40 protein-coding genes are annotated in these 54,690 nt (G+C 40.3%); 20 read left to right on the plus strand and 20 right to left on the minus strand.

The window, feature by feature from the left end:
• From AM629_RS11170 to AM629_RS11195, 6 genes are all read right to left on the minus strand, one after another.
• Positions 1 to 1,798: T6SS phospholipase effector Tle1-like catalytic domain-containing protein (locus tag AM629_RS11170; RefSeq protein WP_054478948.1), on the minus strand; the 1,798-nt coding region annotated here is incomplete at its 3' end.
• Positions 1,786 to 2,301 carry a Tli1a family immunity protein gene (locus AM629_RS11175; RefSeq protein ID WP_054478950.1) on the minus strand — a complete coding sequence of 172 codons (516 nt, stop codon included), beginning with the start codon at positions 2,299 to 2,301 and terminating at the stop codon, positions 1,786 to 1,788. The genes AM629_RS11175 and AM629_RS11170, both read right to left, overlap by 13 nt.
• A gap of 108 nt (positions 2,302 to 2,409) precedes the next feature.
• Complete coding sequence (tssC, locus tag AM629_RS11180; protein ID WP_200905765.1) at positions 2,410 to 3,948, minus strand: type VI secretion system contractile sheath large subunit; 1,539 nt, start codon at positions 3,946 to 3,948, stop codon at positions 2,410 to 2,412.
• A gap of 40 nt (positions 3,949 to 3,988) precedes the next feature.
• Complete coding sequence (gene tssB / locus AM629_RS11185; RefSeq protein ID WP_054478956.1) at positions 3,989 to 4,486, minus strand: type VI secretion system contractile sheath small subunit; 498 nt, start codon at positions 4,484 to 4,486, stop codon at positions 3,989 to 3,991.
• Positions 4,487 to 5,465: 979 nt separating this feature from the next.
• A complete protein-coding gene (locus AM629_RS11190; protein ID WP_054478958.1) occupies positions 5,466 to 5,906 on the minus strand; it encodes a hypothetical protein in 441 nt (146 codons plus the stop codon).
• A gap of 197 nt (positions 5,907 to 6,103) precedes the next feature.
• Entirely contained in the window at positions 6,104 to 7,309 is a 1,206-nt protein-coding gene (locus AM629_RS11195; RefSeq protein WP_054478961.1) for an MFS transporter, read from the minus strand.
• A gap of 336 nt (positions 7,310 to 7,645) precedes the next feature.
• Here AM629_RS11195 and AM629_RS11200 point away from each other — a divergent pair, with 336 nt between their 5' ends.
• Together AM629_RS11200 and AM629_RS11205 are read left to right on the plus strand one after the other, a co-directional pair.
• Positions 7,646 to 8,158 carry a helix-turn-helix domain-containing protein gene (locus AM629_RS11200; RefSeq protein WP_054478964.1) on the plus strand — a complete coding sequence of 171 codons (513 nt, stop codon included), beginning with the start codon at positions 7,646 to 7,648 and terminating at the stop codon, positions 8,156 to 8,158.
• 134 nt (positions 8,159 to 8,292) lie between these two features.
• Complete coding sequence (locus AM629_RS11205; RefSeq protein ID WP_054478967.1) at positions 8,293 to 9,741, plus strand: flavin-containing monooxygenase; 1,449 nt, start codon at positions 8,293 to 8,295, stop codon at positions 9,739 to 9,741.
• A gap of 146 nt (positions 9,742 to 9,887) precedes the next feature.
• On the opposite strand, the gene AM629_RS11210 is transcribed toward AM629_RS11205, so the two are convergent.
• Positions 9,888 to 10,454, minus strand: coding sequence for a rhomboid family intramembrane serine protease (locus AM629_RS11210; RefSeq protein WP_054478970.1), 567 nt, complete (start codon positions 10,452 to 10,454; stop codon positions 9,888 to 9,890).
• Between the two features lie 724 nt (positions 10,455 to 11,178).
• On the opposite strand from AM629_RS11210, the gene AM629_RS11215 reads away from it, so the two are divergent.
• The 4 genes from AM629_RS11215 to AM629_RS11230 all read left to right on the plus strand — a co-directional run bounded on the left by AM629_RS11215 (position 11,179) and on the right by AM629_RS11230 (position 14,834).
• Positions 11,179 to 12,216, plus strand: a complete 1,038-nt coding sequence (locus AM629_RS11215) for a fucose-binding lectin II (protein WP_054478973.1) — start codon at positions 11,179 to 11,181, stop codon at positions 12,214 to 12,216.
• A 424-nt stretch (positions 12,217 to 12,640) separates the two neighbouring features.
• Entirely contained in the window at positions 12,641 to 13,675 is a 1,035-nt protein-coding gene (locus tag AM629_RS11220) for a fucose-binding lectin II (protein WP_054478976.1), read from the plus strand.
• Between the two features lie 366 nt (positions 13,676 to 14,041).
• Complete coding sequence (locus AM629_RS11225; protein WP_235525457.1) at positions 14,042 to 14,347, plus strand: hypothetical protein; 306 nt, start codon at positions 14,042 to 14,044, stop codon at positions 14,345 to 14,347.
• 151 nt (positions 14,348 to 14,498) lie between these two features.
• Entirely contained in the window at positions 14,499 to 14,834 is a 336-nt protein-coding gene (locus AM629_RS11230) for a hypothetical protein (protein ID WP_235525458.1), read from the plus strand.
• Between the two features lie 423 nt (positions 14,835 to 15,257).
• On the opposite strand, the gene AM629_RS24605 is transcribed toward AM629_RS11230, so the two are convergent.
• The 4 genes from AM629_RS24605 to AM629_RS11255 all read right to left on the minus strand — a co-directional run bounded on the left by AM629_RS24605 (position 15,258) and on the right by AM629_RS11255 (position 19,309).
• Positions 15,258 to 15,656: a DUF6201 family protein gene (locus AM629_RS24605; protein WP_268794968.1), complete on the minus strand. Its 399-nt coding sequence runs from the start codon at positions 15,654 to 15,656 to the stop codon at positions 15,258 to 15,260.
• On the minus strand, positions 15,653 to 16,495 hold the full coding sequence (locus AM629_RS11245; RefSeq protein ID WP_054478981.1) for a DUF6402 family protein: 843 nt from the start codon (positions 16,493 to 16,495) through the stop codon (positions 15,653 to 15,655). Before AM629_RS11245 ends, AM629_RS24605 begins: the two co-directional genes overlap by 4 nt.
• A gap of 2 nt (positions 16,496 to 16,497) precedes the next feature.
• Positions 16,498 to 17,232 carry an Hcp family type VI secretion system effector gene (locus AM629_RS11250; RefSeq protein WP_054478983.1) on the minus strand — a complete coding sequence of 245 codons (735 nt, stop codon included), beginning with the start codon at positions 17,230 to 17,232 and terminating at the stop codon, positions 16,498 to 16,500.
• A gap of 490 nt (positions 17,233 to 17,722) precedes the next feature.
• On the minus strand, positions 17,723 to 19,309 hold the full coding sequence (locus AM629_RS11255) for a hypothetical protein (RefSeq protein ID WP_054478985.1): 1,587 nt from the start codon (positions 19,307 to 19,309) through the stop codon (positions 17,723 to 17,725).
• A 570-nt stretch (positions 19,310 to 19,879) separates the two neighbouring features.
• On the opposite strand from AM629_RS11255, the gene AM629_RS11260 reads away from it, so the two are divergent.
• Positions 19,880 to 20,095 carry a hypothetical protein gene (locus AM629_RS11260; protein WP_054478987.1) on the plus strand — a complete coding sequence of 72 codons (216 nt, stop codon included), beginning with the start codon at positions 19,880 to 19,882 and terminating at the stop codon, positions 20,093 to 20,095.
• A gap of 70 nt (positions 20,096 to 20,165) precedes the next feature.
• Here AM629_RS11260 and AM629_RS11265 read toward each other — a convergent pair whose 3' ends face one another.
• The 6 genes from AM629_RS11265 to AM629_RS11290 form a co-directional block, all read right to left on the minus strand.
• Complete coding sequence (locus AM629_RS11265) at positions 20,166 to 20,834, minus strand: epoxyqueuosine reductase QueH (protein ID WP_054478988.1); 669 nt, start codon at positions 20,832 to 20,834, stop codon at positions 20,166 to 20,168.
• A gap of 178 nt (positions 20,835 to 21,012) precedes the next feature.
• Positions 21,013 to 23,613 carry a BREX-1 system phosphatase PglZ type A gene (pglZ, locus tag AM629_RS11270; RefSeq protein ID WP_054478990.1) on the minus strand — a complete coding sequence of 867 codons (2,601 nt, stop codon included), beginning with the start codon at positions 23,611 to 23,613 and terminating at the stop codon, positions 21,013 to 21,015.
• On the minus strand, positions 23,613 to 27,239 hold the full coding sequence (pglX, locus tag AM629_RS11275) for a BREX-1 system adenine-specific DNA-methyltransferase PglX (protein ID WP_054478992.1): 3,627 nt from the start codon (positions 27,237 to 27,239) through the stop codon (positions 23,613 to 23,615). The genes pglZ and pglX overlap by 1 nt, the downstream gene beginning before the upstream one ends.
• A gap of 41 nt (positions 27,240 to 27,280) precedes the next feature.
• Complete coding sequence (brxC, locus tag AM629_RS11280) at positions 27,281 to 30,922, minus strand: BREX system P-loop protein BrxC (protein WP_054478994.1); 3,642 nt, start codon at positions 30,920 to 30,922, stop codon at positions 27,281 to 27,283.
• A gap of 11 nt (positions 30,923 to 30,933) precedes the next feature.
• Positions 30,934 to 31,536: a DUF1788 domain-containing protein gene (locus AM629_RS11285; RefSeq protein WP_054478996.1), complete on the minus strand. Its 603-nt coding sequence runs from the start codon at positions 31,534 to 31,536 to the stop codon at positions 30,934 to 30,936.
• Complete coding sequence (locus AM629_RS11290) at positions 31,533 to 32,135, minus strand: DUF1819 family protein (RefSeq protein WP_054479028.1); 603 nt, start codon at positions 32,133 to 32,135, stop codon at positions 31,533 to 31,535. Before AM629_RS11290 ends, AM629_RS11285 begins: the two co-directional genes overlap by 4 nt.
• 606 nt (positions 32,136 to 32,741) lie before the next feature.
• Between AM629_RS11290 and AM629_RS11295 the strand changes: the two genes are divergently transcribed.
• From AM629_RS11295 to AM629_RS11355, 13 genes are all read left to right on the plus strand, one after another.
• Entirely contained in the window at positions 32,742 to 33,935 is a 1,194-nt protein-coding gene (locus AM629_RS11295) for a benzoate/H(+) symporter BenE family transporter (protein WP_054478998.1), read from the plus strand.
• 151 nt (positions 33,936 to 34,086) lie between these two features.
• Positions 34,087 to 35,073, plus strand: coding sequence for a hypothetical protein (locus AM629_RS11300; protein WP_054479000.1), 987 nt, complete (start codon positions 34,087 to 34,089; stop codon positions 35,071 to 35,073).
• Entirely contained in the window at positions 35,073 to 36,218 is a 1,146-nt protein-coding gene (locus AM629_RS11305) for a BamA/TamA family outer membrane protein (protein ID WP_054479002.1), read from the plus strand. Before AM629_RS11300 ends, AM629_RS11305 begins: the two co-directional genes overlap by 1 nt.
• Positions 36,215 to 37,336, plus strand: coding sequence for a DUF4056 domain-containing protein (locus AM629_RS11310; protein ID WP_083451917.1), 1,122 nt, complete (start codon positions 36,215 to 36,217; stop codon positions 37,334 to 37,336). Before AM629_RS11305 ends, AM629_RS11310 begins: the two co-directional genes overlap by 4 nt.
• Positions 37,337 to 38,426: 1,090 nt before the next feature.
• Positions 38,427 to 39,008 carry a fimbrial protein gene (locus tag AM629_RS11315; protein ID WP_054479005.1) on the plus strand — a complete coding sequence of 194 codons (582 nt, stop codon included), beginning with the start codon at positions 38,427 to 38,429 and terminating at the stop codon, positions 39,006 to 39,008.
• Between the two features lie 67 nt (positions 39,009 to 39,075).
• Complete coding sequence (locus tag AM629_RS11320) at positions 39,076 to 39,774, plus strand: fimbrial biogenesis chaperone (protein ID WP_054479007.1); 699 nt, start codon at positions 39,076 to 39,078, stop codon at positions 39,772 to 39,774.
• Positions 39,775 to 39,799: 25 nt separating this feature from the next.
• On the plus strand, positions 39,800 to 42,277 hold the full coding sequence (locus tag AM629_RS11325) for a fimbria/pilus outer membrane usher protein (RefSeq protein WP_054479009.1): 2,478 nt from the start codon (positions 39,800 to 39,802) through the stop codon (positions 42,275 to 42,277).
• A gap of 12 nt (positions 42,278 to 42,289) precedes the next feature.
• Complete coding sequence (locus AM629_RS11330; protein ID WP_054479010.1) at positions 42,290 to 43,366, plus strand: fimbrial protein; 1,077 nt, start codon at positions 42,290 to 42,292, stop codon at positions 43,364 to 43,366.
• Between the two features lie 1,445 nt (positions 43,367 to 44,811).
• Positions 44,812 to 45,600, plus strand: a complete 789-nt coding sequence (locus AM629_RS11335; RefSeq protein WP_054479011.1) for a protein bax — start codon at positions 44,812 to 44,814, stop codon at positions 45,598 to 45,600.
• A gap of 325 nt (positions 45,601 to 45,925) precedes the next feature.
• Positions 45,926 to 47,347, plus strand: coding sequence for an MBOAT family O-acyltransferase (locus tag AM629_RS11340; RefSeq protein WP_054479030.1), 1,422 nt, complete (start codon positions 45,926 to 45,928; stop codon positions 47,345 to 47,347).
• Positions 47,334 to 48,464: an SGNH/GDSL hydrolase family protein gene (locus tag AM629_RS11345; protein ID WP_054479013.1), complete on the plus strand. Its 1,131-nt coding sequence runs from the start codon at positions 47,334 to 47,336 to the stop codon at positions 48,462 to 48,464. Before AM629_RS11340 ends, AM629_RS11345 begins: the two co-directional genes overlap by 14 nt.
• Positions 48,451 to 49,671, plus strand: coding sequence for an SGNH/GDSL hydrolase family protein (locus tag AM629_RS11350; protein WP_054479015.1), 1,221 nt, complete (start codon positions 48,451 to 48,453; stop codon positions 49,669 to 49,671). The genes AM629_RS11345 and AM629_RS11350 overlap by 14 nt, the downstream gene beginning before the upstream one ends.
• Positions 49,672 to 49,884: 213 nt before the next feature.
• Positions 49,885 to 50,805, plus strand: coding sequence for a GNAT family N-acetyltransferase (locus AM629_RS11355; RefSeq protein WP_054479016.1), 921 nt, complete (start codon positions 49,885 to 49,887; stop codon positions 50,803 to 50,805).
• Positions 50,806 to 50,916: 111 nt separating this feature from the next.
• On the opposite strand, the gene gntU is transcribed toward AM629_RS11355, so the two are convergent.
• The 3 genes from gntU to gntR form a co-directional block, all read right to left on the minus strand.
• Positions 50,917 to 52,254 carry a gluconate transporter gene (gntU, locus tag AM629_RS11360; protein WP_054479019.1) on the minus strand — a complete coding sequence of 446 codons (1,338 nt, stop codon included), beginning with the start codon at positions 52,252 to 52,254 and terminating at the stop codon, positions 50,917 to 50,919.
• Complete coding sequence (gntK, locus tag AM629_RS11365) at positions 52,254 to 52,793, minus strand: gluconokinase (RefSeq protein WP_054479021.1); 540 nt, start codon at positions 52,791 to 52,793, stop codon at positions 52,254 to 52,256. Before gntK ends, gntU begins: the two co-directional genes overlap by 1 nt.
• Positions 52,794 to 52,959: 166 nt before the next feature.
• On the minus strand, positions 52,960 to 53,955 hold the full coding sequence (gntR, locus tag AM629_RS11370) for a gluconate operon transcriptional repressor GntR (protein ID WP_054479023.1): 996 nt from the start codon (positions 53,953 to 53,955) through the stop codon (positions 52,960 to 52,962).
• Positions 53,956 to 54,690: the final 735 nt, after the last annotated feature.

The raw sequence follows: 54,690 nt of genomic DNA on the forward strand, positions 1-54,690 counted from the left end.
CTTTCCGGTAGTCACTGCGAAATTCCGCTGCCGCTTCCCGCAACTGCTTCTGGGCGATTTCCGGGTCAAAATCCGGCACACCGGGTACTAACACCGGCGGTTCCTTACCGCCGCTAATAATGTATTCCAGTCGCTGGGCTTTCCGTTTCTTTGACACAGCATCCTGCCTGTCTTTCCTCGCCTGTTCACTCTGCGCATAATGCGCCTTATCCGCGTCACGGTTAGGGGCGGCAAGAAAAAACGGTGTACTGAGTAGCCTCCCATTGGCGTAGCGTTCGATACGCCAGGCGGTCAGCCAGTCCATCTGGTTTTTCATGGCCTGCTCCAGCGCCACAGCTGACCGTACCGGTTCAAAGCGGGCAGCCTCTTCGGCAGACAGCGGTTGTTCCGGCATATCAAGTCCCAAAGTGACTTTGCGCCAGGCGTTGAAGCGCTCAGATAATGTTGCTGAAACAAAAAATTCGGAGCCAAGGTCAAGCGGCATTGAACGCCAAATATCTTGGGACAATTCTCGTGGCAGAGCATTTTTGGGGACTTTCAGCGGAGCACCAATTTCAAACGCCGCTGCATACATCTCATGCAAAGCAATCTGGGATAAAAGGAGACCATCGTTTTCCCCCCTCGCCTTACCCTGGTCTCCCGGTGGATACCCGCCCCCCAAATCAGAATGCACCCCGGGATAAATCACCTCCGTGCTGCTAGTCGGGTAGGTCCCGTCGGAACGGCGAATCGAATCCATCGGGAAACTCAGCCGCTGTTCATGGGTCGAAACCAGATGCACACAGCGTTTCACCAACCCGCCGTAAATCTCCTCCGATGGCAGCTCCTGCGTGCCGTCTGCCCAGGCCATATGACCTTCAACAACAGGAACCATATGGCTCACTCCAACCGACGCCACCGTGTCAAACAGCCCGAGAAACTCCACACTGATGGGCAGGTTACAATCCGGGTCGGTTTCGTTTTTCGCTTGCAGACACTGTGATGGCTTCAGGTCATCCCCTTTCGGAGGCGGCAACAATTCAGCCAGCCAGTTGACAAAGGCCCGGGCCTCTGCTGCCCCACGGGAAAAACCATACACATACAACTTCATCCCCAGCAATTTGGACTTGCCCCGACCGGGCTGGCTGCGGGCTACTTTTAGCTCACGTTTTAAACGGGCAAACTGCTTATAAAATTCGCTATAACGGTTATGCGCCCCTCCCAGGCCCAATGTGTGCCAGGTGGTGGACATCGACTCAAGGGATTTTTGACTTTCACTGTTGGTCATCTGTTTTTGTGTCAGGCTAAAACCGAGGACATCAATCAGCCGCAGTAGCGCCCAGTTGATCCGGTCCTCACCCCGGTCAGCAAAAGCCAGCCCCCATGTGCTGTAATCCAGATCATTAATTTCCGGGAAGGGGGTACCCACACCGGGAATATAATACTTGAAGTACTTTCCCCCGGTGCTTTCGACATCATCCAGCAACGGCTTACCTGCCGCCCCACCCGCATAACCGGCCCCAATCGTCGCCTGGAACAGCCGAACGATATTAGTCGGATGGTGAGGAACAGCCTGATAAAGGTCGTTATACAAATTATTACCAGTACCATCAAAAAACAGGCTGACATGCAACGTTTTACAGCAAGGCGGTATCACCCGGCGCTCTGCCGCCAGACACAATTCCTGATGGTAAGCCCTTTCATCACTGGTCTGACGGTGACAATTTTGCCCGACCAGATAGCTCTGAGTAGGCAACCGCCCCTTCGTGGGAAAGGGAGCGGGCAACCAGACCGCATCGTTATGATTTATTTCGGACATGCTTTCGGCTCCTTCATTTTCAACGGTTCTTTAATCGGGTAGTTTGGGCTACCGTAGGCGTCACAAGAGGTCGTGACTTTAATCTGATCACAGGGCAAGAAATGCACTGTAATCCCGCAGGTATCTCCCCCATTCTGATAATAAGGCACCGGCACTACCTGACTATGTTGGCGTTTATAAGTGTCCATTTTCTTTTGCCAAGCTAAATATTTCTCATCATCTCCAAAACCAGGAAAACCATCCATTTCCCCCACTCCAGTCTCCCAATCCACCCGGACCGTCATCCCCGGTTTCCATTTCGCTGGCACGCTATAACAGCAACCACCGCCACCGCCCTGATACGGCCCGATAATATCGATACCCGGCGTATCATCCACACTGAACCGGTTAATCGCCCACTTGGTATGGTTAATCGCGATAATCACGCCGGCCTGCGCCGGAAACTGGCTACACGCCGCCAGTAACAGGCATAAAACCGACCATTTAACTCGGTGTTTTTTCATCTTTCTCTCCTTTAATAAGGCATAATCTGGCTTTGAGATGCCTGTAAGCATTATAGAAATGCACCGTAATCCCGCAGGTATCTCCCCCATTCTGATGTTTCCCGATTTTTACTCTTTCGCCTTCGGCATCTGAGAAACCAGCGACAGATTGACGTCAAGCCCTTCGACCTGAAAGTGTGGCACCGCATACAGCCTGACCCGGAAGAATCCCGGGTTGTCGTCAATATCCTCAACGATCACTCGCGCTTCACGCAGTGGATGCGAGGCTTGCAGATCGTCAGACGGATCAGTCATCTCCGTCACCAGCGTGTTGATCCAGTTGTTCAGCTCAATTTCAAGTAGACGCCGATCCTTAGTGGTGCCGATGTTTTCCCGTTGGATCAATTTCAGGTAATGGGCAATGCGGGACAGCAGGAAGATATACGGCAGACGCGCATTGATGCGGCTGTTAGCTGTCGCTTCGCCGGTGTCATATACCGCTGGTTTCTGCGTCGAGTTAGCGGAGAAGAAGCAAGCGTAATCGCGGTTTTTGTAGTAAGAGAGCGGGATAAATCCCAAATTGGCAAATTCAAACTCGCGGGTTTCCGGGATCATGACTTCTGAGGGAATTTTTGCCTGATTACCCATTCCCAAATCGTAGAAATGGATCGGCAAATCAGTCACCGCCCCACCCGCTTGTGGCCCGCGGATCTGCACACACCAACCATTTTTCACAAAGCTTTTCACCATGTTGGCCGCAAACGCAAAAGCCGCATTAGTCCACAAGTATTTACTGTGATCCGGACCTTTAACCTGCTCAATATAATTAAACGTTCGCACCGGCACGGTATCCGGGCCATACGGCAAACGTCCTAACACCCTCGGCAATGTCAGGCCGATATAGCGGGCATCGTCGCTGTCACGGAAGGATTTCCACTTGATATATTCAGCGCGGTCAAAGTAGTTACCAATGTCTTTAATTGACGCGACTTCTTCCATGGTTTCCTTACCGAAAAAAGCCGGGCTAGCAGCAGCGATAAAGGGCATATGCGCCGCTGCCGCCACTTTAGCGATATTGCGCAACAGGGCAATATCCTGCGATCCGGCACCAAATTCATAGTTGGCAATCACCGATCCAATGGGTTCACCGCCCGGCGTATCATATTCCTGAATGTAGGTATGGCGATAAAAACCGCTTTGCACAATTTCTGGTGCATCGTCAAAATCCTGCTGCAAATCATCCTTCGACACATCCAGCACTTCAATTCTGACGTTCTGACGGAAATCCGTCCGGTCAACCAGAAATTCCAGGCTCCGCCAAACCGATTCCACCTGCTGGAATGCCGGGTGGTGCATGACCACATCCAGTTGGCGACTGATTTGGCGGTCCAGCTCACCGATATGATGATCCAGCAAAGCTTTATCCAGCCGCTTAACTGTTTGCGCCGATTCTTTCAGCAACGTAAGAAAAACACTAACCGCCGCCGTCACTCTCTCATCAACCGTCACATCAGCCAACGCATCGTTGTTCTGAAAAAGATCGAAATCATTCAACCGTTCGATCGGCTGTAAATTAATTTTCTTAAATAAAGATGGGTAGACGCCGCCTTCGCTGTAGGTCGTAGTTTCCGTAGCAGAAGCGGCTTGTTCTTGTGAAGTCATTAACATCTCCTGAATCAAATTTCATGAAAAGAAAATAGTGTGATAATCAATCTTCTTGCGCGGCCAGTGCAGCCAGTTCCACGCGCAGTTCATCACTCAGTTGGTCATCCCGGAGAATATGTTCCAGCTCGCGGCGAAACGTGACATTGTCAAGTAGGTTGGATTTCAGGTCGCGCAATAGATTGCGCATGGAAAGTAGCGCTCGTAGTTGCGGAATTTGCCGGGCGACTTGCTCAGGCTCAAAGTCTTTTATTTGCCGGAAAGTGAGATTAATATTCATTTCATTTCCGTCTTCAGCAAGGGTATTTTCAACTGTCAAATTAACGGCAGGGCTAAATTCAGTGAGTACACTGTCAAAATTATTTTTATTGATATTAACTTTTTCTCTTTCCAAGAGCGGTCGCTGTTCCTGTCCGTTGCTGTAATCGCCCATTACCAATAATTTCAGCGGCAGCTCAACTTTTTTCTGCGCCCCACCAGTATGTAGATCCAATTTAATATTAATACGCGCTTTAGGAACTTCATTTTGAAAACTCGCAGCCATTGATGGCTCCTCCATAAAAAGTAAATAAAGGGATAATTTTCATGTCATGACTAATTTCAGCAAGAGCTCGCTGAATCAAATATTTCCGAATAGGCAGTTAACAGACGCTGCAAATTAGAGGTGACGAATAATGACATCTTAATTAACGAATCCACTAAAAAAATCGACCAACATGAAATAACCATAGATCCACCGCCACCTTAAAGCAAAGCAGCAGTAGAAAACATCTGCCAAAGATTAAAATTTAGCTTACAGGAGATGATAAATGGACAAACTTCAACAAAAGACAAACAAAACACAATTAAATAAAAATAAATGAAAATAAAATACAGATAGTTTTTAATGACATTTTGCAACTAATTATAAAATATAAGTTTTCACCCTGTTTTGTAAAAATAAGTAAAAATAAACAATAGTACGTAATAAATATATGACAATCATCATTGTCATTCTGCCGTCTTATTTTATGACATGCTTTAAATGATATTGATTATTAATTACATTATTGTTTGCATATAAAAATCCACACCAACAAACATTACTGATACAAAAATCTGATTTTACCAATAAATAATTAAATATATACCCAATAGATTTCAATTTGCAGCACGGCGGCAAGAGAACACAGCCAACAAAGCAGCAACTTGAAAGATAACAGGTATATGCAATTAACGCGCAGAAACCAGACCGTATATATGGCACCCAAGGGATAATTCTTTCGGTCCAAACTAAAATTCGCTTAAAAGCTCCTTATTATAGGTAACTATAACTTAGTGAATAGATAATAAACCGGATAAATTATTTCTGCGCGTATCAGAATTTTAACAACTTAACCGTCCACTCAAATAAGAGCCTACCTGACCGTCAGTAATCTAAGCCATAAGCAAGGAAATTAAAATATTGAACAACACGCGGAGAAATATTTTCATCTCAGCAAATGTATCTAGTAGAAATATATTTAATACCTAATCATTTCATACTATATCATTTTCAGATCAATATTATTACCATTAAGTTCTAAAATCAGTGTCTTATTACCGCCCCCCCGATTATTACCAGGAATTTCTAATGCGTTGTCATAATTGAACTTTTTATTTATGGAATACTTAATCGCATTTACATTTGGTGGATTCCAATAATCCTGAAATATCCAAATGTCAATTTCTAATTCAGATTTTAATTCTCTTCCGGTGTAAATATGAATAGCTTTATTAAGTTCATATTTATCACTTATCCATGGGGCCCACAAATCGCCACTCCATTCAGACATCCTATCTACAGTAAATCGTTTTCTGGAAATATATCCATGCTCAATTATAGCCTTACAAGGTGTTTTATTATGAATGAATTTAATATTTGTCACCCCTGCGATAATATTAACAGCGGGTTTATTCTTAATGCTAATTAATTTTTCTGCCATCTTATCCACCCATATAATTTAATGAAACCAATAGTAATCATGATTAAACTTTATAATAATTTCATCCAGTAACATTATACTCTCAATAACATTTACCCTTTATTAATCACGTTTATTATGCTGTGTCAATGATTAGCCTTAATTTTAAATATAGCTCAAAATCTACATTTTACCATTAAGGCTAGATCACACATATATTAACTGTTGCCGTGAGAATTATTTATTAAATTCTTAGTATCTCGGTTTAACACCTGAGCTAATTTTCTTACATATACAGGCAATATTAGGGCGCTAACCATAGACAATATGAAAATAGGTTGTACGCTTTCAGCCGTAATCTCTTTACCGTTTAAAAAGATGGAAGAAAAGAAAAACACGACACCGGCACCTAAGTTGGATAATGCCATCTGAAGGGCGCCGAAACCTGCCCGGTTTTCAGGCGTTGAAGCATAAGAGGCAATCACATTTGCCGCCATAACCTGTACATAAGTAGCGAACATAAAAAGTGAGAAGAAAACATATCCATCTATTTTTCCCGTCAATCCCAGAAAAATATTAACAATAAATAAAGTCGCCGCTGCGAGGATAATTTTCTGAGGAGGATATCTATCGCAAAGTTTTCCTGTTAAATAAGTTCCAAACCATGACGCGATACCCCCGAAAAAGAATACTAGTGAAACATGTTTTTCCGGGATATAAAACACATTTGTTAATAACGGAGCAAGTATCGGAATAAGCATAAAGGGGCTAAAGTTACTAACACCACTTGCCATCCCAGCCAATGTTATTTTTTTGGTCAGCACTATTTTATTCTTATTATATTGTACTTTCTCTGCACCTGGGATTAAGAAGAGAATCAGAGGCAAACTCACTATGCATAAAATAACGATAAATAAAAAAGATACTTTCCAGTTAAAGCTCTCGGCCAAATATAAGCACAACGGTATACCTAAAATGCTAACAAATGAAAAAGATGAAAACGCAATTCCCAGCACTTTTCCCCGCATACTTTCCGGTGAATTATTAAGTAAGATCCCAATTCCTACCCCCAATGTCACTCCACCAAACAGACCCGCAATTGTACGTAGCAGAATAAGTTGATATGGCTCTGAAGAGAAAATCGTCAGGAATGTAATCAGGCCGAGAAACAGAGTATTTAAAATGAGTACCTTTCTTTTATTAAAGCGATCGATAAAAAAATAAGAGGCCAGACCAGAAAATACGGAGGAGAAAACATAAGTACCGGCAATAACCCCCGCCATAGTCACGGGCATGTGAAAATCACTAGACATATAAACAAAAAGCGGAGTTACCATCATGTATTCTAGTGCATTAATAAATTGTACTAATGCAATAACCATTGCAATAACAACTATCTGATTATTTCCAATTAACTTTGACATTATGAGTTCAAATTCCTGTTGGTATAAATTTCATTGATAAGATAAACCAATTTACATCACACACCAATTAAAAAAGCGCCATGTATCATCGTAGTGAGCGCCCGACATAACTAAACGACTGCGGTTGCCAAACCGAAATTAATTTCAGATACCTATTATTCATTGTTAGAAGCAATCTGGAGGTAATGGCAACAAGGAGTCAGCCTCGCTGAAAAACGAGATGAATAAGCAGTAAAAAAGCAGTGTGACGAGAACGATTTATCTGGAACTTTTGCATTGTCACGGTCACTTAATACGGTATATTTATCATAAAATAGACTACATGCTGAATAAATAATGCTCATTCTGAAAGCTTACAAATTCCGGCTGGAACCAACTGAACAGCAAGCGCAGCGTTTACGCCCGTGCTGTGGCTGGGCTTGCTTCATCTGGAATGTTAGGCTGGCAGAAACAAAGCGCCTGCTTGATTTAGGTCAAAAGTTGCCGTCAGCCTTCGAGTTAAACCGGAAGCTGATCCACGGGAAGAAAGCGCCTGAAACGGCCTTTTTGTCCAAAGCCTACACAAACAACCTTCAGCAAAAATTTAAAGATCTTCATGACGCATGGATGCGTTATTTTGATAAGACACTCTCCACCAGGGTCCCGGTATTTAAGAAGAAAAGTGATAACCGCAATTCAATCGGGTTCGTCAACTTTGAGAAATATTGCCAGCTTGAGCACCGTCACGTGAAAATCCCCGCCAGCCTTTCGTGGGTTAAATGCCCACAATCACAATCCATCGACGGGAAAATAAAAAACGCCATGCTCAGCCAGTCGTCCAGCCACGGGTTATATATCTTTTCAAGTTGAAATTAATATAGCCGCGCCAATTCACCCTTTAGCGTTAATAATGAGGTGGGATGTAGGTGTGGCAAAACTCGCTCTGAATAAACAAATAACATGACTTGATTTCATCAAAAAATGACCTTGCAGGAGAGATAACAATGAATAACCATTATGATGTTTTGATTATTGGCGCCGGTGTTGCCGGCATTGGTGTAGCATGTCATTTAACCAAGAAATGTCCTGATAAGCAGTTTATTATCCTAGAGCGTCGCCATACGATGGGCGGTACTTGGGACTTATTTCGCTATCCAGGCATTCGCTCAGATACAGATATGATGAGCTATGGCTATAAATTCCGTCCCTGGACAGATACCAGTGTTTTTGCCGATGGACCTTCAATTAAAAGTTATATCAATGCAACGGCAAAAGAATATGAAGTTGATAAGAAAATACAGTTTGGGCTAAAAATCACTCATACTGACTGGTCAAATGCGACTCGCCAGTGGACCATTATCGCGATTGACGAAATCAGTGGGGAAACCCGGCAATTTACCTGTCATTTTCTCGTCGCTGCAACAGGTTATTACAACTATGATGAACCTTATTTACCTAAATTTCCCGGCATCGAAGATTTTAAAGGCCCGGTAATTCATCCTCAACACTGGCCTGAAGGATTAAATTACAAAGGAAAGCGGGTTGTTGTGATTGGTAGCGGCGCAACAGCAGTGACTTTACTTCCTGCAATGGCAAATGAGACTGAACATATTACGATGTTACAACGCTCCCCTAGTTATTTTCTTTCAATACCTGGAAGGGATAAGATAGCAGAGTTCTGCAAAGGTATTATTCCGCAGCGCTGGATTTACACATTGAGTAGAAATCGCAATCTCTTTCTACAGCGCTTACTTTATAAGATGAGTCGATATTTCCCTAACTTATTAAAATCGTTTTTACTGGCATCCGCTCGTAAGCGTGTCGGCCCAAATTTTGACATGAAGCACCTTACTCCAAAGTACATGCCATGGGATGAACGGCTGTGTTTTATTCCCAGCAGTAACCTATTTAAAGTACTGAAAGAAGGTAAAGCGTCTATCGTTACTGACCATATTGAACGCCTAACTGAAAACGGTATCCAATTACAATCCGGCAAGGAATTACCCGCAGATATTATAGTTACAGCAACTGGACTGAAATTACATTTTATTGGTGGAATTGAACTCTCAATTGATGGGCAAAAACAGCAAGGTCATAGTCGAATGCTCTATAAGGGGACGTTGATACAAGATATCCCTAATTTTGCCTGTGTGTTTGGTTATATCAATAACGCCTGGACGTTGAAAGTTGATCTATCTGCGGAATACATCTGCCGTTTATTAAACGAGATGGACCGCCGCAGTGCTACGGTTGTGACACCCTATGCGCAACCGGGTGAAATGCTGGAGGACGAAAATATTTTTAGTGCCTTGCAATCTGGTTATGTAAAACGAGCAAAGGATGCTCTTCCTCGTCAAGGACGCAGTGCAACCTGGCAAGTTCCGCATGATTTCAATAAAGATAAACAGGTTTTGGGGCAGCCTGTCGATGATGCTGCGTTGAAATGGACATAACCACAAGAAATCAAAAAATCAGGGGTTATATCCCGTCATTATTGCCAGCCCGTTATTATAAACGGGCTGCTTTCACTTACCCCAGTCACATCGTTATTTATGCTCCTGAGGATGCGTTCTCTTGCCGCCGCGCTGCAACTTGAAATCTATTGGGTATAGCTCGTTATTGCCCATTTCTTTGACAACCAAGAAAAAATCAGCCCAGATATCACACCAAAGATATGCCCTTCCGTTGAAATATCTTCTTGCCACGGTAATAAGCCAAACACGATCCCACCGTAGTACACAAACACCAGAATCGCAAAGAAGAAATCTTTCGCTCTTCTCAGGAAAAAGGCATTAGCCAGCAGTAATCCCCATAGACCAAAAACCCAACCACTGGCACCAATATGAATAGCCGTGCGCCCAAATAACCAAACTAATGTTCCTTCCATAAAGATAATAAACAAACTGGCTAGCACATAATAACGAATGGAGTGCGCCATAAGTAAGGCACTCAATACTAATAATACGGGGAGATTGCTGAATAAGTGCCCCCAGTTACCATGCAGGAATGGAGAGAGTGGAATACCAATTAACCCTTGGGCGTATCGGGGAAGGATACCGAAATTACTTAGAGTGCCACCGGTTAAAGTATCAAACAATTGGATTATGATCAGTGTTGCTGCTAATCCTATTAGGATACGAAAGCGTTTTTTTAGCCCTGTTTTCACTGTGTTGTTGCCTTATCATTTATTGGAAATCAAAACGAATCCCAGTCTCAAAAAGGTATTATAATCAGAGTTGGCATTATCACCACCGTTTGTAATTTAACAATTTTGATATGAGAGCGAAACTTTATTTTAAAGCAATCAATTCAACTTAATAAATCAAGTAAATAAAGCGGAAATTAATCACTTTTTCACTCCACCCTAGGATTACAAAAAAGAGATATTATCCTTCATCAAAATAATAACAGAAAAAAACCACCAATCAAATATACTTTTAAATATCATTTAATTACCAATCAGAAAAATAAAAACATAAAATAACATTTTCAACCTTATTTAATTAATATACACTTCCACCTTACCATATATTAACTTACCCACAAAAAGATTACGTCATTAAATCCATCAAAGATTTACCAATATATAACGTTGATCCTGACCCACAAGTGGCATTAATTTAAATAATGAAAATCACCCTTTAGCATCAATTAGGCAAGCAATATGAAAGAATTAAAATAAAACATTCTTAATATCATACTTACCTTATTTTAGCTAAAACATAAAACTTGAATAATATATACCCAATGGATTTCAAGATGCATCAAGACGGCAAGGGAGCGAATCCCTAGGAGCATAGATAACTACTCTATGACTAGTCCAGCCAACAAAGAGGCAACTTGAAAGATAACGGGTATATTAAGACCTTATTAACATAAAGGATATGGCAATGAATACCAATACCTACTTATTTCTTAATTCAGAAAACATTAAATATCATGATCAATTGCATAAAGCACACACTGGCTACCCCCAACCTACCAGTAACGACTGGCCTAGCCTCCCTATCGAGTTTCAACGAAATATTGATGATGTGATTAATTTAAATGGTTATCTATATTTTTTTAAAGGCTCACAATATCTCAAATTCGATATAGCAAAAGCACAAGTGAGTGAAGGGCCAAAACACATTATAGAGGGATGGCCGGGATTAAAAGGCACTGAATTTGAAAATGGAATAGATGCCGCTACAGAATGGGTCGATACAACACAAGATATTGTTTGTTTCTTCAAAGGACGCGATTGTATCGATTACACTGTCAGTTCACACAAAATTAGTAAAAAAACTATCTCTGCCAGATGGGGAACTACCGGCAAGTACGCTGCATTCAATGCGCATTTGGATGCCGTGGTTTTATGGAGGAGTATTGCTGGCTTTATCTACCTTTTCAAAGACGGTCATTATATTCGATACAATACGAAATCGAATGTTATTGATAGTGGACCTACACTCACCAAATCCGGTTGGTCTGGAGTTATTTTTCCAAAAATTCAAGCTGCGGTATCGGTTGATGCCGATTTATTAGGTAGTAAACGTGGTAATAACAATAATAGTGGAGGCTGTGGCGGAACATGTGGAACCAATGACACCGGTAAACACTGTTTCCAATTACCTCAAAGTATTCGGTTTGGCCTAATAGCCTATAATAATACGAACATTCAGCAAACGGTAAAGGTATATATTGACAGCCTCCTAGTAGACACATTAACCGGTAAAGGAGAAAATAATCTGATGGCGACTAAAGCCTATACATCAGGTACAGGAAAAGTTTGCATTGAAATTGAAGGAAATGGCAAACCTAGCAAGCTGCGTTATTTCGATAACACCCTTGATGGAAAACCGGGAACAGCAATTATCGGGGCTGAAAATGGCACCAATAATAATTACAATAACTGCGTTGTGGTATTAAATTTTCCTCTGGCGTGAGTTAAAAACACCTTATTTATTTCACCATAAACGAAAATAAAAACCATCAATAAATTAAAGCGGTATTATGCCGATTTTTTACACGACAGCATCGTCAATTTAATATATTTCTAATATGTTATTATATAAACATCAAAAATACATTAAACAAAAATATAAAATCGTGTTTTCAATCTCATTTTCTTCATATAAATCTTATCACTTAGTATATATTTATATTTTTGCAAAAAAACAACACCATTAAATCAATAAACAACTTATCAATATATAACATTGCCACAATCTACTTTCTCCACTAAATTCCATTACGCAAATTTTTCTGTTTCGAAAAATAATATTCTTACCGTGCTTTATCTGTAATCAGCAATTTTAACAATTACGAAAAATCAGTAGTAAACTTAAAAACAATAAAGGATATATATTAATGAATTCGCAAGTCTATTTATTCCTTAATGCCGATAACACTAGATATAGTGAGATATTAAAAAAGCCAGACATAAACTATCCCCAGCCTATTAGTAACGATTGGCCTAATCTCCCTGTCGAGTTCCAAAGACATATTGACGATGTCATTAATTTAGAGGGTTATTTATATTTTTTTAAAGGCTCGAAATATCTTAAATTCGATATCGAAAAAGCCAAGGTGACGGATGGACCGAAATTTATTGCCGATGGATGGCCCGGATTGAAAGGTACCGAATTTGAAAATGGAATAGATGCGGCCACAGAATTGACTACCAATACCGTTTGTTTCTTTAAAGGCGGCGATTGTATCGATTATACTGTGAATTCACATACGATTAAGCAGCAATCTATCTCAACCCGATGGGGCACTACAGAGAAATACAAAGAATTTAGTGCAAATCTCGATGCTGTTGTATGGAGAATCAATTCTCGGATTGACTTCCTCAAAGGCAATAGTTACATCCGGTTTAATTTAGAATCGAACACTATTGATTATGGACCTGTACCCATAACTAATTATACCGGGGAAGCCTTCAACAAAATTCAAGCAGCAGTGTCAGTCGATACCGATTTATTAGGCAGTAAACCTGACAATAGCAATAATGGAAGCTGTGGCGGAACATGTGGCAATAGTGATACGGGTAAATATTGTCTCCAGTTACCTCCCAGTATTAGATTTAGCCTGACAGCCTATTCTAATACCGATATTCATCAGCAAACAATAAAAGTGTATATTGACGATCGTCTGGTAGATACATTAGCCAGCAAGGGAATAGATAATCTAATAGGAACTAAAATCTATAAGTCAGGTACAGGCAAAGTCTGTTTTGAAATTACAGGGAATCGCAAACCAAGCAAATTGCGTTATTTCGATAACACCCTTGATGGAAAACCAGGAACAGCGATTATTGGGGTTGAAAATGGCATCAATGATAATTACAACGACACCGTGTTAATGTTAAATTGGCCGTTAGTGAAGATTAAAGATTTCTGAGTAAATCCCGCTACCAACAGCGATAACACTTATCAATAAAAAAGCGGCATTATGCCGCTTTTTCTGTTTATTTTACGACAACTTTATCAGAAAAACGGTACCCCTTACTGATATGGCGCAAAATGACCAACAGAAAAGACACTATTTCAATATCCAGGTAACTTAATTTCCTAAACAAAATTTGTAATTCACCAAATGCCCCCTCATCCGATAAAAATAAACTTTTTAATCTTCCCTTTTCCTATCTCCCATTGATATGAGTATTTAGTCGAGCAGGATTATGAAAAAACCATGTGATCATATTCCGTGATAATTTCATTAAGGTATCAACTATTAGCAAGAAACAACACAATTTTTGAGGAAACTATGGATAATGTACTTAAATACGGAGATACCGTGACAATATTAAACAGCTATAAGAACTGGAGCGGTGGATATCTCAGTGTATTTGGCAATGGTAATAAACCCGGTACGAAATATAGCGTGGTAACAGTAGATTCATCTTTAGCTATTCATGGTGGAATATGGAGAATTGAATCAGCCACGGAAAAACTAGTCGGTAGTGAGGTAATTAATAATGATATTATCTTACTCTATAACCTATACAGGGCGGGATCTCACATTTTCTATATGGTTATTGTGGATAAAAACAACCCTCTACTAGCTCAATAAATGTTCATGCCAGATATCAAAACCTATCAATAAAATCGTATTGAATGTGAGAAATTATCAATATCTGCGAAATGTATAATTTTTACGCAAAGTAGAATCCCGCCCTGATAACCTATATTACTGTGATGGCGGTTACTTACAGTATTATGACGTGGTTGATCAATATGAACAATCAAAGGAAATACATCATGTATACACCTCAGATATACGTAAAAAATCAACCCTAGAATGGATTATTTATTGTGAAACCACACCACTCAATGGGAATATCAGAGAAGGCGAAGGTATCTCTCTCTATAATCGGTGGGGAAATAAAGGTTTCCTTGATACTCATAACCATGCCGGAGGCTCAGGTTCGTTATATCGAGTATTTATGTCCAATAATACTGCCCGTAAAAGCCAGACCGGCTTGTGGAAAATGGCAAAAGTGAGCAATCCTTGTCCTCCTGCTGATATATTTACCAATACCGTGTCACTGTGGAGATAAGATACAATAGCAATAAGTCTCTTATTAGTGAATAATGAAGCTGGCAAGAATAGTTTTTCTATGTCTTAGCCAGCAAATATACATAGAGGATACTATTTCACTGAACGACCAAAATCATCAATAAATTGGCAGGTAAATAATAAGCTCCTACACGATAAAGTCATATACCCGTCATCTTTCAAGTTGCCTCTTTGTTGGCTGCACTCACTCACCCCAGTCACATAGTTATCTATGCTCCCGGGGATTCGCTCCCTTGCCGTCTCGATGCATCTTGAAATCCATTGGGTATATACCCGTCATCCCAATCGTCAATCGTATCAAAAAAAGCGGGTTTACTATGGTGTTTAATCACACAATAATAAAAAGCCTCTAAAACGTAGAGGCTAAACAGAAATAAATATAAAACAGAAAACTTACAAAAAATCATTTTAATTTATTTATATGGATGCTTTGATATCCATTATCTGTTGGGTATATAAAAACATCATTATTAGTGGTTGGAAGGCTAAATGAAGCAAAAAATGCCTCATATGATATTGATGTAAATGGAGAACTCTTCCAGATATCTCTGTTTTTATTATCATATAAAACAATAAAATATTTATCTCCCATAATGACATACCTCCACATTGAATATGGAGATATTGGCAACTTCTTATATACCACTGCGGTATATTGACCATCTTCATCCCTCTCCTCAAAATACTTATTCCAATTACCGAAGAACAATGTTGATGGAAATAATATCCACATTATAAAAATAATGATAAAAAATAAAACCAACCATGTCTTTCTAAAAAAGAATTTACATTTATTTTTCATAGGTTAATAATTTTATGTTGTGGTAACGGGTTCATCCATAAAACATCGGAATAAACAATGAAATCACCGCCTTCATTATATTTTTTCTGCCATTTCCTAAAGCTATCATTAATTACAGGAACATATCCATTGTATTTAACCCATAAGGCCATCCAGCTTCCAGTCGCATAAAGAGCTGCATAATCTACCGAACTCACCTTGTCTAAAATACCGTTTTTACTCCAGATTCCTAAAGGTTCTGTAGCACCAACAAAATCATAGGTATCTTTTAAATATATCCCAATTTGTTCGGTGACAAAAACATCTTTACCGTTTAATTTATCCACATAACCTTTAACAGCCACCTTCATATTGGAATTACCCATAGCACCATACCAATCGTCAATCGTATCAAATTTAGAACCAAATCTTCTAGAATTAACCACTGAAAAAGTATCTATTTCTCGTATATCCTTTTCATACCCTAACTCTTTATTTACGCCTTCTTTTTTTAATTGTATTTTTAATTGTTCTATGCCCGCACTACTAGCCCAACCATTAATTAATACAGACATCACGTCTTTAGGTTGTTTATATTTCATTGCCCATTCCATTTTGATGATAGAATCATTAATTCTTTCATCTGGTATATCTATTGCCTTGCCTCTAACATACTTTGTCTTTACTTCTTCTGTAAATGTATAGGCGGGTTTTGTATTAAACCAATGGCGCATTAATTTTGGTGCCATCTCCCATCCCATTTTTTCCATTGCATCAGGGATTTGGTTTAAATAAAAAATATCCATTTCAATTTCTGTCTTTTCGCCACCTTTAACTGTTTTAGTTTTTAAAATCGACATAATTAAATCCCTATTTTTGTTTGAAATAAATATTTAACTTCAAGGTTTTCTTCTTTTTTGGTATCAAACTGTTTTGTCATTCCTGATATTTGGCATATTCCTTCAATCAGTCCCTTTTCCGTTTCCACACCATATGCAATATCTTGGCAGGCATCCCCTTGATGTTTCAGTATGAACTTATGGCTAAATAGAGCAGCGACAGCTTCTTCAACCAGCGGTTTAATATTCAAGAACCCGGACAAAAGCGGTTTTCCTTCTTCACGCCCGGCTAATTGTGTAATGCTGTAGCCCGAAGTTCCTGCCGCAATATGCTGACATGAGATAGATTTATAATCGAGCATGACCACTTCATGAGGTATTGCGCCGTTATCATTGATGGAATGGGGATAATTATAGGAAATATTGACAATCGTTGCGCCTGTTAGCTTGATTTCATAAAAGAATTCTAGTTGCCCCATTGGGCTTGTCCGATAGTGCATAAAGCGCGCTTCCAGCAACTCGTTTCCGTCAATTGCCATTGCTAAGAGTGGCGAGGATTTATCAATGAGCTTGGTAAAGCTGACAGGGTGATGATGCGCGTTCTGGTTACGGCTCACTGAGTGGCTAACACTCAGTACCTGTATTTCATCTTCCCGGCCTGCTTGATAGCGGTTTCCTATTGATTCAGGCGTTGAGCACCCGGCTGAAATTAAACTTTGTTTCTTTCCTTTAAGTGACAAGTAAATAATATGCGACATCTTGTTTCCTGTGATCTGATTTCCGATAAATATCGAATAAATGAAGCAGAATACAACAGAAGTATTTATATATTCTAGCCTGAGTGAAAGTTCAGTAATAAAGTTGTGATTAATATCTATTCTTATGCAAAATCATAAAATTACATTATTTAAATTTTAGTCAGTACCAAAAGATAACTATCAGATTGAGTGCGGTCTTTGCTTTCTCTGGCTTATCTGATTTCATTTACCTGCCAGCCCCTATAAATCTTTTTCGCCCTCTCAGTTATGCACCCTCTGCACAATCCGCTGAAAGCCTTTCTACATCTGGGTTTGTCGTAATTAATATGATATTCATTGACTGTATCCTCTATTCACCCCTTTTTTATCCTAATGAAGAGAATGTATAGTTGATGTTGCGCCGTAAAACCCCGAACTTCAGAAGGTGTCAAATGCAGGTTTCTTTAAGAAACCTGCATAACCGCAGAATAAACATAATAAAACATCAACCTCAATTCTTTTTCTTAGTAAGAATTGGGACAGGAGCAGGAGTAGGCACAGAACTATCACAATTATAATGTTCTCCTGTCAGCCCCATTTTCTTACAGGCTGTCGACAAAACATCATGAGGTGTTGCCCAATCCTCTTCCCAGTCACTGCCGTCATAACGTTCCTTTTTAAATAAATCCCACATAATGAGGCCCGATTTACCGTATTTGATCGTACCGTCTAATATGTTATTAAGCTCAGTCTTACTGAGAGGTAAATTGCCAGTTGCTGGCCTACCCACTTCAAATCCAACCGTGATAGGCGGCAAAACCGATAATTTTTGCGGTTGAATTGAAGCTAAAGCGTAATTACGCGCCCCTTTGAGCTTAACGTGAGGAATAGCAACTTCATTACCTGATTTAAGCCAGTTAATATATTGGCTATAGTAATACTTTACCTGACCAGGTAGATCACAAGGAATATGAGAATCCCTACCACAATCTGTTTCACTCAAATCATAGGTCATCACACCGATGTAACTGAATCGGTTGACAAGATTAGGGTAAGTCAGCGCAGTATTATAAATCAAACCATAGAGATTTCCTCCCCACCAAGCACCACCATAAATACTAGAATATATCGCAACTGTTCCCCAATTAGCGGACATATTCGGGATTCCTCCCGTTGCGGGGCCGGCAGTACTTAGTTTAAGTGATGGCTTAACCACGCTAATTGAATTGTAAAAAGATTTTAAAATAGCAGCGAATTTATCCACGGTTTCAGGCATTGCTCGGGGAATTCTTTCTGCACCGGGAACAAGATTCATTGATGCATCATACACATAATTACCAATCCCCTTCCTCATTAAAGCCGATGTGGTCAGATTTTCACTATTATTAGAGGGAACATTGATTGAGTCAGGCGTTAATTTCCAGCTTTTCGCGTTAATATCCGCATGCCAGAATTCCTCATAATCAACATCAATCCCCACGACGCCCAAATCGGCAGCCAAATTAACAATATTTCTGTATGCATTATCTGCTGCTTTACCCGTAATTGGGCTGTCAAATCGGGAGATTTTAGTCAGGGGATTGGGGAAAATATCATAGACTGCTCCGGGTTCATTACCACAAGCGTCTTTTTTATCCGCAGTAATGTCATAAATTTTCGGATGACAGCTGAAATTCCATCCCCCTACAGCAATATAGGTATTGACTCCATGAGATTTTAAATCAGCAATAATACCCTTTAATCTGACAAAATCTGATGCAGCATTTTTAGCTGATTTTGCACTGATTATTTGTCCTGGGGTACAGGTATAGCCAAACAATCCCGTACATTTCAGGCTATTTTTCTTATAATTAATAAGACTGGGCTGTACAAAAGATAATACCAACGTATTAAAGTTACTCTTATTCTTAGCAATATCACTACTTAATTTTTTAAAATTATCAAGGCTAGCATAATATTCTTGAGTACCCATTTGTGCAGTAGGCCCACTCAAATAATATGCAGAAATTTCAGGATTGGAAGCAATCGTATTTTCTGAAATTAGAGATAATAATATTGCACTTGCTAATAAACATCTATTTACCTTGTATTTAGACATACTTTCATCTCCACTCGGTTAACATTATTTTCCTGACGACAGCAACAGTTGTTATGACAATTCATTGCCTTTTATCACGGACGGTAATGACTTTTCCCTAATAGAGCGTTTACGTTCAATGCGTTCAATGCGTTACTATAGACTGTGATGTAATTACTGCCATATTGCATTGGTTATTCCAACATACCAGTTTTATAATAGTTCAATTTTCACCATTTACCACAAATTCAGTAGGAATTATTTATAAAACATCACTGATATAAGATAGATTCAACCTTCTAATAAATAATTTCATGAATGCCTGATCATGGGTGACATCACTGGAAATAACTGCTTATGACTGCGCTATTGAAGATACCTTCATTAATCAGAAAGAATTCAATAAAAGATAAAAATTCAACGATTATTCAACCAAACATTAAAATATAATGTCTTAAATTTGCAGAATTAATGATCACAACCGTATACTCGGTTGTGCATTAGAAATAAATCTGGAATATCGAGCAGCTTATCAGTCGCTTAAGATGTATATCCAGCAAGTGAAACAAAGTTAAAAATAGGACAATCATCATGACACGTTTAGGCTTATCTGTAACTGTATTATCACTGTTATTTTCTGGCGCGGTATTAGCTGCTCCCGCCACATCGATGACTCAAACCTCGGATGCCAATACTAAAGCGCATATGGAGAAAAAAGCAGACCAACATGAAAAGAAACCAGGCAAAGCTACACCAAAACATTCTCATAATAACACAATGACAAAAAAGACACAGAAGACTCATTAAGTGATTTGATCGCGTAATCACCCTAATCTAGGGGGGAAAATCCCCCCCTCAACCTATTAAAGTGAAAAGCTTAACAAGCGCCTTCTGTATCGTCATCACCATAATATTTAACACCAATCCTGATAATATCCCGCCCCTGAGACTTACGGTGCTTATTGCTGTCACGCAATGAATAGATACAACCACAATATTCTTGCTGATAAAATCTTTCCCGTTTACTGATTTCAATCATCCGAGCCGATCCACCTTGCTTACGCCAGTTATAATCCCAGTATTCAACCCCCGGATATTGGCTTGCAGCACGTTTTCCGCAATCATTTATTTGCTGCATATTTTTCCAACGAGAAATCCCCAGAGAACTTGAAATCATGCTGAAATTATTTTCATAGGCATACAAAGCTGTACGCTCAAAACGCATGTCAAAACACATAGTGCAACGAACACCTCTTTCTGGCTCCCACTCCATGCCTTTAGCGCGGTCGAACCAGTTGTCGCTATCATAATCTGCGTCAACAAATGGCACATTGTGTAGTTCGGCAAAGCGGATATTTTCTTCTTTACGAATTAAATATTCCCGTTTGGGATGAATATTGGGGTTATAGAAAAAGACGGTGTAATCAATTCCAGAGGCATGCAACGCTTCCATTACTTCGCCAGAGCAAGGAGCACAACAAGAGTGCAATAATAGCCGTTCCGCATTATCCGGCAACGTTAAAACAGGGCGAACAAAGTTTTTCATTAAGCAGGCTCCATAATAATTATAAGAATCAATTATAGGATATAGTTATTTTTAGCGAAAGCCGCCGTAAGCCTCCGACCAATATTGACGCGGAAATAAGGCGAAAAGGCCAAAGGGTTTTACGATGTCGTTGGAATACAAAACCAAAGAATCTATAAGAGAAAGCTCCACAGTTTTGTTAAAAAAAATCATCCTGAATGGCAAGATCAATAGTCACCGCATAACGGCTAAAAGGCGTCTGGGTTTCGCTATCTTCCAGAATTAACGTATAGCTATGTCGGCGGTCAAACCGCTTACCCGTCAGTTTCAACGTAACATCTCGCACACGCTGATCCATACCATGATTATCACTATCAAAATTCACCGTCTCTTTGGCTGAGACGACGTGGTTTTCTGAATCAACAATATAGATAGTGAGCTGGCGTGCACGATATTGTTCGTTAACCGGCTCAGTCTGAATAAAACTTACCTTGTCAATATTACTGACTAATTTAATATTTTGGCTTTTCGCCACAACACCCACTAGTCGCTGTTGTCGCCTTTCCACTTGCGCTTTTTGCCAGGTTTTCACCTGTAATATGGGTACACAAACCTCTTGCAGCATTGTTCCGCCATGAACAAAACGTGCTCCACCAGTAAAATGAAAACGCTGTATACCTTTAGGCAACAAGAATTCGCTGTCATCACTACTGCCTGCCGTATCAGACAATCTACCATGCCAGCAAAACGCATCATCTGGCAGCTGATGGCCGATGATAAAGCGCTTTTTTGCCTCTATAGTGCTTTCAGGCTTGATCTGAAGTTTAGTTTTATCTGTTTCAGATAGTGGTTGTTGCTGGAATAAGAAACCATGATCGGCGGTAATATAAACACGGGTAGCATTCAAACGATTAATTATCCGAGCAACTAAATCTTTCAACTCAATGATCGCTTTTCGGCAAGCTTCAAAGGTTTTTTCTTCTGTCGCCCCTTTATCACCAATCGCGTCAATGGTGTCATGCCAGATATAAACTATTTCTGCATGACGTACTTTGTCGCGGCCTTCACTATTATTCCAATTAAACAATTCGTTAGCACTGACCGCCATGCCGTTAACTTTGCGTAAAATTACATCACGATTAGCAATGCCCTGTGTAGACTGCCCATCGGCATAAACAACACCTGAGTTATCGGGCAAATAACTCAGCGCCTTGTGTGGTAATAGTGCCGCCATGCCTAATTGAGTATAACTTGGCAGCACACTTGTTTGAGAACGTAACTCGGTGCTAAAACGTTTTTCGCGATTAATCAAACTAGCCAATTCTTGAGCGACTTCATAACGTAGAGCATCAGAGATGATCACAAACACGCGTTTGACCTGAGAGGTACTCAACTCACGCTTCACAACGTCGCGATAGAAGTTCCGCTGTAATAGTATCCCGCTGAATTCCCAGCTATGGATTCTTTGCTCACTATCCAGTAGTTGGTTCCATTCACGACTCAACTCAGCCAAATACCAATTGGTATAAAGTGCCTCAATATGTTCGTCAAGGTCTCGCAGAATATCCGCCCCTTTGCTATGAACTAACATTGCTTGCTCATTAAAGAGGCGATAGGCTTGATCAAAGCGATAAATCTCCGTGGTATAAGCTTTCCACAGAGATGAAGAATCAGGATATTTAAAACCATCAATATGGAGATTACGTAAATTCAGCAAACGTTCCGCATGTCGCAGAGCTTGATAAATCGCATGATATTCTGGCCGAGTCTGACACCAATGGGCTGCCAGACGCTGTGACAGCAAATTTTTAAACATCACGCGATCCAATGTGGTGTTCTCTTCCAGCAACTGTGTAACCAACGCCTTAATAATACATTGTTCGATAGCTTCAAAGGTTTCACACTCTTGCAGAGCATAGGGTGAGCTGTGACGATAATGCGCCATCAGTTCAAATTTTCCGGCTAGCTGATCCGCAACAAAATCATAATCTTCACTAAAACGGCGATCAGCGCGCCAGCCAACCATAAACGCCAAAGCCGAAGCCTTGCCCGCTGCCGTGGGCAATACCTTATTACTGAGCCAATCTCGATGCGCTTTGTCACCTTGTAACCAAAGATCGGTACAAAACAATTTAAGGATAAAATCATCCAGCAATGGCTTTTCACTCTGGTAGCTCATTTCTTGTTCCAGCAACCACCAAAGTACCGGAGCTAATTTCAAATGCCCCATCACCGCTAACGTGTTTTCAAGCGCACTATCTTCTGCATCTTTATGTTGGCGGGCATATTGCTGCAACAGGCTAAAGAGAATTTCTTTCGTTTCGAATGACTTAGCCCCGACGACTACCGCTAGCATTTTTTTATCCAACGAGTCTTCAGATTCGTCTTCCGTGATCCAGCTTTTTAACGTCTGAGTACGAGTATTCACTGAGAAGAAATCCTGACGACGTTGAATATATTCGCGTAGTCCTGATTGAGTGATCTTCAAATCACTAAGGATCATTGCTGCATGATCAGCATGGAACTCACTGCTGTAGAGACGAATGTCCAGCAACCAATCTAATTCACGCGCGGGACGCTCATAAGCAAAATACAGTAAGAACTTTTGTTCTGGTTGATCAAGTTCGATCCGTTTTTTAGTTGCCAGTAGTGAGGCACCTCGCATATTCAGCACAGAGATACCGTCCAGCTCAAGCTTAGGCAGTACTTCACTAAAATGTTGCTTTGGGTCGTACCAAAACACGATACGGTGATGGGTAAAGTGGTCCATGAGCCTGCGAACTAAATCTACGTGTTGCATTACGCTACCTCCGGTGGATTACCGGTGATCACTTTCACATCCGCCAGCAAGTCACCAAACTTGCCATAATTAATCTTAACGCCATCATCCAGATCAAGTGTCATTCTCATATCAGCATAGTGGCGCAGACGATCGTCAAAACTGCGCAGCTCATTAAATTTTCTGGTAAGACCTTCCTGCCTTTTCTTCAAAAGATTGGTTTCAGCAGCAGATGATGCGCTCTTACGCTGGTCTTGCAGGAGATCAATATTACTTTGATAGCGCACCAACAACGGCACAACGTATTCAGTACGCATACGCGCCAGCGTGGAATCATTATATCGATGCAGGTATACCAAACATTCAAATGCCTTCTCTTTACCGGAGCTGAATAACCAATAAATCGGGCGTTTTTTGTAAGTTTTGAGGTGATCTTTCCAGAACTGGATAGAAAGATAACGACGGATGGTATCCAGTGAAGATTCACCGCGTTTCTCTTTGAGAACGTACAAACACAGGCTTTTAGCGATAAAATCGAGGTTTTCTTGTAGATGCTCCTCGCCCCAAACTTTACGGACAAACTCACGCACCCGTACAGTGACATCACCATCAAACCAGTCGGAAGCCATCAGTGGCAGAATACCATCGTTATCTGCCGGGAAAGTTTTATAGGCGCCTTGTGTGACTAATTCAGCAAAACCTTGGCTACCAGCACCAGCGTAAACTAAACCTTCTCGATCGAGGGAATAGCGACCCATCATGCAGCCGATGATATAGCTGATAAGCTCGGCTAAGGTGTCGGATTGGAAACGATTTTCCAGTTCTTGCTCTGTTGATTCGTTACCGTAACGATAATGTGGATTACATGTTAATGTTATTTCATTTAAAGAGATATCAACGCAGATATCTTGCTCTAATGAATTATTTTTCACAATGACAGAGTTATTTTCAAACTCAAGACCTTTCATTATCTCTATATTATTTGCAAAGTTAGTTCTCATTTTTTTATATGCTGATAGCAGCATCCTTTCACTATTTCCCACCATGGGATTTTGTTTAAAATCCCAGGAAATCTCATAGTTATCCCAATCCTCTTTAGCAATTTTAATTAATTTAGATGAATTTTCAGCAATAACATCAACCCAATTTCCTTGAAGACAAGGCAGTTTAGCAATATGTCCGCTTAGAAAATCCAATGTAGGTGCAATAAATTCTAATAATACTATTGCGAGCTTTGAATTTAATAACCCAGCAAAGAAGTACAGTGTTCTCTTATCGTTTTCTTTTGGAAAAAAGCTCGGGCCAGTCGAGTCAAAAATAAAACCATCTGCAAAATACCTAAAAGCTGTACTTGCACTAGACACTCTAGTCCATGAAATCCCTTCCCGAAAATAATTATGGACATTTCTTAAAGTAGACCCTTCGAATTTTTTTAATTTTTCACCATTATTTCCCCAATCAATAACAAATTCATTATTACCATACCACTTCCTATACGATCCACCTTTTTGACAAGGGACCCAATCTCTATTTAAATGATTAATCTCTGTCCACATCTTAAGAAATCGATCATTATTTCCTGTACTTAGCCCTGTACTTATATCCGCATAGTGTTCCATAGGTAAGTTATTTTTAAAAAGATTCATTAATCCCGTAGAGATCCAATACGCAATCGGTATTCCTGGGATTTGTCTGAAACTATCCTGTTTAACTTTATCAAAACGGTTTTTCTTTTCTATTAAAAGACTTTTTTTCTCTTCCTCACCTCCTTCAATCAAACGGAAAAATACCGGCAGATAACCATCAATATGATATTTACTCATTATCCAAGCCGTAGTCTGAACCACCTCTCCCGAAATCTGCCCAAATGCACGAGAGCCTAGATGTGCCATAGTGACAAAAATCTTAGTATCCAGCAGCCACTCACGTAGTGTCTCGTAGCTAGATAGAAACATCCACGACTGCATATTCACTTGAGCATTAAAACCATTCACCTTCAATAAACTAAATGCATGCTGCATAAACATTGCAAACAAATCTGACTTACTGTCAGGGAACTGTTTCCTAGCAAATTCTCTTAGATCACCGTTCATTCCCTTCTTACCCATATACGGCGGATTCGCTACCACCACATCATAGCGCTGCGCCAGCAACCATGCCTGATGGATAAAAGGAATCAGGATATGCGCCGCTTCTTTCTGATGAGTATCACCACTCGCTTCCAATTCAATGAGCTGTCGTAATAACGCTTTCAACGCTTCCTCATCCTGCTGCGGAACCTGAATCAATGAACCAAAGGTTTTTGCCTGCGTAAATAACGCTAACGTCCTTTCCAGCAATTGGTATTCATCAGCACTTTGGCTATTAGTGCTGATATTGCTCTGAGCAAACATATCAAAAGTACTACCGGGACAGCTTTGTTGATGCAAGTTAATCCCCTGCCACAAAGCTGGAATATTTAGCTGGGAGCTTTCCTGCAACGACAATACATTCAGGCGAATATCACGGGTAAAGATGCGGCGATCGTCTTGACGCGCCATCATTAACAACACAAAGCCTGAAAGCTGAACAGCACGATCATCGATATCCAGACCAAAAATATTATTTTCCAGAATTAACTGCGGAATTTCACGGCTGCGATATCCACGCTCCTCATATATTCGTTTCAGCACATTGTAGGCTTCGATTAAGATGTGACCAGAACCACACGCAGGATCAAGTACTTTAATACTCTCAGGTTCAATGCTATTTGGTGTCATTGTCGCTAATTGCACCTGTACTTCGGCAATCTGCTCCGCAGGTTCAATATAGTATGGCATGCACTCCTTAAGCGGAGAGTCAGGATAGGTTTGTAGCCATTGGCGACCTACGGAGTTTTGCACCAGATACTGCACGATCCAATTAGGGGTAAACAACTGAGTCGCGGCAGGAATATCTTCGCTCTTCACAACTTTACCGATAACCTGCTCCTTTCTTTCAGAAATGTAAAACTGATATAACCAGCCGATAATCTCTACCTGCTTCCAGTCCTCTTCAGGAATACTGTCCACCAGCCCGCGTAGGATCGAGTCAGTACGCGTCAAATTATCTGGCAGCAAAAGCTCAGTTTCATCATTGAGCGAGTCAAACAGGAACGGCATAGCTTTATGCAGGAAATGACACTGCCCTAACAACAGCTTGCGATACAACGCTTCATCCTGATCGCCCGCCAGTTTCATTTCTACCAGCCGCTGAGGATTGCTTAACTCCAGGCTTCCAACGACCTCTGGAACATGCGCTAACACCTCAAAACCAATAGGATCTGTAGGATGAGATAGCACACGGAAGCCATGATCCAGATATCCATGTAGCTCCATGTAACGAATAGCGCACAGGCGATTAAACCAAGTGTAGGCGACATGCTCAACTAACTGGGTATAACCCTGTACATGCGCACGCTCAACCAATCGATTACGACGCACCAATACCGTTTTAGGGTATTCATAGCGACCAAAACGAACCCGATCGCCTATTTCAGTCACATCAGCAATCTGCAAGTCACTGTTTTTATCAACACTAATCCCTAACGAGATGAGCTTTTGGGTAATGGCATGACAGAACTGAATTCGTGCCAGAGGAGCGTATTTTTTGATATTGGAAGTATTCATGGGCAATCCTTGCAGGCGTGATAAACGCCCGCGCGATTAAGTCACTGGAGGCGAACACGGTCACCGGCGTTGAGGGCATCAAATAATGTCTTACGTAGTTGCTCAAGCGCCTTTTCCATCTGCTCGGTCGTTTCTAACACGTCCCCACCAACGGCTTTTTTCATTTCGCGCGTAGCGTGGATCGCAAGCGTCTTTTTCAAAACGGGTACAGTCTGTACGGTAGGCGGGTCAGATATCGGTATCACTGGCGAGCTCTGCCCATCATGGCTAACTGATTTCTCTATCATCTGACGTTTTTTTAGCTGCTCATCAATCCAGTCGTTCATTCGCTGTTCAGCCTGTCCTTGCTGTAACTGGACCTCACTTTGCTCATGATAGATTTCAGGTATCGACTGTGTATTGACTACATGCTCACGACTTTGCTGCATTGGATACAACGCTTGATTCAACAATGAATCAGGTGCCTGACTCTGTTGCATCTGTTTTTTGACTTCTTCAATGCGGGTATCAATACGCTGTAAACCGTACTCACGGGCTTCGGTTAACAAACGCTGATTCACTTCTTGCACCTGTTCAATGAGCGGAACAATACAGCGGAGCTGAGAATAGGGCTTTGCCATTTGGTAAATGTGGCTTAGTTCAGTCAAGGCTTGATGAGCCTTTTCGTTTTTTTCTAACGCGCTACGATTAGCTTTAAAGCTGCCATTGAGTACTGTTGCCAACTGCTGCCAAGACTGGAGCTGATTGCCATAAAAATCACTGAGATCATCACGTGTTTCAGCAAAGTCTGCCAACGCGTTAGATTCATCGATCACTTTCTCCACCAGAGAAAAAGCTTCTTTCTGCGACAAAAGCGATTTAATCAGCTGAAGTCCTTCCTGAATCTCTTTTTCTCCGGGGAACTGCCCTGTTTGAATGGTGATTTGATAGCCGACATACTCACGTTCCCAACGTTCCAAAGTGGTACGAATATGCTTTGCCAATCCTTGCTCTTCGCGTTCGTTGAAAGACTCCTGCGCAACATTGTTCATGATATGTGCCGCCTTGCGCAGTTGGTCTTCATCATGCTGACGGACTTTCAGCAAACGTAACTCGCTATGCCGACGCGTATTCGTGAACACATCCCACGCCTGTTTCAAGCTAATTTGATTGTTTTGCAAGGTAAAATTGATTTTGCCTGAACGAGCCAAACGCGCGACCAACAATTTGACCTCGTCCTCTGGCCAACCAAAGGGGCGACGTCCAAAATGATTAAGTACATCCCGCAGGTAAACCGGCTTATGATAATCGACACTCATGCTAATCCAGGCTTCGACTTCCCGCGTAGCTTCTGGATTACCTTCCTCAGAGCACATAGCAAGATTGATTTGTGCAGTATCTTCTATCGTCAGGAGCGTATGAATTTCACGATTGATATCACTACTTGTTGGACGCAGCAATTTAAGTTTAGCGAAACTATTTTCAATGACATATCTACAGGCTTCATCCACCATGGCTGTTGGTGAGGCAGATTTTTTCGGTAAACGGACACCAATAGCATAAACCGTCGCTTCAACTAGCAGCTGTTCAATACGCACACGTAATGTTTTTTCACGACTCTGGTTTTCGCGATCCTTTTCCTTCAACAGCACATTTTGTTCTGGTCGCTGCCCAAATTGCTTGTTAAGGAAACTGTCTGTCTGCACCGTTATTTGCAAATCTTTCCACACCAGCAATTCATCAGCCAGTCGGATCAAGATACAACCGTTACCTTCAGCAGAATAAGGAATACAGGTAATATCATCGCGATAATGGTTATAGCAAGTATCCAGCGGGGTTAATATTTTCACCACTAAATCTTCCAGATGGGCGCCGTCTAAAGGGTGTCCATTACAGAAGCGGCTTATCGGGAAATCCTGCTTATTCACCGGGTAACGATATTTACGGTTTTTGAGCAAGTCATCAAAAATGAGGCTTGAGAGGCGGCGATTGATCGTGGTGTATTCTACTTCCACATTACGAATTTCATTCTCAATCTCTTTTTCTTCGTTAGTTAAGAACAAATATTCATCACCGCTACGGGCAATCAGCATTTGATTTTCAAGGCGCTGAAGGCTGGCCTCAAGCTGACGACGTAATGTGATTTTATCCGTATCAATCCGGTCGATTGTCAGAGTCACCAGATTATCTAAGGTGCTTTTTAGCAGATTAACATAGCGAATTAAGAATAGTGTCTTAAGCAGTTGGATATCCTGTTCATAGAGACCTAATCCCTCTGCTTGCTCAATAGTTCGCTTAACTGTAGGTTCCAGAAAACCCTCAATGGGTGCATAGAAACGCCAGAAAGGGATCAGCGTATTTAAATCATCCGACTGAACCTGTTGTGCCGCCGACTGAAACGCCGCCAGCAAGGAGCGCTCCCCCATGGCTAAATGTTTGCCCGTTGCCCCTTTGGTACGAATAGACTCAAACACTTTTTGTACCAGCTGAAAATGCCAAGGTACAAATGGGTAGTTATCAACAAATTCAGATGATTGCGTATAGGGCTTCAAAGTCGCCTTGGTCGTTGCATCAAAACCAAGCTGATTACGTAAAATGTCACCCTTCTGGGCAAAAATGGTTTGCAATGCTTCAACCGCTGATTCGGTTTTAGTTAATAAGCGTTTTTGAATAACTTCAGCGGTATTTGAACTGGAAAGCTGTAAACGCGTCGGGAATCGGCCCTGAATCTTAGAGAAATCCAAGCCATCACGCTGCTCTATACTACCAATAGCCGCATCAATATCCGCTTGCGACGTAACAATAACCCACGCTCGGCCACTACAGATCGTGCCAAGATTCTCAGTAATCGTCTGTAGTTTCAGCATCATCTGGGTATTTTTGCCAATAAACTGACCGACTTCATCGACCATAAACAAGATGTTGCCGTTTTCTCGGCTATCCAGATACTCTTCAACCCACTTGCAGAAGTTGGTGATATCTAAAGGAAAATTTGCATCAAACTGTTCCGCCCATTGACGTGACGATTCCTCACTTTGCCCGCTCGCTACACTTAATGCCTGTGCCATTTCATCACGGAAAAAGTCGTAAGCATCTCGCTCAGTTTCCCACGATGAGCCACTGATATCAGCAAAAGCGTCTTTAAACGCTTGATACTGTCCACGGCGGTCGAGTTCACGTTCTAAATGCGCGATATGCGGGAAGTCTGCACAGTAACCTACGCGTTCATTAAACACTTTTAGAAAGACTTTAAGGATCGCATCTTCACGATCGTCTGCATTAGCACGGGAATCAATATTGAATAAAAGCACTTCAGCCGGATACTGCACCGCTTTGCGAATATCAGCTAATAACAATGGATCTTCTACCTTGTCTTCAAAAAAAGACAACGCACTACGTCTATCACCATTGTGGATAACCTGCCGGTTGGCCAGCAAATAAGACAAGATTTTGATGAAATGTGATTTACCTGAACCAAAGAAGCCAGAAACCCAAACACCGATCTTATTCTCAACACGACCCCGTTCTGGGCCCACCGCGGGTAAATAAGCAGCAAAAAAAGCACGAAAATGACGATCAAGCTCACGCGTAATCACATATTCATCCAATTCAATGTAGGCGCTTTCATTGTCAATTTGTTCGGCTTTCACCACCCCGTTAATATTTCGGGTTAGCGGTTTGGCAAAGATTTGTTCAATATTCATCACGGTGCTCTTTAAGGATTATTCAGCAATACCGTAGGGCCAGTTTCAGGAACCAATCGGAATGCACGATAGTAGTTACGGGAATCAATCCCTGTGAGAGGTGTTAAGTCATAGCCGCTGTAGGTTCCCGGATAAAACATCAATAAAGGCGTGAATCCCATGACATCCTGTAGAGCGCTCATCAATTCGTGACCACGCACAAAAGGCCATGCATTCCCCAAGCCTGAAATAATCGCCAAATCCTGATCTTTTAAAGAAATGGTATTAGCAATGTGCTCAGCTATTTTTTTCTGACTGAGTAAACCTGAAAGCTGTTTCTTCATCGCTTCGGTACCCATCTGTTTTTCGCGCTCACAAACACGCTCAAATAAATTCCGTGCTTCCAACATATCAACCAATATCTTGAAGATATTCAGATGAACAAATGTGCGTTTCTTCTCCAACCGTTTAACCAGATATCGCAGGTATTCCCGCACCCGAATCTCTTTTTCAGCCGGGTAATCAAAAATCCAAAAACTGATTTCATTACCGGGGCGGGTATTACGTGGAATTCCCTCCATCTCTATGCGAGATTCAATTTGTGCTAGTCGGTATTCCAAAGCCCTGTCAATCACTGTTTTCCCTCCATGAGAGGAATCAAATCGCTGCGTTTAAGACGTATCAACAGATCATGAATTTCAGGTAGCAGGAATACGGTTTGCAGCTGGCGACGATGAGGAGCATCAAGATAACGGGCTTCACTTAATGCCTTTATCGCGTTATTGCCCATTTTCTTTAACGAAGACTCAGAGAAGCGGGTCAACTCAGGATGAACTCGACGTTGATCCTCAACAAAAACTTCCCATACATTAGCCGGCAAGGATTCACGGAATTGGCGTTTTGCATCATTAACCACCAATGAAATAAAAGCAGCGACCACAGGTGACTGCAACATCAACGCCACCATTAAGCATTGTTGACGTTCGCGTTCACTCCCATGTACCACCAACTCCAATCCTTTACTGTCCAACATAGATAGACGCAAGCGAAGAGTGCGCGCATAGCGAATCGCCGTCCTCTCCGAAGATGCCTGTAGGATATTTTCAGTGACAAGATGCTGCTGCCATTGCCCCTTGCTCGGTAATTGCAACATTATCTCGGCGATTAAACGACTTTCTCGGCTCCTCAAAGAACCGCCAAGGAGATCACCAATCCAGGTTTTATCGTACTTCATCTCATTTATAACCAGTGTTAAGAAATGGGCCGCTTTTTGATGTACTTTGCAAAATGAAGGGGGTTGTACAGGTCTTAATGAGTTGATTCCATCCAATGAAAGAGGCTGACTCTTCAATATCTTGCCTAATTGAAAAAATTTCTCATTTATTGTTATTTCCCCCAAATAAAACAACCTTACCAATAACTATACCCTATGGATTTCAAGATGCATCGCGGCGGCAAGGGAGCGAATCCCCGGGAGCATAGATAACTCTGTGACCGGGGTGAGTGAGTGCAGCCAACAAAGAAGCAACTTGAAAGATGACGGGTATAAATTATCAGGAAAATACACCGACATATTAAGATAAAAATAATACGAACAGAACATATAACCAATTAATTAGCATACGGTGCAATTATTAGCAAATATTAAAAACACAAATCAGGCGATTAGTAATTAAAAAATTTTAGAAAAGAACTCTATAAATAAAATATTAAGCAATTGAGGAAATCGACGGAGAAAAATAACCACTCAAGTTGGCGGAATTCAACTAATATGGAATTATTCCTAAATTACAGACAAAACAGATACTTTTAATCAAAATAATCATCAATGGAGACAACTATGCGCCATGCAATTTCCCTGCGGGACCTCTCTTTTCCGGCAATCATCGCCGGATTTGTCGCGGTTCTGGTTGGATATACCAGCTCAGCGGCTATTATCTTTCAGGCTGCTGAAGCCGCAGGTGCCACAACCGTGCAGATCGGTGGCTGGCTGAGTATGCTGGGACTTGGAATGGGTATCAGCTCTCTGGGACTATCGCTCTATTACCGGGCACCCGTCCTTACCGCGTGGTCAACACCGGGCGCCGCGCTGCTAGTGACAACGCTGCCAGGAACATCAATCAACGAGGCCATTGGTATCTTTATTTTTGCCTCGGCTCTGATCTTTCTGTGTGGTATTACCGGTCTGTTTGCACGGTTGATGAACTATATTCCACAAGCGCTTTCCGCCGCAATGCTGGCTGGTATTCTATTACGCTTTGGCCTTGATGCCTTTTCCTCGCTTTCAGTCAATTTTGTATTGACCGCCGGAATGTGCCTGACTTATCTTCTGACGCGCAAATATTTATCCCGCTATGCCATTGTCTTAACACTGCTATCAGGGCTGATTATCGCCTTTTTGCAGGGAGATATTCATTTTGAACAGCAATCCGCTGTCGCATTTGTTGCCCCTGAATTTATTGCACCCAGTTTTACGCTCTCTTCATTACTGAGTGTTGGTGTCCCATTTTTTATCGTTACCATGGCATCTCAAAATGCACCCGGTATCGCCACACTGAAAGCAGCGGGATATCCGGTTTCTGTTTCATCATTGATAAGCTGGACAGCGCTAATCGCGCTTATTTTATCCCCTTTTGGTGGTTTTTCCGTTTGTATCGCAGCAATTACAGCGGCTATCTGTATGAGTCCAGAAATTCATGCTAACCCCAATCGCCGCTATATGGCCGCTGCTGCTGCCGGGGTATTTTACCTGATAGCGGGCTTGTTCGGTGGCTCGATCAGTATGTTATTCAGCGCACTACCCATAGCCCTTATTCATACTATCGCCGGATTAGCGTTACTTGGAACCATTTCTGGCAGCCTGCTACAGGCCCTACAGAATGAAAAACAACGAGACGCAGCGGTAATAACATTTTTAATCACGGCTTCCGGCGTAACATTACTTGGCGTAGGTGCTGCATTCTGGGGGTTAATCGGTGGTGTAATAACCATGTTCCTTTTATCTTTACCTGAGAAAAACAAAATCGATCATTAGATGAACAGTAAAATTATACTTTTCAGCATTTTATGATACTTATTATTAATAAAACTTATGATAATTTGCCCGGTTTGTTGCGCGCTGAATATTACGATGGGACATATCTAAAACCTTAAATCCTCTTACTCGCAAAACTGGGCTTTCTATTATGAAATTTTTTAATATTAGCAAGTTAACTGTTATTTTATCCTGTCTGGCGATCCCTTATAGCTATGCAGATGACCGCCCAATTCTTTCTATCTCTGTCAGTCAGTCCGGAGGAAATCCAATCACTGCTGATGGTCATTTATCCAGAAAACCTAATAAACAAGAATCACGAATACTGCCTATTTGGGGGGATGAGGCCAGAGCTAAAGGTTATGACCTACCAGAGCCTTTTGGCGCTAGTTATGGTTATATGAATATGCGACAGAATATCGTTGTAGACGATATTAAAATTATTATACCGGATACCCCAGGATTTGAAGATTCACTGGGTATTCAAACAGGCAAGACCCGAGAAAAGAATGAATCCCATATGCTCAAGCTGGATACTTGGGTTCTGCCTTTTCTGAATATTTATGGCGTTTACGGCTGGACAAAGGGTACATCGAAAACCAACATTGAAGGAATTCGTTTTATGGGTCAGACTATTGAAGGAATGAAAGATATTCCCTTCACACTGGATTTTAAAGGTAAAACCTACGGTGGCGGTTTGACTCTGGCAGGAGGTTACGACCTGTTCTTTGGTACGCTTGATACCAACTATACCTACACTAGTTTGGATATTTTGGATGGCAAAATCAGCGCTTTGGTCATCACACCGCGTATTGGTTATGAATTTACATTCCAACCAATCATCCCGGGGCAAGGAAATACCAAATTACAAGTATGGACCGGCGGTATGTACCAGAAAATTACTCAGAAATTTGAAGGCAAGATTAGTAATCTGGACTTACCCCCTATGTTTGACCGAATGGTAAGTGCATTCGATGATTATGATAATATGAAATTCAAAGTGAAACAGCATGTTTCGGCTCGCTGGAATAATACCGTCGGCGCAAGGCTGGAAGTCACACGTAATTTCAACTTGCTGACGGAAGTTGGCTTTAACAAACGTAATAGCTGCTATATTTCAGGAGAATTCCGTTTTTAATGAATATCCGCTGTACTTTATATCGGCTGGCTTTAGTCAGCCTTTTTATTTCTGATTTCTCATATGCTCAAACACCACTCAGCAGGGAAAAAATTGATCACTGGCTTGAAAAATTAGGTGGCAGTAATACCTATGACAGCAGTAAAGCGATTGATTGGGGCATTTTACCCGGCCCTTTTTATACCCCAGAATTAGGTGCTGGCCTTGGTGTTGCTGTCGTTGGTCTTTATCGGCCAGATGATAACGATCATACCAGCCAAATCTCTTCCCTTTCCCTGAATGGATTTACCTCTTCAACCGGCGCCTTTGGGTTCACATTTGATAATTACAATTTTTTTGCTGATGATCAGTGGCGTTTCTTTCTTTCCGGTACATTGAATAACGTTCCTACCTACTACTGGGGAACCGGATATAACGCAGGCAAGATAGATGCCCACAAAGAAAAATATCGCTCACAAGAGCTGCGCTTACAACCCAGAACTCTTTATCGGGTTGCTGATTCTACCTATTTAGGCGCTGGCTGGAATTTTTCATCACTACATGCCAAAGACCCTGACAATGGCGCGAAAAAACTATTCGCAACCGAAAGCGACGGACGATCCATTTTAAGTTCTGGGGTAAGCGCCTATTTCAGTTATGACACCCGGGATTTCCTGCCTAACGCTTATCAAGGGCAAGTGCTTGATATTACCTACACACATTTTTCCCCTACATTGGCAAGTGACCGCCGGTTTAACACTGTTGATATGCGATACAGCCACTATTATCAATTAAATGAAAAATCTGTATTGACATTTGATAGTTACGGCCGTTTTACCGATGGTCAAGTACCGTGGAATATGCTGTCAATGTTGGGTAACAGTAACCGGATGCGCGGATATTATGAAGGCAGATACCGGGATAAAAATGTCATCAGCACCCAATTAGAATATCGGCGCAAATTGAATTGGCGGCACGGATTTGTCTTGTGGGCTGGGGCTGGCACCCTAAGCCATTACGCAGAAGATATTGGCTCAGAAAACTGGCTACCCACCGTTGGCGTTGGCTATCGCTTTGAATTCAAGCCCAAAATGAATGTGAGACTAGATTTTGGTATCGGTAAGAAAAGCAATGGATTTTATTTTCAGGTAGGAGAGGCGTTTTGAAATTGCGTTTATGGATTGCTGCTTTAATGTTAGTTGCAGGATGCCAGGGAACATTTTCTCCAATTGCACCTGTACAACCTGATTTAAATAGTGAAACAAACGCCGAAGCAACACGAGCATGGCCCGTTCTTAATCCAATCCCTTCTCCCGAAGGATTTAGAGCCTGCTGTGCTTTTGGCTATAATTTAAAAACTCAATTACTTGCCATTCCAATACCTTTTTATCAAATAAGTAATGTACTGGATGCCGATAATCTCGGCGAACATCATTACACTAACAGTTTTTTTGGTAATGTCGCTGCACTAACAGGTATTAGTAATGAAAAAGTGGGGATGATATACACCCGCCGAGGCGGATTCATTGACATTTCCCATGTCCGGGATACTGCCGATAATGCTGTTTTTCTATTCAGCCAAATTTGGCCCCGTCTTGGAGAAGAATGGCATATAGAGTTGAGTAACGAATTAGCATCACGCCGCATCCAGTTTTATCAATTCATGCCACCAGCAACTACAGAACAACGCTATACCTTAAGTGCTTATCTGGCCGTAAAACTCGCTTTTGAGCTTGCTGTATGGCATGAAATTGCCCAATGGTATGGTTATCAATCTGTACCAGGATTTTCTGAAAAAGTGTCGGCGTTTTCTCCTGAAGATCTCTATTCCAATCTATTAGGAGCCCGCCTTTCTCTTTCATTGATATTGGCAGGGCAAGTTCCGTCAATGAAACAATACCGCCTATCAATGCAAGCCATTTTACCTCCCGCACTGCGTGAGCTGGAAGCCTTATCTGCTGATGAAACCCGTAAAATGTTTGAACGGGTTGATGGTATCTGGTGGGACAGTAAACGTCGAGTACCTGATAAGCGCTTAATTCTTCAGCGTGATTACCATACTCACAGCAACCGTATGCCTAATATGGTTCCGACAGAACGGCAACAACCTCTCAGACTGGCCCTACCACAACAATATTCTGGCTATGTATTATCTGAATTAGCCGAATTACAATTGTGGCCTGGCCGCCAAATGCAAGAGCTTCCTGTGCCAGAAAGCTACTGGAACGTGAATGATTTTCCACAACTGGCAGAAAAAGCGAAAGAGCAGCAAGAAAATCATTGATTCATATATACCCAATGGATTTCAAGATGGATCGCGACGACAAGGGAGCGAATCCCCGGGAACATAGATAACTCTGTGACCGGGGTGAATGAGTGCAGCCAACAAGGAGGCAACTTGAAAGATAACGGGTATATTACCAATGAAAATAACATCATCAGTCAATGACATATAAAAAGATCTCAGATTACTATTTCTTAATGAATAATTTTAACGAATTATCATCAATTATTATTTACCATTTCCATAACATTATACCATAATATAAAATCAATCCCCCCATAATAGAACCAACTACATTAACAGCCCTTAAATTAAGTCACCAAAGAAAAACCACATTCCCAAAATATTATTCCAAATAACAAAAAACCGTACTGAAATATTTACAAAGATAAAAAAACAATAACTAATTGATATAAAATAATTAATATAAAACAACATAAAAAACAAATTAAAGAATCAAAAAAACATTAATCTGCCAAACAAACACCAACAGAAATAAAATTCACAAAAACAAAAAAACACAGGTATTAATTCCAAAAAACACTCACACATCGTGTATTTTACTTATTTTCACTCATAACATAGAAGTTTACTCTTAATTTAATTTAAATAATAAAAAAAACTTCTTAAATACGTATAATCGTCTATAATATATAATTCCAAGGTATAAATATGTATCAACAATATCATCTTTATCTAAGTAAAAAAACAATAACTTACATCAGCAACAATTAAATTTATTAAATCTAACTTAAGAGCCTATCTCAATAGGCGTAATTGTTGCAGGCAGTTTGAACACGGACAGCGCGGAAAAACCGGAGCGTACACGTAGTACGTGAGGATTTTGAGCACTGCCCAGGTTCAAAATGGCAAATAAAATAGCCCTATTGGGATAGGCAGTAAGTTACCAGACTATTTTCAGTCACATAATATGTTGATTTTTATTTTAAATTCATAAAATCAAATTAATTTTTCAGACGGACACAAACATCTTTTTAAAATCTTTTTGATGTGTCAGGGGATTCAGGGCCCCTCTCTTCACTACCCTGATAAGGCCAATTCAATACATCCCTACTCCCGGAGAGGAAAAATGAATAAACTAGCTTTATCCACCGCCGCCGCTCTTATTTTTACTACAAGCTCTGCAATTGCATTCGAGGGTGCTAATGGTGGCACTATACATTTTTCTGGTGCAGTTGTTGATACCACTTGTACTATTAACGGTGGTGTTTCAGCGAATCTGTCAATTATATTAGCTCCTATCTCTGTCTCTCAAGCCAGCCAAAAGGAAGGTTTACTTGATTCCGGTAAAAAAGCATTTTCACTAGAATTTTCTAACTGCCAATCCAAAGCGGTTGGTTTTGCCCCAGAAACCTCTATGCTGAAAATAGAGTTTTCATCAGCAAACTCTATTTCTAACGATGGTAAGTATCTGGTCAACGAAGAAGTTAATGCAGATGGTAAGCCTAAAAACGTAGGTATTGCTATTGTTAAACATTCAGAAGAAAATACCCCGATTATTCTGAATAAAGCTTTTGATACCGGGATCAAAGGTTCTGGCTCAGCGCCTGAAGTTATTGATTTCTATGCTAAATATTATAAAGTAGGCACTGCTGAGGCGGACCCAGGTAAAGTAGTAACAAGGGTTACTTATCACCTTACTTACCTATAATTATTGACCACAATAAATAAAGCCTATTTAGATAAATAGGCTTATCTACTTTGACAAAAATAACATTATGAAGAAATTATTTTTAGCTACATTATTAACGGTGACGGCTTTACCCTCATATGCCAACATCGTCATTAATACAACTCGTGTTATTTATCCAGCCAGTAATAAAGAAGTGTCTGTTCAATTATTAAATGCGGGCGATCAGCCCTCTCTGGTACAATCCTGGATAGATGATGGCGATCCTAACTCAACACCTGAAACAGCTAAAGTCCCTTTTTTGCTCACGCCTCCAGTCGTCAAAGTTGATGGCAATAACGGCCAACAACTAAGAATTAAGTACACTAACAGCAACCTACCCCCTGATCGGGAATCACTGTTTTATTTAAATGTTCTAGATATTCCCCCCGTTGCAGAAAATATTGCCGATAAAAACGTCATGCAGATTGCTATTCGTACCCGCATCAAATTTTTCTATCGGCCTGAAAAGCTTTCTATTTCACCTAAACAGATCGAACAGCATATTGTATTAAAACGTGACGGCAGCAAATTAAAATTGGATAATTCATCACCCTATTTCCTAAATGTTGTCGGCCTCAAATCTTCCAACACTCAACCTAATTTATTAAACGAGGGAACAATCATTAAACCACTCTCTTCTTATTCATTCAGTACCAATGTAAAATTAAAAATCGGAGACAAATTAACTTTAGCTATTGTTGACGACTTTGGTTCTATAAATAAATTAACTTTACCACTTCAATAGTGATATTACTGGCATAGCATAGAACATGATAAGAGAAAAAGTTAGTCCGTTAGCTCTGATAATCACCACTATCCTGTATACAGATTATTTATGTTATGCCACAACATTTAATACTGATTTTTTGGCTGGCGAATCTGCAAAAGCAGATTTGTCCAGATTTTATTCTACTTCCGAATTACCCGCTGGCCGTTACGATATTGATGTATACCTAAATAATGACTGGAAAGGACGATTTGATATTCATATCCAAAACGATGGCAACGATATTTACTTGCTAAATGAAGATTTGCCAAGGTTAGGTATAATAATTGATAAGAACCAATTACCAGAATCATCCTTATCTCAAGATGAAATTCTCCTTACTAAGATAATACATGAAGGAACAGCTAATCTTGATGTTCCTAAACTCAGCTTATATTTGGTTGTCCCTCAAGCTTATATTAAAAATGAACTAAAAGGCTACATCGATCCTGCATTCTGGGACAAAGGGATTCCAGGAGCCATGCTTTCCTATAATGCCAACTATTACCGTACTCAGAATAGGAATAAACAGCATCGTGGTCATGAAAATGAAGATAATGCTTACGTATCACTTAATAGCGGTTTAAATCTATTTGGCTGGCAATTACGTGATCAATCCGCTTATCACTACACACGTTCAAATGGCAATAAATGGAGTAATAATACCCGATATCTGCAACGAGGAATTTCATTAATTAACTCAGAGCTTCGTATTGGTGATCGCTATACATCAAGTGATTTGTTCGATTCTTTCCGCTTCCGTGGTATTAATTTAAAAACAGATATGCGCATGTACCCGGATGCCTGGCAAGGGTTTTCCCCTATCGTCCGGGGAGTTGCACAGACTAACGCCTTGGTAAAAATCACGCAGGATAACGTTATTATTTACCAAGGTAGTGTACCACCGGGACCTTTTGCCATTGATACTATTTTACCAACAGGTTCTGGCAGCGACTTATTTGTCGAAGTTACAGAAGCGGATGGACGCACCAACAGCTTTACTGTTCCCTTTTCATCCGTCCCTAATATGATGAAAGAAGGTCTTAGCAAATATGATATCAGTGCAGGAAAAGCCCAAATTGCCAACAGTCACCATAAACCCAACTTTTTCCAAGCCAGCTATCAATATGGGTTCAATAATATTCTTACCGGTTATACAGGTGCCATTATCAGCAAAGACTATTATTCATTACTATTAGGCAGTGGATTTAACCTAGCGATTGGCGCAGTCTCAATTGATATTTCACAATCCAGTACTAAATTTGACAATACCCCAACGATGAAAGGCCAGAGCTACAAAGCAGCTTATAGCCGCTATATTCCACAAACAGGAACCAATTTCTCTCTAGCTGCTTATCACTATTCAACTAAAAACTATCTGAATTTGATCGATGCCATTAATCTGCATGACTGGCTAAGTAGCGGATACAACCGACAATACTATTCTCATCAGAAAAACACTTTCAATATTAATTTAAACCAAAATCTTGGTCGCGGGGCAGGTTCACTTTTTCTTTCGGGAACATTCCGTGATTACTGGAGAACCCAGAATAAAAGCAGAGAGTATCAAATGGGATATTCCAACAGCCTGGGCAAAATCAATTATACCCTGACAGCAAGCCGTGTTCGGTACAATATCAATGAAACAGACAGTAAAGAGGAACAACGTTACTATCTGATGCTGTCTGTTCCTTTTGAGCTGTTTGATTATCCTGCCTATCTGACCAGTAATATCTCAATCAATGATAATCACTACAACAACAGTGATTTGGGATTAAGTGGCAGCGCAGGCCCACACAACCGTCTGAATTATCACCTTAACATTTCAGATCAGAAAAGCGGTTCCACCACAACCAGCGCAAATTTGACCTATAAAACATCCGTTTCCACACTCAGTAGCTCTTATAGCCAATCCAAGGATTACCGTCAGATGGGACTCGGTGCAACAGGCAGTTTGGTTGCTTATCGGGGCGGCATTCTGGCCGCTAATCAGGTTGGAGAAACCTTTGCAATCATTGACGCACCAGGCACAGCTAATGCTTCTGTGAATGGTGATAAAAGCATGGTGACGAATAACAGCGGTAAATTGTTGATACCTTATCTTTCCCCTTACCGTAAAAACGCCATCATGCTGGATACCAGTGAAGTGCCGGAAGAGTCGGCTGAACTTATCGGTAACATCAGAGATGTTGCTCCCTATTCCGGTTCTATTACCCATATCAGATTTAAAACAGACCAGCGAAAAACTTTTATTTTCTACTCCACTCAGGCCAATGGTAAACCTTTACCTTTCGGTACTGAAATTGTCGATTCAGAAGGTAACAGCCTTGGATATATTGGTCAGGGTAGTATGGTTTTCCTACGAGTAGAAAAATTGCCGCAACAAGTTTATGTCCGCATTGATAAATCAGGTGAAAAGAGTTGTGTAATAAGCGATCCACAACCTGATGAAATGGACTCAACCGCCAATACTTGTCGTTAAGGGAGGAAGATAATGAAACTTAAGCTATTGTATCTGTCGGCCCTAATCAGCCTGAACAGCAGTATAGTTTATGCAAACTGTCAACCCAGTGTCGCAATCACTGCACCAGCAATCAATATCGATATGACAGATCATCTCTACTTGAACAGTAATGCAAGCTGGCAACTAAATACCCGGTATTCCGACTATTTTAAATGCACCTCAAATGCATTATGGAAGCAAAACTCTGTTGCTAACGGTTCACCGTTTACCAAAAATAAGGTTGTTCTCGGATTCAATGGAGGCAAAAATTATGTAGAAGTGACTATCACTAATCTTTCTCCCAGTAGTAATATTTATCTGGGAAACAGTAACACGACATACCCTGCCAGCAAATTGCAAGCCCAATTTACACTTAATGTTAAGCTATTAAACGGTAGACCTGGTGGTAGTAATATTCACGTTTTTTCCGGTAACACTGCAACATTAAAGACAGCTGTAATAGCCATGGACACCACCAATATAGGACTTTTTGACGCCATTCTCCGTTTTGCTACCGATTTCCTGACTTTTATTCTCACCTGGGTATGGCCCACTCATTCTGAAGATATCTATTACCAACCCGTTACCATGATTTTTAATCGTCAAGATACGACTTGTCACTTCTCAAATGCGGGACTAACAGTGAATCTACCAAAGGTTAACCGCGCTACGCTTCTTAGCGGAACAAATAAAGGAGAAACACCTTTTACACTCAACTTTGAATGCAATTTTCTTCTTAATGGTAAAACTTCACGTTCAGTTAAAGCCTATCTCAGCAGTAATAATCTGCTACCAAACGATAACCGAACTTTAATCGATAACAAAGCAGGCGCCGCTAAAGGCGTTGGCATCCGAGTCTCTCAACCGGGTAGTTCAACACCTATCACTTTCAGTACCTCGCAAACATCTTCCCAAGGTGCAACACCGTTATTCAGCAAAAATACCGACAATGCCATGGACAAACGCTTTGCCATTGATCTTAATGCTTACTATTACGTTTATGATCCTAAAAACATTATGTCAGGGGAACTAAAAGCAACCTCTGTTCTGAACTTTGAATACAATTAACCAAAATCAAGAAGCAAAGGAAATGCCCCTTCTTTTTGTTATCCGAACCCCGATTTATGTATCAATAAGTAATAATATGTAACAAAGTGTTTCCGAATAAAAATTCATTTACATTTGCAACCTACCCTGATTCTATGTAAAGCAATGATAATCCTAGCATTCAACAATCTCGAACACTGACTTAATTTCCTAATAAAATAGTACAATTCATAAAATACATAAAAACAACATATTTAAACTTATCAATAAGATTAAAAAAACAATATCAAAACCATATTCAATCATATTATTTAAATATAAACAAGGTCATAAAAAATACATTCAAATACATTTTACACAATATAAAAAAGCAATTAATACAATATAAACCATAATAGAATAAACAATTCAAACAGACATATCACCAAGAAAACAAATAATTAAAAATCAATTACATACAAAAAATACAAATTAAAATCAAATAAAAAAACAATATAAAGTTAGATAAAAATATATTTAAACATAACATATCAATATAAATAAAATTAACCAACCCACTACATATCCAATATAAATTGAATTAAAAAAGCATTATTAATACAAATCCAAAAATATGCATATTTATATTTTAAAAGAATAAATATATTGGAAAATATTTACTTTAACATATATCTTTTTATTATATTTTCACAACATAATAAAAAGTAGATAATTTTAACACTTTGTTACTTATTTTAACTTAACATTTATAATCATATCGAATACCCTGCACCGCACCAATGACCATAGATATATACCCAATAGATTTCAAGATGGATCGCGACGGCCAGGGAGCGAATCTCCGGGAGCATAGATAACTATGTCATAGAGAACTATGTCATAGATAACTATATCATAGAGAACTCTGTGACCGGGGTGAGTGAGTGCAGCCAACCAAGAGGCAACTTGAAAGATAACAGGTATATTACAAAATCAGCTCAAGCCTGACAGACAAAACTCAATATCTAACTCACAGAGAAAAAACACCTATCGGTGACGGGTTACCTGTTTATGAAAATGATACTTATTATTATAGCGGCAATATTAATATCCGTTAGTTTATTACTCGGGGCAGTATTCTTACAATTAGCAATATTATAGATAAATGGGATCAAACCAAATCCAATAACTTTAGATATTCGCTCAACCGGTTTATCGATCTTTTCCTGCCCGGTAAAAACATTTCAGGAGTGAATTAAACAAAAAAAAACATTATTATTTATTATATATAAACCAAACTGGACAATATTATTTCATATAGAAATCATACACAACCAACTATAACTTAATAGAAAATAGAATACATCCGTAGTATATCAACTTAAATTTCAGTAGAAATTCTTATGGATTATTAATAACTCTGGTCATACTGGATTTATTTTGCTAGCATTAGCTCGTTTTTTATTCAGAGCAAACGAGGAAAAGCAATGCCCTCTCGAACGATGAGGACAACCGCCATCTTCGCTTTCTTTATTTCACTGTTGTTTTCCGCTTTTAGTCAAGCATCAACTAGTACCGCTAAAAGCATAGAGTATTCTCACAATGGCATACCAAGTAGTTTGCCAGATTTACGAAAATACCCTTCGGGCACCCCACGTAAGAAAGCGTTTTTAAATGTTGTTGTCCCTGTGATTGATCAACACAATCAACAAATTATGCAGGAAAGGAAATGGCTACTGAAACATCAGGATGCCAAACATTGGTCCTCTCAGGATATCAAGCACCTGCAACAGATTTGTAAAAACTACAACATGAGCTGTAGCAGCTCACCTAAAAAAGTTAACTGGAACAAGCTACTGAACCGTGTTGACATCATTCCAACCCATTTTGTTGCTACTCAGGCTGCAACAGAATCTGGTTGGGGAACTTCTAAGCTTGCACAGCAGAATAACAACCTGTTCGGTATGCGTTGCGGTAACGGCTGTAAGAGAACTCAGGGTAAGATAAAAGGTTATTTCTCCTATCCGACTATAAATGATTCTGTCAAAGCCTATATGCGGAACATGAATACCCATAATGCTTATGAATCATTACGGGTTTCACGCGCTAAACAGAGGAGCCTTCAAAAATCACTGAACACCAGCAAGTTGATTGATAATCTTGAAGGATATTCACAATTAGGCTCTACTTACAACAGTTACCTGCATAAGGTGTTTAACAGCAACAAAGGGCTTATCACTCAAGCACAAAAGTTAGCTAAAAACGAGTACGACTAAAATTCTCGTCAGTATGAGTTCGAATATATACCCTAATGGATTTCAATTTGCAGCGCGGCGGCAAGTGAACGCATCCCCAGGCGCATAGGTAACGATGTGACTGGGGTAAGTGATAAATGAAAGCAGCCAACAAAGCAGCAACTTGAAAGATAACGGGTATATAGCTCTCTAACTACCAATATCATCTGTTGCATAGAAATATGGAATGGATGATTTTCTTACATCCACCAGCTTGTCTTACTCATTGATAGAATGTTTAGGTTGAATATTATAATATCATTCAAGATTGTCTTAATTGCGACGAAATGATTAACCAGAGTTTAATATGAATTTCTTTTCTTTTGAGTTTCTCGGGTCCTTTGTTGCCTTCTTTCTCTTGTATTGGATGTTACAAAAAAGTGCAAAAGTACAAAACTATTTGCTGATAATCGCAGGTTATCTGTTTATCTTTTCTTTTAATCCACTTTTCGCCGGTATCTTATTTGGTTATACATTATTCATTTATCTTTTAGCAAACATAGCCAGTAAATTTCTATCCAATCGCATCACGTTTACTATCCTAACGATAGGTATTCTGGGATGTTTTACTGTATTCAAATATTATTCTTTCTTTCAAGAAAGTCTCCAGCAAGCGTTTGCACAATTTGGCTTATCCATAGATTTACCTGTACTGACACTACTCGTACCTCTTGGTTTATCTTTCTATGCATTCCATTCTGTTAGCTATGTCGTTTCCGTTGGAAAAAATGAAATTCCACCGGCATCATTCCCTGATGTCGTTTTATACCTCTGCTTTTTCCCAAGTATTGTTGCCGGACCAATAAACCGAGCTAAAGATTTCCTGCCTCAAATTCAGATTCCATCAAGAACAATCATCGAACCATCAAGAGCCATATTACTGATTATATTAGCAATAACTAAACTATTCCTGTTTAGCTCTTATTTGTCTGAAAATTATGTAAATCCAATTTTTGATGATCCCATCGGCTACGATGCAGGGCAAATCCTGGTTGGTATTTATGCCTATGCCTGGCACATCTATTTTAATTTTTCCGGTTATACCAACTTAGTTACCGGATTAGCGTTGCTCCTCGGATTTAAAGTTCCTGAAAACTTCAATGCCCCTTATCTGGCTGAAAATTTACAAGCCTTCTGGCACCGTTGGCATATCAGTTTATCTGAATTTATCCGCGATTACGTCTATATTCCTTTTGGCGGTAATAAAAAAGGGTTTCTACGTAAAAACCTTAATTTATTTGCCGCCATGGTAATCTCCGGCTTATGGCATGGTGCCGGAATTAACTTCATTATTTGGGGAGCTATCCATGGATTAGGATTAGTCATCCTAAATATTAAATATCAATTATTTTCTCCAACAGATAAAAAAAATAAGAATATACCCAAGAACCCAATGACTTCATTTTTATCCAAAGTGATCACTTTCCACTTTGTTTGTCTGGCATGGGTTTTCTTCCGTTGTCCTACTCTGGATGATGCCCTAGCATTATTAAATCAATTAATATCATCAAATTTACTCCACTCAATCATAGCCAATGGCTGGTTGCTGATAATGTTCTGGGGGCTGTTTATTATTTACCCGCAACTCGTTAATCTGAAAACAGTAGTTGAGAAAATCCATGCCCATATTCCATGGATATACTACCCAATACCATTAGCTATCATTCTGACTTTGGTATTTATGCTTTCACCACAAGGAATGCCAGGATTTATCTATGCTAATTTCTGAGTTCAAATCCAATTTAAAAATAGCCGGGCAAGTCATTCTTATCATAGTATTAACCAGCCTACTGTTAATCTGGTTGAATCATCGTTCACTGGATAGATTCTGGCAACAGAAATACCACCAGCAAAGCCTTTGGGCAACGTTACAAGGTAATCCTCTGTGGGATTTTGGGGATAATCTGGAACAAGGGGTTCTGGCTGCGGGAGAAGCTTTCATATTACACACCAGCAATAACAGAGACAATCATCAGCAAGCTGCTCAGAAATCCAGTATTACACTCCCTAAAGATTTTCAGATAGGATTGCGGTTCTTAAATGGTTATATCTCTCCTGCTACAAATTCATCTGAGACTTTCCCTGCGTTATTACAAAAATCCCCTCATGCTAATTCTGTCATTTCGTCAGTGCCCCATGATCCAAAAGATAACCCATCCAGTACCGTTATCGCCAAAACCAATGTGACGCTAACAGCTAAGGATAAAGTACTTTTTGCCGGAGATTCAATGATGCAAGGTATTGCTCCTCATCTGAAACGTCGGCTCTTTCAGGATTACGGTATTTCAAGTATTAATCTCAGCAAGCAAAGTACTGGGCTTGCTTACCCCAGTTTCTTTAACTGGCCGGCAACTATCAATAAGACGCTGGAAGCCAACCACGATATCAAGTTGGTTGTTATCTTCCTGGGACCCAATGATCCTTGGGATATGCCACCACAATATGGACGTATTTACCTAAAATTTGCCAGCACTGATTGGGAAAACCTCTACCGCCAACGTATCAACACGATCCTCACTGAAGCACGTCACCATAACGCCGATGTCATCTGGGTTGGCCCTCCGAATATGCGGCAGAAAAAACTTTCTACCAGCATGGAATACCTGAGATCATTGTATCAATCAGAAGTAGCAAGAGCCGGAGAAATATACGTTTCTGTTAATGATATTTTTAAATATCATGCGGATGATTATTCTGATTATATTGGTGATAATAGTAATAAAATTAAACTCAGAAGCGGTGATGGTATACACTTTAGCTTGAAAGGTCAGCAAACTATTTCAGACAACATAATTTCATTGATTGAATTTATTCAGGAACCAGCCAAACAAAATGGAAATGCTTAAACAACTTCGCAAGCGATACCAGCCTGTTGGCATTGGTCTGATCATCATACTCTCTTTAAGCCTGATATCATGCCATAAGCGGAAACCTAAATCTTTACTAACACAACACCCAGTGATAACCAACCAACAGTTAACCGACTTTGGTGAGCCGAATCTAGCCTTACTTGCAGACAAACTTCGCAACAGCCACCATAATCAATTGCATTTTGTTCAGATGGGTGATTCCCACACTGCTGCGGATTTTTTCACTGGCAAGCTCCGTTCTCTGTTACAACAACGCTTTGGTGATGCCGGTATTGGTTTTGTCAGCCCAATAGATGTCCCCGGACAACGTAATGCAATACTTGGTATAACGGATGATAAACAGCAATGGGAACTGACCACCAGCCGCAAAGATAACCGGACCGATTTCCCTCTCGGAGGGACAATTGCCGAGCCTAATAGCGAAACCAGCAAACTAGTTTTAAAGCTATTTGCCCCAGCCTATACTCACTATCAACTCAAAGCGTTATATCAGGCATCTGGTGATTCTCAGATTCTGGTTCAGTCTGCAACCAAACAAACCCTTAAATTACCGTCAACTCACGGTCAATGGCAGTTTTCCCCTGAAAAAACCGTCAAGTTCCCAATTAATATCATGGCGATACAAGATAATCAGCTGAAATTAGGCGGCTGGTTTATCAAACGTAAACAATCAGGTGTTATATTATCCGCTTTAGGTATTAATGGTGCGACCATTAATATGATGGATAAATGGCAGCCACAATGGATTAATACCTTAGTTCAAATGCATCCTGATCTAATTATCCTCGCTTATGGTACAAATGCAGCTTTCAATGATTCGTTAGATTTATCGGGTTATCGCCAACAATTGACAACCAAGATAAAACAGATTCGTCACCAGTTACCACAAACAGCTATTCTTATCATCGGACCAAGTGACTCCTTAAAAAATAGCCAAGCAACAAGCTGCGCAACACAACAACCCGCCATGTTGAATAATGTTATCCATATTCAACAAGAAGTCGCTCAAGATCAGCACACACTATTCTGGAACTGGCGTGAATATATGGGTGGCGAGTGTTCAATTAAGCGCTGGGCGCAACAAAATCTTGCACGACCTGATTATGTTCACCTTTCAGCCGCTGGTTATGAGCGTAGTGCGAAAGCGTTATATAAACAATTAATGGATACTCTTGGGCAATAGGTAACGATAAAATCGCGTTTCAATAATACTAAACGTCAGTATTATATAATGCGGAAAAATTGAATATTTAGCCTTAGATTTATAACTGCAACATGCAAAAAATCGCTAAAAACCAATCCAATAAAGATAAATCATCATTTTATTGTATTTGATAGATTGAAAAATAAGTTCGTACCACCTGTAACACATAGCGTTAAAAAGAGTGTTTAAAATATGATTTTCTCAAAAAAGTACCCTAAAGGTTCCATAAGAAGATTCATTTCCGGTTGGAAAGAATGTAGTTTTGAACGTTATCAACAAGCGTATTCTCTTTATGGCGGGGGAATATCTACTCACCCAAATGTTGTACGTTTTCTAAATGAAAAATTTGGCAATAGTTTTATCTTTTACGTTAAAGAAAATCCACTGTCAGCAAACATTATCGAAGGAGCATACTTTACGTGCAAAGATCATCATCTGGCCGCAAGTCATCAGAAAGATTATAATTTTTTCAGTTATGACGAAATTATTTTCCCTATTGCTAAATACCTCAAGACCATAATTCCAGGTAAATCAAAAACCCTATCAGTCTTGCACAAAGAAAATTTTATCAATGCTCATTATGGTTGGTTAAATAAACGAACAATATGCCTTGCCAAAGAAGATTTTTCTTATAAAACAAGAAGAAATCGCAGTAATGAAATTAATAAGTTTAAGCGTTCAGGCGGGGAAATATGTCAAATTGACGATTTTACCTGCCAAGAATTCGTCGACATTTACACCACTCTGTACGAAAAACGGTGGGCTAAACAACATAATGAAAAAGAGAAAGAAAAATTAATTGAATTATACACTGAACTCAAGCAACACCTGTACGGAAGTGTATTAACTATCAATGGAACTCCCGTAGCCTATGATTTAGTTATAAAATCAGATAGCCCTCAATGGATTTCATTTGATGCAATAAATGGTGGATTCGATCCTGAATATTCCAATCTAAGTCTTGGAAGTATCGTAATGTGGCTGAATATTAGAAATGCCTCGGCTCTTTGTCAGCAGCAGCAAAAAACTATGCGCTATTCTATTGGTAGACCTTCTTTCGCCTATAAAGATCGCTGGTGCAATCGCCATCCATTAGCGAGAACACTATTCTAGTTTTATTAATCATCTACACAATTGGCTTATCGTCCGCCTTCATAGAAGGCGGCATTGTTCAACGCCATAAAAGAGTGCTTCAAATTTTGGCTATTTAAGATGACAGAGGAATTACATCACAGCAAAGAAAATCATCCCAACAACAGCGCCCGTTGTTCCAAGGATGGTTTCCATAATTGACCAAGTTTTCAGGGTCTGGGATTCTGTTGCGCCAGTAAATTTACCGAATAACCAAAAACCTGAATCATTAACATGGCTCAATACCAGAGAACCTCCTGCAATACAGATTGAAAGAGCCGCAAGCTGAGCGCCAGAATATCCCAACGTATCAACCACCGGCAGAACCAAACCAACCGTCGTCAAACAAGCCACAGTTGCAGATCCTTGAATAACACGAACCGTACTAGCAAGAATAAAACTCGCTAATGCAATTGGCAGGCCAGAACCAATCAATGCATTCCCCAGAGCAGGACCTACACCGGAATCCACCAATACTTGTTTGAAGACACCACCGGCCCCAGTAACTAATAAAATAATTCCAGCTGGTTGAATAGCCGAAGAACAAATATCCATCACTTTTTCTTTACTCATTCCCCGACGTATTGCCAGACCATAAATGGCAATCAAACAAGCAACCAGAATCGCAGAAAATGGATGGCCGATAAATTCAAGCCACTGGTGCAATTCAGAACCTTGTACCACAAAGCGCTCACCAATAGCCTTTGATCCAACCAAAGCCAAGGGAAACAAAACCAGCGATAAACTCAGACCAAAAGATGGCATTTTACCTTGACCAAGGCTTGGCTCACTTATATCAGCAGGTAAATTCAAGGTGACATATTTACTGATAAAACTACCAAAAATCGGGCCAGCTAGTAACATCCCGGGAATTGATGCACTGATACCAATCAGGATCATCCAGCCAAAATCGGCATTCATCTGTGAAGCTAACAACATCGGAACTGGGCCAGGTAACAGAAATGCCGCAGCAGCTGCAACACCCGCAAACAGAGGGACAATCAATTTCACTACATTACCGCCAGTACGGCGCGCTACTGCAAATGCCACACCAATCAGTAAAACAATAGCTACATCAAAAAATAGTGGCAAAGCACAAACCAAGCCAGCTATCCCCAATGAATAATGAGCACGCTTTTCACCAAAACTATTTAGTAATTTAACTGCAATCTGATCCAGAGCGCCTGTTTCGTGTAAAACCTTACCAAACATTGCACCCAGTGCGACAACAATTGCCAGAAAGCCTAGCGTCCCCCCCATTCCTTCTTGCATTGTTTCGGTCACTTTATCCAGCGGCATACCTGAAAAAACACCCGCCCCCATAGAAACCAGTATTAATGCCACAAAAGCATGTATTCTGGCCTTCATCACCAAAAACAGTAGTAAAAGGACAGAGCCAACCGCTGTCAGCACTAAAGTCAAAGTACCCATTATTTTTCCCCTGAAATGACGCTATTAATTATTTTTATTGAGTGATTAATCACTTCATCAAGAGACGATCTAATATCTATCAGATAAACATCCTTTTCATCACTGTCTGGTTCTTCTAATGCTTCAAACTGAGATATCAACATTTGAGGTTTAAAAAAATGATCTTTACGTGCTGTCAACCGGCTTTCAATTAAAGCAAAATCGCCTTTCATGTAAAGAAATGACAGATTCTTATTATTATCACGCAGCATATCCCGGTAATGCCTTTTTAGAGCAGAACAAACGATCAGAGAAACTAGATTTGTGCGTTGCATAGCAAAAACTGCATCATTCAATGACTTCAGCCAGGGCTTACGATCTTCGTCATTCAGTGCATAGCCTTCAGCCATCTTATTAATATTAGATCTTGGATGTAAAAAATCGCCATCCAAAAAGGCAGAGTCCAATTTATAGGCCACAGCATTAGCAACAGCAGATTTACCGCTGCCGGATACCCCCATAAGCACAAAAACATGATTCGGATGATGGGTATCACTCATATAAGCTCCTTAGCACAGATATTTTATCTGCGAATGTTACCGGTAACTGTTATCGGTAACATTATCGGAAGTAGCAGCAATATTCGCAACAACACAGAATCTTCAGGAAATAAAAATGTGATGTTTATCGCAAAGTAAGTTTAAAAATATAAAATCAATAGATCGATTAAATACTTTCTCCTGGTGATATTTCAAAACCAATATCGACCATTTTCTGCGGTAAATGTTCACCTTTCAGCCGTGACATCAATAATTCAGCAGCTTTCCGTCCCATTAAATCACGAGGTGTCAGTACACTCGCAAGTTTTGGTGTCATAACCTGACCAACATCGTGACCATGGAAACCCGCTATAGCAATATCGTCCGGTACAACTATTCCCTGACGTTGGCACTCAAAAATTGCCCCAATAGCAAGGTCATCGTTGGTACAGAATAGGCCATCCACATCAGGATATTTCGTTCGTGCTTCATTCAATAACTGTCCCCCCAATGTGTAAGAAGAGCTGTCTGGAGTCATCACCTTACCAGGCTTTAAACCTGCGCTTTTCATCGCAGCTTCATAACCTTCCAGGCGAATAATTGTCCTCTCATCCTGTCTTGCTCCAAGATAAATAACCTGCTGACAACCTCGCTCAATCATTGCCATTGTCATCTGCCGAGCCGCCTCAAAGTTATCAATACCGACTGCTGTATCAAAACAAGGGGAAACACAATCCATTAATTCAACAACAGGAATACCGGCCGTTTCCAACATCCTTAAGGTTCGCGGAGTATGAGCACGCTCCGCAAGAATCAAGCCATCAACATTGTAAGAAAGCAAAGAAATCAGACGCTCTTCTTCTTTCTCTGACAAGTAACCATAGTGAGCCAACATAGTCTGATATCCATTACGGTCTGTCACGTATTCAATACCACGGATAACCTCCGCAAAAACCTGGTTAGTCAACGAAGGCAACAAAATGCCAATAGCATGGCTGGTAGAATTAGAAAGGATATCTGGTACCCGATTCGGGATATAACCTAAATCATCCAAAGCATCAGCTATTTTCTTTCTCAATTGTTCAGAAACCTGATCCGGACTACGCAAAAAACGACTTACCGTCATTTTCGTCACACCAACACGATCAGCCACATCTTGTAAAATAGGACGTTTTTTCTTCATATTTTAAGACAATTTAAAATTAGTAGAATTTAAGATAATAAGCACAATGTTATGACATAGTTATACACTATCAGGATACACTTTTTTTGAATTTAGCAAAAAACGCGATGAATCCTATTCATCATTTATCGTGGATAGAAAAATAAGATGAAACGCCAAAAAGGTTTTAAAGATGAAAAAGTTTTGAATAAGAACCATAACCACGATAATAAAAACCTCATAGTTTTTAGTGATCCTAAAACAAAAATTCAAACTTATTATAGCCTACCAGCAATCCACTCAATAAAACGTATTAATACTCTTAAAGAAAGCCATAATGATAAGCTGAGTTTGGAATTTCACGATTCATTTTCTATAAACCGAAGGAAGCGATTTAAGTTATTTTTCATACTACCGCTATAGCGGATATAGCAGGTTTCGATTATTAACCTAATAGATAAGCTGTCTATTTCTTAATGGAATGTCTATCAGATGGCTAAGCTGTCTATCTGCTATATTCACGTCTACTATGATGTCTATACCAATAGTTACCTAGCGTGTACAAGGAGCCATAACAGGGACGATTTCGCAGACCGGGCAGTGGAGCACTATATGAGCCGCCAGGCGAACCGACATGTCATCGCGTCTCTGACGCCCAAACGCAAACACCCCCAGCTTACGCTGAGGGGGTTCACCGGATTTAAAGCCTGGCAGTGTCCTACTCTCGCATGGGGAGACCCCACACTACCATCGGCG

Source organism: Photorhabdus heterorhabditis, assembly GCF_001280945.1.
Lineage (GTDB): Bacteria > Pseudomonadota > Gammaproteobacteria > Enterobacterales > Enterobacteriaceae > Photorhabdus > Photorhabdus heterorhabditis.

Coding starts and splice junctions, on each gene's coding strand:
- pglX (WP_054478992.1), bottom strand. CDS start 27,239: ATGAATACTTCCAATATCAAAAAATACGCTCCTCTGGCACGAATTCAG.
- AM629_RS11215 (WP_054478973.1), top strand. CDS start 11,179: ATGAATACCAATACCTACTTATTTCTTAATTCAGAAAACATTAAATAT.
- AM629_RS24605 (WP_268794968.1), bottom strand. CDS start 15,656: ATGAAAAATAAATGTAAATTCTTTTTTAGAAAGACATGGTTGGTTTTA.
- gntR (WP_054479023.1), bottom strand. CDS start 53,955: ATGAAGAAAAAACGTCCTATTTTACAAGATGTGGCTGATCGTGTTGGT.
- AM629_RS11355 (WP_054479016.1), top strand. CDS start 49,885: ATGATTTTCTCAAAAAAGTACCCTAAAGGTTCCATAAGAAGATTCATT.
- tssC (WP_200905765.1), bottom strand. CDS start 3,948: ATGTTAATGACTTCACAAGAACAAGCCGCTTCTGCTACGGAAACTACG.
- gntU (WP_054479019.1), bottom strand. CDS start 52,254: ATGGGTACTTTGACTTTAGTGCTGACAGCGGTTGGCTCTGTCCTTTTA.
- AM629_RS11225 (WP_235525457.1), top strand. CDS start 14,042: ATGGATAATGTACTTAAATACGGAGATACCGTGACAATATTAAACAGC.
- AM629_RS11190 (WP_054478958.1), bottom strand. CDS start 5,906: ATGGCAGAAAAATTAATTAGCATTAAGAATAAACCCGCTGTTAATATT.
- AM629_RS11325 (WP_054479009.1), top strand. CDS start 39,800: ATGATAAGAGAAAAAGTTAGTCCGTTAGCTCTGATAATCACCACTATC.
- AM629_RS11260 (WP_054478987.1), top strand. CDS start 19,880: ATGACACGTTTAGGCTTATCTGTAACTGTATTATCACTGTTATTTTCT.
- AM629_RS11315 (WP_054479005.1), top strand. CDS start 38,427: ATGAATAAACTAGCTTTATCCACCGCCGCCGCTCTTATTTTTACTACA.
- AM629_RS11200 (WP_054478964.1), top strand. CDS start 7,646: ATGCTCATTCTGAAAGCTTACAAATTCCGGCTGGAACCAACTGAACAG.
- AM629_RS11335 (WP_054479011.1), top strand. CDS start 44,812: ATGCCCTCTCGAACGATGAGGACAACCGCCATCTTCGCTTTCTTTATT.
- tssB (WP_054478956.1), bottom strand. CDS start 4,486: ATGGCTGCGAGTTTTCAAAATGAAGTTCCTAAAGCGCGTATTAATATT.
- AM629_RS11175 (WP_054478950.1), bottom strand. CDS start 2,301: ATGAAAAAACACCGAGTTAAATGGTCGGTTTTATGCCTGTTACTGGCG.
- AM629_RS11195 (WP_054478961.1), bottom strand. CDS start 7,309: ATGTCAAAGTTAATTGGAAATAATCAGATAGTTGTTATTGCAATGGTT.
- AM629_RS11265 (WP_054478988.1), bottom strand. CDS start 20,834: ATGAAAAACTTTGTTCGCCCTGTTTTAACGTTGCCGGATAATGCGGAA.
- AM629_RS11350 (WP_054479015.1), top strand. CDS start 48,451: ATGGAAATGCTTAAACAACTTCGCAAGCGATACCAGCCTGTTGGCATT.
- AM629_RS11340 (WP_054479030.1), top strand. CDS start 45,926: ATGAATTTCTTTTCTTTTGAGTTTCTCGGGTCCTTTGTTGCCTTCTTT.
- AM629_RS11345 (WP_054479013.1), top strand. CDS start 47,334: ATGCTAATTTCTGAGTTCAAATCCAATTTAAAAATAGCCGGGCAAGTC.
- AM629_RS11320 (WP_054479007.1), top strand. CDS start 39,076: ATGAAGAAATTATTTTTAGCTACATTATTAACGGTGACGGCTTTACCC.
- AM629_RS11295 (WP_054478998.1), top strand. CDS start 32,742: ATGCGCCATGCAATTTCCCTGCGGGACCTCTCTTTTCCGGCAATCATC.
- gntK (WP_054479021.1), bottom strand. CDS start 52,793: ATGAGTGATACCCATCATCCGAATCATGTTTTTGTGCTTATGGGGGTA.
- AM629_RS11290 (WP_054479028.1), bottom strand. CDS start 32,135: ATGAAGTACGATAAAACCTGGATTGGTGATCTCCTTGGCGGTTCTTTG.
- AM629_RS11220 (WP_054478976.1), top strand. CDS start 12,641: ATGAATTCGCAAGTCTATTTATTCCTTAATGCCGATAACACTAGATAT.
- AM629_RS11205 (WP_054478967.1), top strand. CDS start 8,293: ATGAATAACCATTATGATGTTTTGATTATTGGCGCCGGTGTTGCCGGC.
- AM629_RS11305 (WP_054479002.1), top strand. CDS start 35,073: ATGAATATCCGCTGTACTTTATATCGGCTGGCTTTAGTCAGCCTTTTT.
- AM629_RS11330 (WP_054479010.1), top strand. CDS start 42,290: ATGAAACTTAAGCTATTGTATCTGTCGGCCCTAATCAGCCTGAACAGC.
- AM629_RS11245 (WP_054478981.1), bottom strand. CDS start 16,495: ATGTCGATTTTAAAAACTAAAACAGTTAAAGGTGGCGAAAAGACAGAA.
- AM629_RS11300 (WP_054479000.1), top strand. CDS start 34,087: ATGAAATTTTTTAATATTAGCAAGTTAACTGTTATTTTATCCTGTCTG.
- AM629_RS11250 (WP_054478983.1), bottom strand. CDS start 17,232: ATGTCGCATATTATTTACTTGTCACTTAAAGGAAAGAAACAAAGTTTA.
- brxC (WP_054478994.1), bottom strand. CDS start 30,922: ATGAATATTGAACAAATCTTTGCCAAACCGCTAACCCGAAATATTAAC.
- pglZ (WP_054478990.1), bottom strand. CDS start 23,613: ATGCAACACGTAGATTTAGTTCGCAGGCTCATGGACCACTTTACCCAT.
- AM629_RS11255 (WP_054478985.1), bottom strand. CDS start 19,309: ATGTCTAAATACAAGGTAAATAGATGTTTATTAGCAAGTGCAATATTA.